The 57,671-nt window shown below is 34.3% G+C and carries 53 protein-coding genes, 2 tRNA genes and 4 pseudogenes (2 of these 59 only partly in view); 40 read left to right on the top strand and 19 right to left on the bottom strand.

The window, feature by feature from the left end; genetic code table 11:
- Window positions 1-828: the 5' portion of a carboxypeptidase M32 gene (locus ACQH2P_RS10575; RefSeq protein ID WP_425364052.1), read on the bottom strand. 663 nt of this gene lie to the left of the window's left edge; the window shows 828 of its 1,491 coding nt (coding positions 1-828); its start codon is at window positions 826-828; its stop codon lies beyond the left edge, outside the window.
- Window positions 829-1,188: 360 nt separating this feature from the next.
- Between ACQH2P_RS10575 and metG the strand changes: the two genes are divergently transcribed.
- Window positions 1,189-2,718, top strand: a complete 1,530-nt coding sequence (gene metG / locus ACQH2P_RS10570) for a methionine--tRNA ligase (RefSeq protein WP_425364051.1) — start codon at window positions 1,189-1,191, stop codon at window positions 2,716-2,718.
- Here the strand turns inward: metG and ACQH2P_RS10565 are convergent.
- Window positions 2,693-2,830, bottom strand: a complete 138-nt coding sequence (locus tag ACQH2P_RS10565) for a hypothetical protein (RefSeq protein WP_425364050.1) — start codon at window positions 2,828-2,830, stop codon at window positions 2,693-2,695. The genes metG and ACQH2P_RS10565 overlap by 26 nt on opposite strands.
- A 206-nt stretch (window positions 2,831-3,036) precedes the next feature.
- On the opposite strand from ACQH2P_RS10565, the gene ACQH2P_RS10560 reads away from it, so the two are divergent.
- The 5 genes from ACQH2P_RS10560 (at window position 3,037) to ACQH2P_RS10540 (ending at window position 13,049) form a co-directional block, all read left to right on the top strand.
- A complete protein-coding gene (locus ACQH2P_RS10560; RefSeq protein ID WP_425364049.1) occupies window positions 3,037-3,543 on the top strand; it encodes a methylated-DNA--[protein]-cysteine S-methyltransferase in 507 nt (168 codons plus the stop codon).
- Window positions 3,544-3,729: 186 nt separating this feature from the next.
- The gene (locus ACQH2P_RS10555; protein ID WP_425364048.1) at window positions 3,730-5,556 is read left to right on the top strand and encodes a ribonucleoside-diphosphate reductase subunit alpha; all 1,827 of its coding nucleotides are present in this window, start codon (window positions 3,730-3,732) and stop codon (window positions 5,554-5,556) included.
- A gap of 326 nt (window positions 5,557-5,882) precedes the next feature.
- On the top strand, window positions 5,883-6,881 hold the full coding sequence (locus tag ACQH2P_RS10550) for a ribonucleotide-diphosphate reductase subunit beta (protein WP_425364047.1): 999 nt from the start codon (window positions 5,883-5,885) through the stop codon (window positions 6,879-6,881).
- A 466-nt stretch (window positions 6,882-7,347) separates the two neighbouring features.
- Complete coding sequence (gene odhB, locus ACQH2P_RS10545; RefSeq protein WP_425364046.1) at window positions 7,348-8,550, top strand: 2-oxoglutarate dehydrogenase complex dihydrolipoyllysine-residue succinyltransferase; 1,203 nt, start codon at window positions 7,348-7,350, stop codon at window positions 8,548-8,550.
- Between the two features lie 134 nt (window positions 8,551-8,684).
- A complete protein-coding gene (locus tag ACQH2P_RS10540; RefSeq protein WP_425364045.1) occupies window positions 8,685-13,049 on the top strand; it encodes a pentapeptide repeat-containing protein in 4,365 nt (1,454 codons plus the stop codon).
- A gap of 445 nt (window positions 13,050-13,494) precedes the next feature.
- Here ACQH2P_RS10540 and ACQH2P_RS10535 read toward each other — a convergent pair whose 3' ends face one another.
- Window positions 13,495-13,668: a DUF4372 domain-containing protein gene (locus tag ACQH2P_RS10535; protein ID WP_425364163.1), complete on the bottom strand. Its 174-nt coding sequence runs from the start codon at window positions 13,666-13,668 to the stop codon at window positions 13,495-13,497.
- A 249-nt stretch (window positions 13,669-13,917) separates the two neighbouring features.
- Between ACQH2P_RS10535 and ACQH2P_RS10530 the strand changes: the two genes are divergently transcribed.
- Entirely contained in the window at window positions 13,918-14,736 is an 819-nt protein-coding gene (locus tag ACQH2P_RS10530) for an SPOR domain-containing protein (RefSeq protein WP_425364044.1), read from the top strand.
- A gap of 18 nt (window positions 14,737-14,754) precedes the next feature.
- On the opposite strand, the gene ACQH2P_RS10525 is transcribed toward ACQH2P_RS10530, so the two are convergent.
- A complete protein-coding gene (locus ACQH2P_RS10525; RefSeq protein ID WP_425364043.1) occupies window positions 14,755-15,168 on the bottom strand; it encodes a helix-turn-helix domain-containing protein in 414 nt (137 codons plus the stop codon).
- 325 nt (window positions 15,169-15,493) lie between these two features.
- Window positions 15,494-16,219: a ribonuclease PH gene (gene rph / locus ACQH2P_RS10520; protein WP_425364042.1), complete on the bottom strand. Its 726-nt coding sequence runs from the start codon at window positions 16,217-16,219 to the stop codon at window positions 15,494-15,496.
- Window positions 16,220-16,311: 92 nt separating this feature from the next.
- Here rph and grpE point away from each other — a divergent pair, with 92 nt between their 5' ends.
- Window positions 16,312-16,899: a nucleotide exchange factor GrpE gene (gene grpE, locus ACQH2P_RS10515; RefSeq protein ID WP_425364041.1), complete on the top strand. Its 588-nt coding sequence runs from the start codon at window positions 16,312-16,314 to the stop codon at window positions 16,897-16,899.
- A 200-nt stretch (window positions 16,900-17,099) separates the two neighbouring features.
- Here grpE and gmk read toward each other — a convergent pair whose 3' ends face one another.
- Entirely contained in the window at window positions 17,100-17,729 is a 630-nt protein-coding gene (gene gmk, locus ACQH2P_RS10510) for a guanylate kinase (protein WP_425364162.1), read from the bottom strand.
- Window positions 17,730-17,897: 168 nt separating this feature from the next.
- Window positions 17,898-18,074 carry a DUF465 domain-containing protein gene (locus ACQH2P_RS10505; RefSeq protein ID WP_425364040.1) on the bottom strand — a complete coding sequence of 59 codons (177 nt, stop codon included), beginning with the start codon at window positions 18,072-18,074 and terminating at the stop codon, window positions 17,898-17,900.
- Window positions 18,075-18,200: 126 nt separating this feature from the next.
- On the opposite strand from ACQH2P_RS10505, the pseudogene ACQH2P_RS10500 reads away from it, so the two are divergent.
- The 6 genes and pseudogenes from ACQH2P_RS10500 to ACQH2P_RS10475 form a co-directional block, all read left to right on the top strand.
- Window positions 18,201-18,626, top strand: a pseudogene (locus ACQH2P_RS10500) (UbiX family flavin prenyltransferase); the annotation flags it as partial.
- 67 nt (window positions 18,627-18,693) lie between these two features.
- Window positions 18,694-19,577, top strand: a protein-coding gene (locus ACQH2P_RS10495; RefSeq protein WP_425363003.1) for an IS630 family transposase whose coding sequence is annotated in 2 segments (ribosomal slippage) — window positions 18,694-19,014 and window positions 19,017-19,577 — 882 coding nt in all. Because the reading frame shifts where the segments join, the coding sequence is not laid out codon by codon here.
- A gap of 5 nt (window positions 19,578-19,582) precedes the next feature.
- Window positions 19,583-19,738, top strand: a pseudogene (locus tag ACQH2P_RS10490) (UbiX family flavin prenyltransferase); the annotation flags it as partial.
- 58 nt (window positions 19,739-19,796) lie between these two features.
- Window positions 19,797-20,402, top strand: coding sequence for a carbonic anhydrase (locus tag ACQH2P_RS10485; RefSeq protein WP_425364039.1), 606 nt, complete (start codon window positions 19,797-19,799; stop codon window positions 20,400-20,402).
- Between the two features lie 384 nt (window positions 20,403-20,786).
- Entirely contained in the window at window positions 20,787-20,960 is a 174-nt protein-coding gene (locus ACQH2P_RS10480; RefSeq protein WP_425364038.1) for a hypothetical protein, read from the top strand.
- A pseudogene (locus tag ACQH2P_RS10475) lies at window positions 20,957-21,169 on the top strand (ATP-binding protein); the annotation flags it as partial. The gene ACQH2P_RS10480 and the pseudogene ACQH2P_RS10475, both read left to right, overlap by 4 nt.
- A gap of 175 nt (window positions 21,170-21,344) precedes the next feature.
- Here ACQH2P_RS10475 and ACQH2P_RS10470 read toward each other — a convergent pair.
- The 3 genes from ACQH2P_RS10470 to ACQH2P_RS10460 form a co-directional block, all read right to left on the bottom strand.
- Window positions 21,345-21,435, bottom strand: a tRNA-Ser gene (locus ACQH2P_RS10470).
- 285 nt (window positions 21,436-21,720) lie between these two features.
- Window positions 21,721-22,170 (bottom strand): IS630 family transposase, encoded by a 450-nt coding sequence (locus ACQH2P_RS10465; protein ID WP_425364037.1) that lies wholly within the window; start codon window positions 22,168-22,170, stop codon window positions 21,721-21,723.
- The gene (locus ACQH2P_RS10460; RefSeq protein ID WP_425364036.1) at window positions 22,094-22,594 is read right to left on the bottom strand and encodes a LexA family transcriptional regulator; all 501 of its coding nucleotides are present in this window, start codon (window positions 22,592-22,594) and stop codon (window positions 22,094-22,096) included. The genes ACQH2P_RS10465 and ACQH2P_RS10460 overlap by 77 nt, the downstream gene beginning before the upstream one ends.
- Window positions 22,595-22,924: 330 nt before the next feature.
- Between ACQH2P_RS10460 and proS the strand changes: the two genes are divergently transcribed.
- From proS to pal, 6 genes are all read left to right on the top strand, one after another.
- The gene (gene proS / locus ACQH2P_RS10455) at window positions 22,925-24,238 is read left to right on the top strand and encodes a proline--tRNA ligase (RefSeq protein ID WP_425364035.1); all 1,314 of its coding nucleotides are present in this window, start codon (window positions 22,925-22,927) and stop codon (window positions 24,236-24,238) included.
- Window positions 24,239-24,250: 12 nt separating this feature from the next.
- Window positions 24,251-25,111 carry a CPBP family intramembrane glutamic endopeptidase gene (locus ACQH2P_RS10450; protein WP_425364034.1) on the top strand — a complete coding sequence of 287 codons (861 nt, stop codon included), beginning with the start codon at window positions 24,251-24,253 and terminating at the stop codon, window positions 25,109-25,111.
- Between the two features lie 257 nt (window positions 25,112-25,368).
- On the top strand, window positions 25,369-25,560 hold the full coding sequence (locus ACQH2P_RS10445; protein WP_425364033.1) for a hypothetical protein: 192 nt from the start codon (window positions 25,369-25,371) through the stop codon (window positions 25,558-25,560).
- Window positions 25,557-28,172, top strand: coding sequence for an AsmA-like C-terminal region-containing protein (locus ACQH2P_RS10440; protein ID WP_425364032.1), 2,616 nt, complete (start codon window positions 25,557-25,559; stop codon window positions 28,170-28,172). The genes ACQH2P_RS10445 and ACQH2P_RS10440 overlap by 4 nt, the downstream gene beginning before the upstream one ends.
- A 620-nt stretch (window positions 28,173-28,792) precedes the next feature.
- Complete coding sequence (locus ACQH2P_RS10435) at window positions 28,793-29,305, top strand: helix-turn-helix domain-containing protein (protein ID WP_425364031.1); 513 nt, start codon at window positions 28,793-28,795, stop codon at window positions 29,303-29,305.
- 311 nt (window positions 29,306-29,616) lie between these two features.
- Window positions 29,617-30,081 (top strand): peptidoglycan-associated lipoprotein Pal, encoded by a 465-nt coding sequence (pal, locus tag ACQH2P_RS10430; protein WP_425364161.1) that lies wholly within the window; start codon window positions 29,617-29,619, stop codon window positions 30,079-30,081.
- Between the two features lie 480 nt (window positions 30,082-30,561).
- On the opposite strand, the gene ACQH2P_RS10425 is transcribed toward pal, so the two are convergent.
- The 3 genes from ACQH2P_RS10425 to ACQH2P_RS10415 form a co-directional block, all read right to left on the bottom strand.
- Window positions 30,562-31,356 carry a GNAT family N-acetyltransferase gene (locus ACQH2P_RS10425; RefSeq protein WP_425364030.1) on the bottom strand — a complete coding sequence of 265 codons (795 nt, stop codon included), beginning with the start codon at window positions 31,354-31,356 and terminating at the stop codon, window positions 30,562-30,564.
- Between the two features lie 153 nt (window positions 31,357-31,509).
- Entirely contained in the window at window positions 31,510-32,208 is a 699-nt protein-coding gene (locus tag ACQH2P_RS10420; RefSeq protein ID WP_425364029.1) for a class II aldolase/adducin family protein, read from the bottom strand.
- Window positions 32,209-32,226: 18 nt separating this feature from the next.
- Window positions 32,227-33,393, bottom strand: coding sequence for a mechanosensitive ion channel family protein (locus ACQH2P_RS10415; RefSeq protein ID WP_425364028.1), 1,167 nt, complete (start codon window positions 33,391-33,393; stop codon window positions 32,227-32,229).
- Window positions 33,394-33,859: 466 nt separating this feature from the next.
- Between ACQH2P_RS10415 and ACQH2P_RS10410 the strand changes: the two genes are divergently transcribed.
- Genes ACQH2P_RS10410 through ACQH2P_RS10400 form a run of 3 tightly spaced genes read left to right on the top strand, consistent with a single transcriptional unit; the run spans window position 33,860 to window position 35,316 of the window.
- Window positions 33,860-34,054 carry a hypothetical protein gene (locus ACQH2P_RS10410; RefSeq protein WP_425364027.1) on the top strand — a complete coding sequence of 65 codons (195 nt, stop codon included), beginning with the start codon at window positions 33,860-33,862 and terminating at the stop codon, window positions 34,052-34,054.
- Between the two features lie 25 nt (window positions 34,055-34,079).
- Window positions 34,080-34,550, top strand: a complete 471-nt coding sequence (ruvC, locus tag ACQH2P_RS10405) for a crossover junction endodeoxyribonuclease RuvC (protein WP_425364026.1) — start codon at window positions 34,080-34,082, stop codon at window positions 34,548-34,550.
- Between the two features lie 34 nt (window positions 34,551-34,584).
- Window positions 34,585-35,316, top strand: a complete 732-nt coding sequence (locus ACQH2P_RS10400) for an RNA methyltransferase (protein WP_425364025.1) — start codon at window positions 34,585-34,587, stop codon at window positions 35,314-35,316.
- A 139-nt stretch (window positions 35,317-35,455) separates the two neighbouring features.
- On the opposite strand, the gene ACQH2P_RS10395 is transcribed toward ACQH2P_RS10400, so the two are convergent.
- On the bottom strand, window positions 35,456-35,644 hold the full coding sequence (locus tag ACQH2P_RS10395; protein WP_425364024.1) for a hypothetical protein: 189 nt from the start codon (window positions 35,642-35,644) through the stop codon (window positions 35,456-35,458).
- On the opposite strand from ACQH2P_RS10395, the gene rpsL reads away from it, so the two are divergent.
- From rpsL to nusG, 6 genes are all read left to right on the top strand, one after another.
- The gene (gene rpsL / locus ACQH2P_RS10390; RefSeq protein WP_425364023.1) at window positions 35,638-36,024 is read left to right on the top strand and encodes a 30S ribosomal protein S12; all 387 of its coding nucleotides are present in this window, start codon (window positions 35,638-35,640) and stop codon (window positions 36,022-36,024) included. The genes ACQH2P_RS10395 and rpsL overlap by 7 nt on opposite strands.
- Before the next feature lie 19 nt (window positions 36,025-36,043).
- Window positions 36,044-36,532, top strand: a complete 489-nt coding sequence (gene rpsG / locus ACQH2P_RS10385; RefSeq protein ID WP_425364022.1) for a 30S ribosomal protein S7 — start codon at window positions 36,044-36,046, stop codon at window positions 36,530-36,532.
- A gap of 9 nt (window positions 36,533-36,541) precedes the next feature.
- The gene (fusA, locus tag ACQH2P_RS10380; protein WP_425364021.1) at window positions 36,542-38,617 is read left to right on the top strand and encodes an elongation factor G; all 2,076 of its coding nucleotides are present in this window, start codon (window positions 36,542-36,544) and stop codon (window positions 38,615-38,617) included.
- A gap of 475 nt (window positions 38,618-39,092) precedes the next feature.
- A tRNA-Trp gene (locus ACQH2P_RS10375) sits at window positions 39,093-39,168 on the top strand.
- Window positions 39,169-39,188: 20 nt separating this feature from the next.
- Window positions 39,189-39,389 carry a preprotein translocase subunit SecE gene (gene secE, locus ACQH2P_RS10370; RefSeq protein ID WP_425364020.1) on the top strand — a complete coding sequence of 67 codons (201 nt, stop codon included), beginning with the start codon at window positions 39,189-39,191 and terminating at the stop codon, window positions 39,387-39,389.
- A gap of 44 nt (window positions 39,390-39,433) precedes the next feature.
- Window positions 39,434-39,964, top strand: coding sequence for a transcription termination/antitermination protein NusG (nusG, locus tag ACQH2P_RS10365; protein ID WP_425364019.1), 531 nt, complete (start codon window positions 39,434-39,436; stop codon window positions 39,962-39,964).
- On the opposite strand, the gene ACQH2P_RS10360 is transcribed toward nusG, so the two are convergent.
- Complete coding sequence (locus tag ACQH2P_RS10360; RefSeq protein ID WP_425364018.1) at window positions 39,961-40,083, bottom strand: hypothetical protein; 123 nt, start codon at window positions 40,081-40,083, stop codon at window positions 39,961-39,963. The genes nusG and ACQH2P_RS10360 overlap by 4 nt on opposite strands.
- Window positions 40,084-40,222: 139 nt before the next feature.
- Between ACQH2P_RS10360 and rplK the strand changes: the two genes are divergently transcribed.
- The 8 genes from rplK to ACQH2P_RS10320 all read left to right on the top strand — a co-directional run bounded on the left by rplK (window position 40,223) and on the right by ACQH2P_RS10320 (window position 53,739).
- The gene (gene rplK / locus ACQH2P_RS10355) at window positions 40,223-40,657 is read left to right on the top strand and encodes a 50S ribosomal protein L11 (protein WP_425364017.1); all 435 of its coding nucleotides are present in this window, start codon (window positions 40,223-40,225) and stop codon (window positions 40,655-40,657) included.
- Window positions 40,658-40,660: 3 nt separating this feature from the next.
- Window positions 40,661-41,389, top strand: coding sequence for a 50S ribosomal protein L1 (rplA, locus tag ACQH2P_RS10350; RefSeq protein WP_425364016.1), 729 nt, complete (start codon window positions 40,661-40,663; stop codon window positions 41,387-41,389).
- A gap of 21 nt (window positions 41,390-41,410) precedes the next feature.
- Window positions 41,411-41,920 (top strand): 50S ribosomal protein L10, encoded by a 510-nt coding sequence (gene rplJ, locus ACQH2P_RS10345; protein ID WP_425364015.1) that lies wholly within the window; start codon window positions 41,411-41,413, stop codon window positions 41,918-41,920.
- 32 nt (window positions 41,921-41,952) lie between these two features.
- Window positions 41,953-42,321 (top strand): 50S ribosomal protein L7/L12, encoded by a 369-nt coding sequence (gene rplL, locus ACQH2P_RS10340; RefSeq protein ID WP_250312032.1) that lies wholly within the window; start codon window positions 41,953-41,955, stop codon window positions 42,319-42,321.
- Window positions 42,322-42,551: 230 nt separating this feature from the next.
- Window positions 42,552-43,154, top strand: a complete 603-nt coding sequence (locus ACQH2P_RS10335) for a hypothetical protein (RefSeq protein WP_425364014.1) — start codon at window positions 42,552-42,554, stop codon at window positions 43,152-43,154.
- 348 nt (window positions 43,155-43,502) lie between these two features.
- Complete coding sequence (rpoB, locus tag ACQH2P_RS10330) at window positions 43,503-47,612, top strand: DNA-directed RNA polymerase subunit beta (RefSeq protein WP_425364013.1); 4,110 nt, start codon at window positions 43,503-43,505, stop codon at window positions 47,610-47,612.
- A 401-nt stretch (window positions 47,613-48,013) separates the two neighbouring features.
- On the top strand, window positions 48,014-52,147 hold the full coding sequence (gene rpoC, locus ACQH2P_RS10325; protein ID WP_425364012.1) for a DNA-directed RNA polymerase subunit beta': 4,134 nt from the start codon (window positions 48,014-48,016) through the stop codon (window positions 52,145-52,147).
- Window positions 52,148-52,416: 269 nt separating this feature from the next.
- Window positions 52,417-53,739 (top strand): IS5 family transposase, encoded by a 1,323-nt coding sequence (locus ACQH2P_RS10320; RefSeq protein ID WP_425362593.1) that lies wholly within the window; start codon window positions 52,417-52,419, stop codon window positions 53,737-53,739.
- Window positions 53,740-53,932: 193 nt separating this feature from the next.
- On the opposite strand, the pseudogene ACQH2P_RS10315 reads toward ACQH2P_RS10320, so the two are convergent.
- Window positions 53,933-54,809: pseudogene (locus tag ACQH2P_RS10315) on the bottom strand (IS256 family transposase); the annotation flags it as partial.
- Between the two features lie 86 nt (window positions 54,810-54,895).
- Here ACQH2P_RS10315 and ACQH2P_RS10310 point away from each other — a divergent pair.
- A complete protein-coding gene (locus ACQH2P_RS10310; RefSeq protein WP_425362592.1) occupies window positions 54,896-55,321 on the top strand; it encodes a hypothetical protein in 426 nt (141 codons plus the stop codon).
- The gene (gene tnpB, locus ACQH2P_RS10305) at window positions 55,309-55,662 is read left to right on the top strand and encodes an IS66 family insertion sequence element accessory protein TnpB (RefSeq protein ID WP_425362591.1); all 354 of its coding nucleotides are present in this window, start codon (window positions 55,309-55,311) and stop codon (window positions 55,660-55,662) included. Before ACQH2P_RS10310 ends, tnpB begins: the two co-directional genes overlap by 13 nt.
- Here tnpB and ACQH2P_RS10300 read toward each other — a convergent pair.
- From ACQH2P_RS10300 to ACQH2P_RS10290, 3 genes are read right to left on the bottom strand one after another with little or no spacing between them, the layout of a single operon-like run.
- Window positions 55,659-56,768, bottom strand: coding sequence for an IS66 family transposase (locus ACQH2P_RS10300; RefSeq protein ID WP_425362622.1), 1,110 nt, complete (start codon window positions 56,766-56,768; stop codon window positions 55,659-55,661). The two genes, tnpB and ACQH2P_RS10300, sit on opposite strands and share 4 nt — an antisense overlap.
- A 38-nt stretch (window positions 56,769-56,806) precedes the next feature.
- On the bottom strand, window positions 56,807-57,040 hold the full coding sequence (locus ACQH2P_RS10295) for a hypothetical protein (RefSeq protein WP_425362621.1): 234 nt from the start codon (window positions 57,038-57,040) through the stop codon (window positions 56,807-56,809).
- A gap of 30 nt (window positions 57,041-57,070) precedes the next feature.
- Window positions 57,071-57,304, bottom strand: a complete 234-nt coding sequence (locus ACQH2P_RS10290; RefSeq protein ID WP_425362620.1) for a hypothetical protein — start codon at window positions 57,302-57,304, stop codon at window positions 57,071-57,073.
- A gap of 195 nt (window positions 57,305-57,499) precedes the next feature.
- On the opposite strand from ACQH2P_RS10290, the gene ACQH2P_RS10285 reads away from it, so the two are divergent.
- Window positions 57,500-57,671 (top strand): IS630 family transposase gene (locus ACQH2P_RS10285; RefSeq protein ID WP_425362619.1) (it continues 712 nt past the right edge of the window). Within the gene, window positions 57,500-57,671 belong to an annotated coding region that runs on past the window's edge; the region does not span the whole gene.

Here is a 57,671-nt window from a genome sequence, read left to right as displayed (position 1 = left end):
GCTAGGCAAATTCTGTTCATATAAAGCATGACCAGTTTCATGTATAATTCCCATGATTCCTGAAATAAAATTATGTTCGTCATATCTATTAGTTAACCTAATATCATCAGGAGTGCCTTGACAAAATGGATGAGCCGATTCATCTAGTCTACCTTTAGTGCAGTCAAACCCCATTATTGTCATAAGCCTTTTGGCAATTAGTTTTTGCTGTTCTTTACTAATACTATCAGCTATAGGTAAAACATGTTCTCTACTTTGCTTTTCTACTACCTGACCAATTAATTCCGGTATGTGTTTTTTGATATTATTAAAAGTTATTTTAATTTCATCTAGCTTACGATCAGGATCATATGTGTCAAGCAAAGCATCATATTTAGTACAATTTAATATTGCAGCTTTAGATTTAGCCATTTCTTGTACGCAATCTAATACTGTTTGTAGGTAAGGTTTAAGTGATAGGTAATCATTATTCTTTCTAGCATTTCGCCAAATTAACTCACATTTTGCACTAGCGATAACATATTTTTTCCTTAAATCATCATCTATACAGTTAGATTCTACGATCCGTCTTTTTATTTCTTGTAAATTTGCTAACTGCCAGATATCTAACATATTTAGGTTTTCAGAAACAGCTTCTACTAATTCACCGAGTTTTGGTGATTTTAATCTAGAATGTGCTATGGAAGATAGTAGTGATATTTCGTCTGTTCTACTATCAATTGATCCTTGTGGAATGTTTACTGCTATATCCCAATAAAGTATATTAATTACGTTATTAATTTGAGAAATTTGCTCTAATTCTTGTTCTAACAATGCATAATGTTTCATACAATTATTCCCTACTTTAATAAGTTGTTTTAACTATTTTTATAGTATACTAGTTTAGTAAAAATCACTATAATAAATATAGAATCTTAATTTTTTACATATATAGCTAACCCGACTAACATTACTTCGTCATTGCGAGGAACCGTGAGCCGGCGAAGCAATTGTAGTTGTCATTCCCGCGTAGGCGGGAATCTAAGAACCCTGCATTCGCAGGGATGACAAAACAGGATTGCTTCGTCGGTCTTATGATTTCCTCGCAATGACATCAATTTACTATGGCTAAACTAATCGGGTTAGTATAATTATCCAAATTCTGGATAACTAATTATCACGAATTTGCATTATTATAAATTGACCATTATGAAAAACACATATTATATTACTACTCCGATTTATTATGTCAATGATATACCTCACATAGGGCATGCTTATACAAGTGTTGCATCTGATGTAATAGCAAGATTTATGCGTTTATCAGGTAAAGATGTGATGTTTTTAACAGGTACTGATGAACATGGTCAGAAGGTGGAAAAATCGGCTATTGCCAAAAATGTTGAACCGCAAATATTTACTGATACAGTGTCTGAAACTTTTCGTACATTAATGCATTCAATGAACATCTCTAATAATGATTTTATTAGAACTACAGAAGCTAGGCATAAACAAGCGGTAAGTAGTTTGTGGCAAAAATTGCTTGATAATGGTGATATTTATCTAGGTAGCTATAAAGGTTGGTATTCTACACGTGATGAAACGTTTTATAATGAATCAGAATTAACAGCAGATGGATTAGCACCGACACAGGCTCCTGTTGAATGGGTTGAAGAGCCAAGTTACTTTTTTGCTTTATCAAAATGGCAAGATAAATTATTGGATTTTTACGATACCAATCCTGATTTCATCAAACCAAATAGTAGACGTAATGAAGTTATTAGTTTTGTTAAATCAGGGTTGTATGATTTATCTATATCACGTTCTAGTTTTAAATGGGGGATTAAAGTACCAAATGATGAAAAGCATGTAATATATGTATGGCTTGATGCGTTAACAAACTATATTTCGGCTTTAGGATACCCAAATGATACAAGCCAATATAATAAGTTTTGGCCAGCTGATGTGCATGTAGTTGGTAAAGATATATTACGTTTTCATGCAGTATACTGGCCAGCCTTTCTGATGGCAGCGGGGTTGCCACTACCAAAATGTGTTATGGCACATGGATGGTGGACTATTGAGGGGCAGAAAATGTCGAAATCTATAGGAAATGTAATTGAACCGCTGCAATTAATAAAAGAATTTGGCTTAGATCCAGTTAGATATTATTTGATGAGAGAGATAATATTTGGCTCCGATGGCAATTATTCTCGAAGTGGTTTGATTAATAGAACCAATAGTGAGCTATCTAATAAAATTGGTAATTTGTTGCAGAGAACCCTAGCCTTTGTGTATAAGAATAATGATGCAAAAATTCCGTTAATTAGCAAAGAATCTATCAATAGCATTTATGAATCATTTTTAATTAAAACATCCCAACAAATTATATCGGAAAATTTAATATTTATCGATAGATTTGATATTAACTCGGTGTTAGAAAATATTATTACTTTAACTGAAGAAGCAAATATTTATATAGACCGAGAAGCTCCTTGGCAGTTAAAAAAAACTGATCCTATAAGGATGGGTGAGGTGTTGTATACACTACTTGAAACACTAAGATATATTGCCATAATGTTACAGCCATTTATCCCTGATTCGGCTAGTAAAATGCTTGAGCAGCTTGGTGTAGCAGAAAATCAGAGAATGTTTAAACATTTAACTAAGGAGTTTAATTTAACTCCAGGTAGTACCATCAGTCAGCCAGAAGCTATATTTCCAAGATTTCAGGTATAGTGAAACCTATTGAATTAGGTGATACAAACTTTGTGTTAACCTTGCGAAAGCAGGTATCTAGATTCCCGCCTTCGCGGGAATGACAACTTACAATCGTTATGTTCTTTATCACCTAATCCTATGAGCATAACTATATAGCTAACCCGATTAACATTACCCCGTTTATTAGCGAGGAGTGTGTAAAGCTTATCCGTCCTTGCGAGGAAGACCGTAGGTCAACGAAGCAATCCAGGAAAATGATTAGAAATGGATTGCCACGACCACTATGTGGTCTCGCAATGACGGGTGCAGTGCCAGTTTGCATGGATTTATACATTAATGACCAAAATATATAGATATATAGACTTACCAATTGCTCTAACATCTTCAAATCATTTGAGGATGTTATTGGTAGCGGATGACAACTTCCTAACAGGTTTATATTTTGTCGGGCGGAAACACGTGCCAATTTTAAGCAGTGATTATCATGAGCAGCAAAATTCTAGCATATTCGATCAAACTTACCAAGAATTAATAGAATACGTAAATGGTGCTAGAAGGGAATTTACCATAGCTTACCGTTTCACTGGGACTAATTTCCAAGAAAAAGTATGGTTCGCCATCTCTACTATCCCTTATGGTAGGGTGATAGGCTACAAGAATATTGCAGATTTAATATTTGTTCCTAAAGCTGTGCGTGCAGTAGCAAATGCTATCGCACGTAACGCTCTGTCAATTATAGTGCCATGTCATAGAGTTATAGGTACTGATGGCAAACTAACTGGCTACGCTGGGGGGCTTGAGATCAAGAAGAAACTTTTAGAGCTAGAAAAAGACTATAGCTAACCCGATTACTGTTTATCTGACGTCGTTTGGGATTCGTGTTTTCTCACTAATAGCGGAATAATGCTAATCGGGTTAGCAATACTTAGTGTTAAGATAAAAATCTGCTATAATTTAGATTTTTTTCATTTATTTTTAGTAAATTCAGATATAATCTCAACATTAATTCAAAAACTAAGATAATATAACATGACAACGCAAGCAAATACTAAATTTCCTATAGAAATTGATAAAAAACGGGATGATTTACTGACTAATTTTGGTAAAGCAGTACTAAAGGATAGGTACTTACTAGCCGGAGAGGATTTTCAAGATTTATTCGCTAGAGTCGCTAGCTACTATGCTGATAATGCACAACATGCTCAGCAATTATATGATTATATAAGCAAGCTGTGGTTTATGCCAGCCACTCCAGTTCTTAGTAATGGTGGAACTGATAGAGGGATGCCTATTTCCTGTTTTCTAAATGAAACAGATGATAGTTTAGAAGGTATTGTAGATCTTTGGACTGAAAATGTTTGGTTAGCCTCACGCGGTGGTGGTATAGGAAGCTATTGGGGCAATGTCCGTTCGATTAATGAGGCAATTAAAGGCAAAGGTAGTTCTTCTGGCATTATTCCATTCATCAAAGTTGTGGATTCTATGACCTTAGCTATTTCCCAAGGGTCAATTAGACGTGGTAGTGCTGCCATATATTTACCAATTGATCATCCTGAAATTGAGGAATTCATCGATTTAAGACGTCATACAGGTGGTGATACTAATCGCAAAGCTTTGAATATTCATCATGGTATAGCTGTAACAGACGCCTTTATGCGAGCAGTGGAAGATGATGATGATTTCCCTTTAGTTAGCCCTGATACTAAAAAAGTTGTACGGGTAGTTAAGGCAAGAGAGATATGGGTGAAGTTATTAACTACTAGAATAGAAACTGGAGAACCTTATATTATATTTATTGATACTATCAATAAATATATCCCCGAACATCATAAAAAACTTGGGTTACAGGTAAAAACTTCAAATCTTTGCAGTGAGATTACTTTGCCAACAGGCATTGATCATTTGGGTAAGTCGAGAACTGCTGTTTGTTGCCTATCTTCAGTAAATTTAGAATATTTTGATGATTGGCAGAATGATCCCGAGTTTATTCCTACCGCAATGCGTTTTTTAGATAATGTACTTGAAGATTTTATCACTAAGGCTCCAAATACCATGGAACGAGCAAAATATTCAGCTATACGTGAACGTAGCGTAGGTTTAGGGGTTATGGGTTTTCACTCATTTTTACAATTAAAGGATGTGCCAGTAGAATCGGTAATGGCAAAGGTTTGGAATAACCAAATATTTGAACATATTCATAAAGAAGTTGATAGAGCTTCAGTAATTTTATCTGATGAACGTGGTGCTTGTCCTGATGCAGATGAAATAGGTAGTAAAGAGCGTTTTAGTAATAAAACAGCTATTGCTCCCACAGCATCAATATCAATTATTGCTGGTAATAGTTCGCCTGGAATTGAACCATTTGCTGCTAATAGTTTTGTTCAAAAGACTCTTAGCGGATCTTTTAATGTACGTAACAAATATTTAGAAAGACTGTTAAATACCAAAGGTTTTAATAATGAGCAGGTTTGGTCATCAATTGCCACTCATGAAGGCTCAGTTCAACATCTGACTTTTTTATCTAGCCATGAAAAAGAGATTTTTAAAACTGCCCATGAGATTGATCAAAGTTGGCTTATTGATCTAGCTGCAGATAGGACACCACATATTTCGCAATCTCAATCTCTAAATCTTTTCTTAGCAGGCAATGTAAGTAAGATGTATTTAAATAATATCCATTTTAGAGCCTGGAAAAAGGGAGTAAAGAGTTTATATTATTGTAGATCAACCTCAATTCAAAGACCCGATAAAGTGTCACACGATGTTAAAAAAGTGGACTTTAAAGATATCGAAATAGCTAATAAGAAAAAACAAGAAGATTCTTCTAAATATGATGAGTGTTTATCCTGTCAATAGACTATTAGCTAGGAGTGTTTAAGTCTCAGACGTCATTGCGAGGAGCCGCTTTAGTGGCAACGAAGCAATCCATATGACAAGCTTCATGGATTGCCACGCTCACATACGTTCGCTCGCAATGACGAAAGTACTTTTACCCAAACGTCATTGCGAGACCACGTGAGTGTAGTGGTAATCCAGATTTATACTAATTTTATGGATTGCTTCGTCGCTACTAAAGTAGCTTCTCGCAATGACGTTGGGGACTTTACTTCGTCGATCTTATGGTCTCCTAGTAATTACGTGTATAATTAAAAGTCGAATAAACTTAAAAAAGGAAATATAATATGTCTTTACTTGATGCCAGTCCAATTTACAAACCATTTTCTTATCCATGGGCTTATGAAGCGTGGCATATTCAACAACGAATTCATTGGTTACCAGAAGAAGTGCCGCTAGCTGATGATCTAAAAGATTGGAAATATAATTTAAGTCCAGGAGAAAAACATTTATTAACCCAAATATTTCGTTTCTTTACTCAAGCTGATATTGAGGTAAATAATTGTTATATGAAGCATTACTCCAGGGTATTTAAGCCAACAGAAGTACTGATGATGTTATCAGCATTTTCTAATATGGAAACAATTCATATCGCTGCTTATTCTCATCTGCTTGATACCGTAGGTATGCCAGAAACTGAATATTCAGCGTTTCTTAAATATAAAGAAATGAAAGATAAATATGATTATATGCAGCGTTTTGGTGTAGAAACGAAAGAAGATATTGCCACAACTTTAGCAGTATTTGGTGCATTTACTGAAGGATTACAGCTATTTGCTTCATTTGCCATTTTGCTTAATTTCCCTCGTTTTAATAAAATGAAAGGTATGGGGCAAATCATTAGTTGGTCAGTAAGGGATGAGACCTTACATACTGATTCAATCATCATGTTATTTAAAACTTTTATTAGAGAAAATCCTGAAGTATGGACTGAAGAGGTGCGTGGTCGTCTTTATGAGGCGTGTGCTACTATTGTCCATTTTGAAGATGCCTTTATTGAGCTGGCATTTGAAGTTGGTGGTATTGAGGGGTTAACCGCTAGAGAAGTAAAACAATATATTCGTTATATTGCTGATCGCAGGTTAATGCAGCTTGGACTTAAAGAAATTTATTTAATTGATAATAATCCATTGCCTTGGCTTGATGAAATCTTAAACGGTACTGAGCATACTAATTTCTTTGAAGCAAGGGTAACCGAATATACTAAGGCTGCAACCACTGGATCATGGGAAGAGGTATTTGCTAAGATGGATAAAACGCAGAAAAGTCAGCAAGAGATAATATAGCTAACTCGAGTAACATTTAGTCATAGCAATACTTCCGTCATTGCGAGGAGGCGTAAGCACGACGAAGCAATCCATAAAAATTAGTATAATATGGATTGCTTCGTTGCCGCACAAAACGGCTCCTCGCAATGACGTCGGTTATTTTTCCGCAACTTTTTAACTGCCATGATGACCTCTAAACCCGCTTCCTCTTCTAACTTTCGACAGTTGTGGGATACTAGTTTGCATGGATAACTACTAATTGGGCTAAATTTATGCTATTTTGTTATTAGTGGGGAATATAAATAGAGTATAATATATATTTAGCCATAATAAATTGGCGTCATTGCGAGGAGCCGAAGGCGACGAAGCAATTCATGAAAACGATTGGGTTTGGATTGCTTCGTTGTGCTTTGCTACTTCCTCGCAATGACGGAGTAATGCTAGTCGGTTTAGCTATAGAATATAATTGGAGAATAAAAATAATATGAGCATTGAAATTATAGTTCCATCTCTTGGAGAGTCAGTATCAGAGGCTACTATTGCCAAATGGCATAAAAAACAAGGAGATGTGGTTAAAGTGGATGAGCTACTTTTAGAACTTGAAACAGAGAAAGTTACGTTGGAAGTGAATGCAGTTTCATCTGGAGTAATAAGTGGAATATTTAAGAATGAGGGGGATGCGGTATCTGTCGGTGAGAGCGTCGGACAAATTACCGAAGGAGCAGTTGCGGCTGTAGCTTTACCTAGTACGTCGGGCAAAGAGGTGCAACAACAATCTGCAAATATAAATGCCATAGCTTCTCCACCTTCTGTGCGAAGATTAGTGAGTGAAAATAAACTGCCATTAGATGACATAAAAGGTACTGGTAGAGAGGGTAGGGTAACTAAGGGAGATGTATTAGAGTTTATAAATAGTTCATCGACAAAGGCTTCGTCTACAAAAGAAACTGAATCACCTGTTGTAACCAATATTGCGTTGGCAAATGAAGGAGCGGTAGAACGTGTTAGAATGTCACGACTTCGTAAAACTATTGCAGATCGTTTGAAGCAATCACAAAATACCGCAGCTATTCTAACGACTTTTAATGAAATTGATATGTTGAAAGTTATTAATTTGCGTATGCAGTATCGTGAAGAGTTTGAGAAGAAGCATGGTGTTAAGCTGGGATTCATGTCATTTTTTGTAAAAGCTACTATTGAAGCTCTGAAAGCGGTAGCCTCGGTAAATGCCGAGATAGAAGGGGATGAGATTCTGTATAAGAATTATTATGATATTGGTGTGGCAGTAGGGACAGAGCAGGGGTTAGTAGTACCAATAGTTAGGCAGGCTGACAAATTGAGTTTTGCTGGTATTGAGAAAGAAATTGCTGGTCTGGGTAAAAAGGCTAGAGAAGGAAAGTTGTCGATGTCTGATTTATCAGGTGGAACATTTACTATTTCCAATGGTGGTGTTTATGGGTCACTATTATCCACCCCCATTATTAACCCGCCTCAATCAGGTATTTTGGGTCTGCATAAGACCGAAGAAAGACCAGTAGTGGTTAATGGCAAGATAGAAATACGTCCGATGATGTATGTAGCTTTATCCTATGATCATCGTATTATTGATGGTAAGGAAGCAGTTACTTTTCTTGTAAAAATCAAGGAATTGATTGAAAATCCAGAGCGTTTGTTATTAAGTCTCTGATTAGGATAAAGGATGTCATCTTTGCGATCTTGGTGTCATTCCCGCGTAGGCGGGAATCTAAGAGCCTCTACTTTCGCAGGGAAAGGGTATTGGAATGACATAAAGTTGTTTATTAGTAATTAGGAGTAGAAGTTATGGCAAAGGAAAAATCTGTTTTTGATGATCTCGATGTTAAAATCGAAAAGTTTCGTCCTACTAATGAGGATATAAAGGATTATATTGCAGCTCAGCATACAGTTTTGGCAGGTGAGCCTAAGGAAAGTTTGAGTCTTAACCAATATTTAAAGGATAAATATTTTGCTGATAGTAAGGTAGTAGTAGCGGCGGATTTATCTGATAGGACTTTTAGTAGAGCTGATAACATAACAGATCTAAGAAGCGGAGATTTTACTGGTTGTATATTTAAAAATACTGCTTTTAAAGGATGTAATTTAGCTGACGCGGTATTTTGCGATGTTGATTTTGACAATGCTTATTTCGAAGATACTATCCTAAGAAATATAGATTTTAGAGGAGCCGACCTTGCTAATTGTAGATTTTCTGGTGACTATAAAGGATATTCTCAAATAGGTAAGGAGAGTGATATTGAGGGGATAAAATTCAGCACCACTTCTTCTTTAGGTAGAAAATACGCTGATATAAAAAGTGATTTAGTTCGCCAAAAAGAGCAGAAGGATATTGTAAAGAGTAAAACAAAAGAGTTAAATGATGCATATGTAAAATTGAGCTTGAAAGAAAAATCATGGCAAGCTATTGGTTATAAAACTAATAATCCAGAATATGATAGGTTGGAAGAAGAGCTGAATCTAATGGTTGAGCAAAAAATATTCCCTAGAAAAGATAATGCAATGCATGAAACTTTTCAAAATATTTTTGGCAGTGAGAGCTGTACTTTTGATCCAGCTTATGTGCGAGGAGCAACTAAAGAACAGCGGGATCAAGAAACTCAATATGTACGTCTAGCTCGAGAGGATATAGAGAAATATTTAGAGGCGAGAAAGGGCGAGAAAGATTTAACTTTAAATGATTTTGCTAAAAGCAAATTAGCTCAATCGCAGATAATAGCAGGAGCAAGAATTATTGCGGATTGTTCGAGTAGAGTTGACATTTCTACTAATAATGAATGGCATGATAGAGTAGATTTGTCTGGTTTAGATTTTTCAGGAGCGGATTTGCGAGGAGCTGTGTTTTCTGGATCCGTTTTGTCCGGATGTAAATTTAATGGTACTGATATTAGTGAAGCAAGTTTTGAAGGTGCAGAGCTTGTAGCAGCTAATTTTGTAGGAGTTAAAGCAGATAACGCAAATTTCTTTAATAGTAATCTAAGTAAATCAACTGTTACTGATAAGAGCCAGTTTGTTCATGCTTTTATGTCTCGTTCTAATGGTCAAGAGGTTGTGATAAGCGACTGCAATTTTGATTATGCGAATATAAAAAATGGTAATTGGGATCATGCAAAATTTACTGATTCAACATTTAATCAGGCAAATTTAGAGGGTATTTCTTTAATCTCAGCTGATTTACGAAAAGTACAAATGCAGCATGCAATATTAGATAAAGCTATTCTAACGGAGTGTAAAGTTATAGATAGTGATTTATCGAATGCTTTGATGCAAGGAGCTAAAGCACATAAAGTTCAATTTAAAAATACCGTGCTAGAGAATATAGAAGCAAAAGGTATAGATTTATCAGAAGCTGAGTTAGATAGTTTGACTAAGCTGGAGGGGGCGAATTTAGCAGCAGCTATTTTAACAAGGATTAAAGCTGAAGGGGTGAGTTTTGTTGGTGCCAATCTAAATATGGTGGAAGCCTCGAGAGCAAATTTCAAAAATGCTATTTTAGAAAATGTCGATATAAAATTTGCTAATTTAACAGAAGCTGTTTTAGAAGGGGCTAAAGCCCACGGAATTAATGCAAGTTATAGTATACTGAAAAAAGTTCATGCACAAAGGGCTGATTTCTCGGATAGTATAATGAGGCGTATTGAAGCTCAGCAAGCTGATTTTACCGAGGTAAATTTTACCAATAGTGATCTTACAAGATCAAAACTACAGCAAGCGATATTGGAAAAAGTACAAGCAGAAAAGGTTAGGTTAGAAGGGGTTAGTTTACGGGCGGCAAAGTTAGCTGAGGCTCGTATGTCTAAAGCCACAATCGATGCTGATACTGATATTGTGGGTGGTGATTTGATTGGTTTAAAAGGCAAATTTATTCAGAATGGTCAAGAGATTGTTCCACAGGAACTCCAAAATAAACAAACAGCACTGGAGAAAGCAGAATTACAATTGATGGTGGATGCTTTGCCAAGTATGGCAGTAGGCTTTTTAAAAGAGACTGGAGCATTGTTTCTTGATGTTGTTACTGCATTATCTTCAACTGCTAGGAGTTTACCCGATATAAAAGATTTATATGCTAATTTCCTTAAATTTCAAGAGGTTGGTTCAAAATTATCAAGTAGCAAGTTATTAGTTGAAGAAAAGCAAAAATTACAAACAGAACAAGTAGAGCATGCATCTAATTTGATCAAGGGAGCTGGCGTAGTGCTTGAGAGATATATTCCTGATCTGAATGGAACTCAATCTGACTTCTTGGAAGAAATTATAGCCAAGTATTCTGTATTGCCAATTTTAAGCACTGTATTAAAATCTGCACCTAGTGGTGGAGTTAGTCCTGGTATATTTAATGGAGTAGATAAAAATTTTATTAGAGGAATGGTGCCTCTAACACTAAATTTAGCAAATGGTGTGTTAGCAGGAGAATCAAACAAAAAAATACAAAAAATTTATAAAAATCTAGTGATTTCTAACGAGAAATCAGGGCGTAAGATCATAAAAAACGCTTTAGAAATATTTGTTAGTCCTAAAGTAGCAGAAGTGGTTAAAAAAGATTTAGTTGAGTTTTTACGCAATCCAGTTAATCAAAAGGAAATTAGCAAGATTGCTGGGAATGTCCTAGATGATAGATTTACTAGATTTGTGTCAAAAGAGTTTTTTGATGATACTGTGCAGTTTGCAATTAATGCAACTGGTACAATATTAGATCATACTCCTAAAGTGGTGGTAATCTATGAGTCTTATATGAAGCATCAAGATATTGCTTTAGAGTTATTGACTGATAAAAATTTATCTTCGACAAGAAGAGAAGAAATAATAGAAACGCAAAAAGCCATGGTGTCGTCTATTTTAGGTAATATTGATCAGGTAGTTCAAAGTTTATCTCCCGCCTTAAAACAGACCTTACCAAAATATTTTGCTGATAATAAAGAAAATATTCTAGGTTTTTTGGATAAACCGGAAGTTCAGCAAAATATACGTTCTTATGGTCTGAACCCTAAATTTGTACATGATGCAACAGCCGCAACTATTCCGTTTATTGTTGATGTCTTGCCGATAGTAACAGAACTTACTGAAAGTTGTTTAAAAGATAAAGAGGGGTTAGGGCGAATTATAGAGCAAACTAAAGATATTATGAATGTACCTAAATCTGAACAAGCAGAAAAAGTTAGTAAATTAGTAGATTCTCTTATTAAGTTTAATAAGGATAATCCCAAGGTCAAAGAAGTTTTACAGAAAGAAATACCTAATCTTTTAATAAAGCATGCTAAAGATCTTGGTTCTGTGGTTGAGAAATTTTTAAATGAAACCGAGATGGGTAAAAAACTAAAACTAAAGGGTGAAGTAGTTGTTAAGGTTCTAGGGGATCATACTCAAGAACTAGGGGCAATAACCGCTTCATATAGTAAGGGGGAATATGGTGCCATGGTTCGTCCATTGATTGGCTTGTTATCTGATAAAAAAGTTCTAACTTTAGCTGTAGGGGCTACTGCCAATATTTTGAAGCATAATTTCCAAAAACATTTTGTCTCTAATGCAACACGTGGAAAAGCAATTGGTGAAGAAATGAGCCAGATTATTGGAGATATTCTGCCTAATCTTAAACCAGACGAAAAAAGAGATTTGTCTAGCATTTTTCAGGAACGAGCTTATGAGTATAGTAAAGGGAGTCATCCAGCTCAATACTCACCAATACTGGATTATTCTTTAAGTAATAAAGATTTAAGAGGACTGTCTTTTGAAACAGTCGACATGAAATTGGATAATTTTGAAGTTAAAGGATTTAATTTTAATAAGGTGACGTTAGGTAAATGTTCAATTAAAGATGCGGTATTTAAAGAATGCTCTTTTAAGGGAGCCGTTTTTAAAGAGCATATAAACTTTGAAGGGGCTACCATTGATGGTAGTACCTTAACTACACTTCTGCCAGAAATTAAAAAATATAACAAAAAACATCCAGAAAAAACAATGAATTTAGATAAGATAAAAGTTGTTGGTCATATAAAAGAGGAAGTTAAAGCAAATCCTTTGTTAAAAAATGCAGATTTGACTAAAGCAACTGTAAAAAAAATAGAAGTTGCTCCGCCAGTATCGGTACCTAAGCCTGGTCAAACAATATTGATAGAGCAAAGTAAAAGGAAGCATAGTGGAAGCTTAGCAAAGTAAAGAAAATAGATTTGACGTCATTTTTGTGTCATCCCTGCGAAAGCACACTAGTGTCCGGGTAAATTTACATATTAAGCTCCTCAAAACACAACTGAAAGTTACGAGTATCTTTCGATTTTGGTATGGGTGGCCTAAGTGGTGTATGATTCGAAAAAATAGCAATTTTTATCCATGATAACATATCTATATCTCTACTGAATGCCATACCCTACATTTTTTATTTTGTAGTGAAAGTGTAATTCGACATAATGTCCCAATTTAAGGAAAAAAAACCGATCTCTAACTGTCATTGCGAGGAGCCACTTTAGGCGACGAAGCAATCCAAAAGACCAGAAGTGGATTGCTTCGTCGTGCTTACACACTCCTCGCAATGACGCTTGTGTAGCATAATATCCTTATAATTTTTTGCTATTTTTACGATAGAAAAAAAATGTAGGGCTATGGCCTAGGTCACGCAAACTTCGACAATCAGTAAAATGACCAATAATATAGTTACTAAATGATTCCATGTACTAAATTTCTTGCTATACTTATCACTTTGATGGCTCTTTACTGATTTTGATATTATTTCTCTATCTAATAATTTTACAATTACCCCAAATGTGCTATGTTGATACATGGCATAAATCCTTTTTAAAGTTGTGTTAACAGGCATTATACCTGAACTTTAGGACTTATGCCACCTTATAAACCTTGGGACAAAATTTTACCCGGACACTAGTACGCCTACGCGGGAATGACAGGATTGTTTTGTCGCTAATAGCGAAGAAATTATCAAGAACTTATTCGGGTTAGCTTATAAACTGCCCTGATAACATTTGGGTAATAAGGATGACCGTGAAGTTCAAGGAATATATTTATAAAAAATATGGTTAATCGCGTTTTCCGAATTATTATTTTTCTTTCAATACTTAGTGGCATTACATATTTAGTGTATACTAATTATAATCAGGATAGCGGTGGTCAGGTAGTGACAATTTACCATGATCAATTACCGACAAAAGTTAAGCCACAAGATAGTGGGGGGATAGTAGTACCAAATGCCAATAATATAATTTACGAGAATTTACAACAAAAAAAGGTTAGTAAAGCTATAATATTACAACCTGAACCGGAAAAGCCATTAAATATCACTAAACAACAATCAGTGCAAAGTAATGAAGATATTGACTCTATAGATACAATTTTATTTGATATAATAGAAACTGATCAGGTTAGGTACGAGAAGCATAAACTAAGTAAAAACGAAGAGGGAACGGAAATAATTTTACCTAATATAATAAAAAACGAGCCAGTACAAAAGGAGAATTTAATAGAACAACAGACTGTTCCAGTAGCCCCACAACCTAATTCAAATAAGGTCGGTTTAAATATAATAAAAGTTACTGAACCACGTCGTAAGATCGATGATACACAGTTATTAAATAAGTCAAACCAAGGAGGATATAAAATTCAGATAGCTTCGGTAAAATCTGAATCAGAAGCAAACCAAGAAGGGGAAAGAATCAAAAAAAAATATGCAAAGATCCTTAATAACACGGTGATAAATATCAAGAAAGTACAATCTAATAAAGGAAATTTTTTCTATTTAGTCTTAGTAGGTAATTACCAAAATATAAACCAAGCTAAAGCTATATGTAAGAAGCTCTCTGACAATCAGCAAGGTTGTATAATCACCAATCGTTGATTTACTGGCAAAGAACGATTAAGGCTTGTGATATTTCTCAATCATCCAATCTATAAATGTATTATCAACAGATTGTTTTTTTAGAGCATATTCATATACTTCTTTTATTAGAGCTGTAAGATTGATAAATGAAAAGTTTAAATTTTTTTCAATTAACATATTAATGGTTAAACTAGTAGATTTGCTAAAAATTTTCATCTGATCAACAGTTAGCACCTCAGTGCTTACTTCGTTATCAACAACAAGAGCTCCCAAATTAATATCCAAGGCTTTAGCAATTAATTGTAAATTAGTAGCACTAGGGTTTTTTGAACTACCATATAAAATGCTATAAACAGTATTTCTGCTTAACCCAGTTTTCTTCTCTATCTCTATGGCATTGATATTTTTTTGAGTCATTAATGAGTTAAGTTTGGTTTGTAAATTTACCATAAATAAAGCTTTGTCTATAAAATTAATGTTCCTAAATATTAAGGTATATTTATTAAAAAGTAAACAACTAATAATTTATTTTTTATAGCTAACCCTAATAATATTTATCCATAGCAAACTGACGTTATTTTAGCGAGGAGGTGAAAGCCCAAACGAAGCAATTTTAATCACTTTTCTGGATTGCTTCTTCGCTACTAAAGTACCTCCTTTCAGGTTAACTATAAAATTCATCCTTTCTGTAAACAATATATCATAAAAATCAACTACACTAATAGATATATGCAAATTATTTGAAAAATTATATAGCAAAAGTTAACCTAATAGATTAACTTTTGCTACTTAATAATATTTGGTTTTGCATCTTGAATAGATCAGAGGCAGCACACCTCGCTAATTTTAGCATATCATAAAATTGCTCTTCCGTAAATGGGTTTTTTTCAGCTGTGCTTTGAATTTCTATTATATTTCCATTGCCTGCAAAAACAAAATTGGCATCTACTTCAGCATTGCTATCCTCTAAATAATCAAGATCAACTATTGCCTGCCCCTTATATATACCGCATGAAATGGCAGCCACTTGGCTAATTAAAGGATTAGTTTTAAGTATCTTCCTAGCAACTAATGATCTAATTGCTAGATGGAGTGCAATATAACTACCTGTAATTGCTGCTGTTCTAGTTCCACCATCGGCATTAATTACATCACAATCAATGGTAATTTGTTTCTCTCCCAAGGCTTTTAGATCAATTGCCGTACGCATCGATCTGCCAATTAGCCTTTGAATCTCTTGCGTTCTACCTGATTGCTTTCCTTGTGTCGATTCACGCTTGATACGTTGGTGGGTTGAGCGTGGCAACATACCATACTCAGCACTTATCCAACCTTGATTTTGCCCACGTAAAAATGGCGGGACACTTGTTTCGTAGGTCGCACTACATATTACATGAGTATTGCCGAACTTAATAAGACACGAACCATCAGCGTTAAGCAGAACTGAAGGTTCAATTGAAATATTACGTAATTGATTATTTTTTCTATCAAAAGCTCTCATATGTTATTACTTAATTAAAATTGACTTGAAAATACAAAGCTTTACACTATATGTTAAGAAAGTAGATTTTTGCAAGGAAAAAGGCTGTAAATATGGAAAAACAACAAGAGAATAATAGTAATAATCAAGAAATTGATACTAACGCTGATGAACAACTACTAAATGAAGTAGAAAACCAGTCTTCTGATACCCTAGTTCTACAAGATAGCTTGCAAGAGATTGTTAGTTTGAAAAGTCAAATTGAGATTTTACAAGATAAATTGCTAAGAACAATAGCTGAATCTGACAATACTAGGAAACGTTTAGAAAAATCAATTGAAGAGGCAAAAAATTATGCCATTTTTTCTTTTGCTAAAGATTTACTCAGTGTTAACGACAATCTTGCTAGAGCTTTAGAGCATAAGCCACAAAATATGGAAGGAGAGCTAGCTAATATTATTACCGGCGTAGAAATGACTAAAGGTGAGTTGACTAGCATACTACAAAAGCACGGCCTAGAGTCAATAGAACCATTATTAGGGGAAAAATTTGATTATAATATACATCATGCGATTTCACAAATAGTATCAGATGAACATGATCAAGATAGTATCATGGCAGTTATGCAATCAGGTTATAAGATAAAAGATCGATTACTTAGACCTGCTATAGTACAAGTATCTAAGAAAATACTTGCCTAGGAGCCTGTCGGAAATAACTAAAGTAATTCATCTTACACATAACCCTCATGGCAATTTTAAAAGTGCAGAAAAGTACAAAACGTCATTGCGAAACCACATAGTGGTTGAAGCAATCCACATTCATTAGATTGCTTCGTCGCTACTGAAGCAGCTCCTCGCAATGACGCCAATTTACTATGGCTAAATGCTAATCAGGTTAGCTATAACGCATATTGCCAATCACTATAAAACTTATCCAAATTAAGTCTTATTCTTTTCACACGTTCAGCGGTGATTATCGAATATATAGTTTTAAGAGTAATGTCAAAATCATCATTAATAACCACGTAATCATAATATTTAGCGTATTGCACTTCTTTGGTTGCCAATTTCATACGCAACTCTATTGCTTCTTTATTATCTTGCCCTCTATCTCGAATTCGTTGTTGCAAAATACTAGGAGTTGGAGGCAAAATAAAAATTGTAATTACATTTGATAAGATTTTTTTTATGGATTTTGTGCCTTGCCAATCTATATCAAACAAAACATCTAGTCCTTGATTTAGTAAGTCTTCTACAATTTTTCTAGGCGTTCCATAATAATTATTATAAATATTTGCATATTCAAGGAATGCATCTTGTTCAATTAATCTATTAAATTCATCTTTGGTTTTGAAATAGTAATTTACTCCATCAATCTCACTTGTTCTAGGACTTCTGGTGGTTGCAGAGACAGATAATCTAAGATTACTGTCTATTTTTAAAGCTGCTCTCACTAAACTGGATTTACCAGCAGCCGAGGGAGAAGACAAAATAACAGTTAATCCTTTACTTTTCAGAGATAATACCATATTTATTATTTTTTTATCAGTGTCTCTGAATATACTAGAAGGATTTTTTATTTGAAACAAAAAAAGTAAACGAATTACCCGTACTAAACAATTATACACAAACCTTTAGACAACCAATTCACAGAAGCTGTTAAATTATAGCATTCTGCTTTAAGAGAATCAATAAATTTAATTGTTGGAGATATCCTTATATAGCAACAAAATTTTATCTTTTAACATTAATTTTTGCTTCTTTAATTGTTTGATTTTAGTATCATCCTGCAAATGTAAAAATGCGGCGTTTATTAGTCTTTGTAAATCATCATGTTTTTTTTGTAAGCTTTGTATGTGGTTATTGATATTCATTTTTAAACTCCATAATCGATTAGAAACTAAGGGTAGTAAAAACTAAGATTTCTATAAAATCAACTTTATAAAACCAAATATTATTTTAATACAAAATAATATACTTTAAAAGGAAAAAATATAGCTATGACTGGTGATAATAAAAAAAAATTGCTTGTGGCAATCTCTGGAGCTTCTGGAGCCATATATGGTATAAGGTTACTTGAGATTTTGCGGCAGTTAAATATTGAAAGTCATTTAATTATCTCAAAATCTGCCCATTTGACTATACTGCATGAAACAAATTACTCTATACAACAAGTACAAGATTTAGCAGATTATTGTTATAACCTTTCAGATATTGGTTGTAGGATTGCTTGCGGTTCTTTTAGGACATTTGGTATGATCATAGCTCCGTGTAGCATGAGAACTCTTGCATCAGTTGCTTGCAGCATTGAGAATAATTTAATCAGTAGAGCGGCAGGTGTTATACTGAAAGAGCAAAGAAAGCTAGTCTTAATGATCAGAGAAACGCCCTTACATAGGGGGCATTTAGAGAATATGTTGAAAGTATAGCACTTAACATATGGATTCAAATAAGTTATAATGATAAATAATAAAAAAATTTTATAATAGCAATATGGCATCCCCCTACAGTTACGATTTACGTTCTAGAGTTATAGAACATTATGAGAAATATAAGAAAGTAGCACTTACATGCGAAACCTTTAAAATTAGTCGGTCAATAATCTATGATTGGATTAGATTAAAGAAACAAACTGGAGATATAAAGTCAAAGGAGGGATACCAGAAAGGATATGGTCATAAAATCCCTGATTTATCGGAGTTGCGTCATTTAGTAGAAAAAGGTAACTCGTTAACGCTTACAGAAATAGCAAAAGAATTAGATAATGTTGCAAGTATAATGACTATCAGCCGAGCTTTAAAGAAACTCAACATTACTCGAAAAAAAAGACATATGCGTATAAAGAAAGAGATGAAGGAAAGCGACAAGATTTTCTCAGTGAATTAGAAAAAGTGCCGAAAGAGAAACGTGTTTATCTTGATGAAGCGGGCATAAATGATAATGAATCATATGAATATGGATGGTCAATGAAAGGAAGTCGTTGTAATGGGAGTAAATCGGGAAAACGTAGTGAAAGAACAAGTTTTATTGGTGCGTTAAATCAGAATAGTTTAATCGCATCACTAGTCTTTACTGGGAGCTGTGATAGTAAGGTATTTGAAGCTTATATAGAAAATTGCCTTGTGCCGGAGCTAAAGCCTGGACAGGTTGTCATTGCTGATAATGCAAGCTTTCATAAATCCAAAAGGGCTAAAGAATTAATTGAAAAAGCTGGCTGCAAACTAAAATTTTTACCACCTTATTCCCCTGATTTAAATCCTATTGAACATCATTGGTTTCCGATAAAAAATAACATTAGAAAATTATTAGATAAAGGTATTTCTGTATTTGAGGCAAGTTGTAGAACGTTTAAAATAATGTATGAACCTATATGTTAAGTGCTATAACAAGTTATGGCGGGATAATTGCTCCTCCAGTGCCAGCTTTTTATAATTTACCAAAAACCTTGGATGATATAATAAATCACTCAATTTCTCGAGTGCTTGACATTTTTGATATTGATACTGGTTTGATAAAACGTTGGGATGGGCTAAAATAACATATTAGTGCTTGGAAAATATATGCTATAATTTCAGTGACGTTTTAAGGATTAACAAATGCAACAAAGTTTTGACAAAATACTAAAAGGTTATCAAGTCTTTAGAAAGAAATATGCTGATAGTAATAAGTCTATCATGCACAGCCTATCCCGTGATGGTCAACAACCAAAGATTATGGTAGTTGCTTGTTGTGATTCACGAGTAGATCCCGCGTTAATATTACAGTGCGATCCAGGAGATCTATTTGTTGTTCGTAATGTAGCAAATATCGTTCCCCCTTATGAAAAAGATACATATCATCATGGTACGAGTGCTGCCTTAGAATTCGGAGTTTGTTTTTTGAGAATTGAACACTTAATTATATTAGGGCATAGTCAATGCGGCGGAATTCAGAAATTATTAAATAGTGATGATTCACAGCAAAATGACTTTATAACTAACTGGGTTTCTCTAATAAAAACACCTAATTTTAGGCAACAAAATGCTGATGATTATGCAAAATTAGCACTTAAACAATCATATCAAAATTGCATGATGTTTCCATGGATCAATGAACAGGTAAGCAAGAAAGAACTAATTATTCATTTATGGTTTTTTGATATAAAAACAGGACAAATTTTTACTTATTGTAATAAGCAACAGACATATATAGCCCTTGCTTAAGGGAATTGTTCCATAAGTACCCTACATTTTTTATTCTATCGTAAAAATAGCAAAAAATTATAAGGATATTATGCTACACAAGCGTCATTGCTAGGAGTGTGTAAACACGACAAAGCAATCCACTTCTGGTCTTTTGGATTGCTTCGTCGCCTAAAGTGGCTCCTCGCAATGACAGTTAGAGATCGGTTTTTTTTCCTTAAATTGGGACATTATGTCGAATTACACTTTCACTACAAAATAAAAAATAGGGTACTTATGTTCCCGTACTCCCTTGTCATTCTTAGCAACGGCGGGAATCTAGCACAACTGTCGAAAGTTAGAAGGTAGAGCGGGTTTAGAGGTTATCATGGTAGTTTAAAAGTTGCGGAAAAATAACTGGCGTCATTGCGAGGAGGCGTGAGCCGACGAAGCAATCCATTTTTGTGTCATATAGTGAAACCTATTGAATTAGGTGATACAAACTTTGTGTCATACCTGCGAAAGCAGGTATCTAGATTCCCGCCGCAGCTAGGAATGACAACTTACAATCGTTATGGTCTTTATCACCTAATCCTATGAGCATAACTATACCAATAAAACCCGAGGCTAGATTCTTACTATTTGAGCTGTTTGCAAAATTATATGAACAGTCCTCGCTTATCATAACCACCCATTTGAGATTTGAAGAATGGGAAGATATATTTGGTAATCCTAAGGCAACAAAGGCAATTATCGATAGGCTAACCCATCATTGTCAAATCATAGAAACTGGTAATAAAAGTTTTAGAGGAGGAAAAGATGCAGAATAAAGATTAAAATAATATACTATTATATAAATTAAAAATTACCAATGATTTTAGGGAATTTTATCTGAATTTTAACCAAAATTAACTAATTTTTTTTGTGGTCAAGGGGGGCAATAGTTTATTACAATTTACACAAAAAGTAGCAAACTGTCCCGAATGGCGGAGAGAGAGGGATTCGAACCCTCGATACGGTTAACCCGTATAACGGTTTAGCAAACCGTCGCCTTCAGCCTCTCGGCCACCTCTCCAAGTCATATGACTATAGCATGACATACTTATAGCATTAAATTATTTGTATTTCTATAATTATTTTATATAGCTAACTCGAATAGGCTCTGGATACTAGTATATTGCTACAAGCATAATGAACAGATACTTATAACTAAAAGAGCTATTAAAACATTAGCAGGTTAGCCATAGGCTCTGTCCAAGAAAGTGTGTGTGTGCCAAGAAAAGGTGCATTAGTCTTACAGGTGAAAGTCCTGTTATGGAAGGAGAAGCTAGCTCCACCATATATAGTGAAACCTATAGAATTAGGTGACAAAGAACATAGCAATAATTTCAAATAATTTGCTAGTTTCTGTTACCTTATTTTTAATCCATCGTTTCATATTTGCCCAAAACTTCTCTATGGGATTTAAGTCTGGTGAATATGGAGGTAAAAAGATAAGTTTGCAGCCAACTGATTCTATTAATTCCTTTGTCTTCTTTGATTTATGGAAACTAGCATTATCCATAACTACAACCTGTCCTGCTTTTAACTCTTTAATTAAAAACTTCTCAACCCAATTATTAAATAACTCTGTATTGCAAGTTCCATTAAAAACAAAAGGGGCTATCGATTGATTGTTTACCAAACCAGCTACTATAGTGAAACCTATTGAATTAGGTGATACAAACTTTGTGTTAACCTTGCGAAAGCAGGTATCTAGATTCCCGCCTTCGCGGGAATGACAACTTACAATCGTTATGTTCTTTATCACCTAATCCTATGAGCATAACTATATCATTAGCTTTACGAAAATTCATAAATTTCTTAAGGAGTTTGATACATAAAATATTACGGCACTTTATGTTATGTTTGACCGTAGTAATTAAAGTATGATAAATGAACCCACTTTTTTGTAATTCTGTTAGACATTGTTTAACCCTACTTTGACTAACTCCTAGCTCTTGTTGGAAAAAATGATAGCCTTCTTGTAATTCTTGTATATTATTGTTGTAGTTATCAGTTTTTATACAAGAAACTATCAAAGATAGAAGTTGACGAGAAGTCTTACTTAATTGTTTACCATAATTATTGGTAAGGCTCCGCCATTCAGGTGGGGTGAAATTACCGGCTATGTTATAGAAAATAGCATCAGTATTTTCAACTAAATTCTCAGGGAAAATTAACGATTCTGTCATACTTTCCCCCCGTGAAAAACGGTTAAAAATAGACTGTTTTGTAGGTCAAATTTGGGGACTTTTGTCAAAAAAACACTAAAAAAACAATATAGAAGTTTTTTTAGAGAATTATAAGATTGCTGAAACGATAGTATGTATAGGGATTGGAGAAGAATTTTTGCACTATATTCCCTGCTCTTGCGAGGAGGCATGAGCCGACGAAGCAATCCATTTGTTACTTTTCTGGATTTGTTTCGTCGGTCTTATGACCTTCTTGCAATGACGGAAAAGCTATGAGAACCTTAACGGATTAGCTATATACACAACTCTTTAATTCATTTGAGTCTATTCATGTTACTATCAAAATATTTTTTACCTGTGCTAAAGGAAGAACCAGTAGAGGCACAAGTAGTTTCTCACAGATTAATGCTTAGAAGCGGTATGATAAGACAACAATCTGCTGGGATTTATAGCTGGTTGCCTATGGGATTAAAAGCCCTGAAAAATGTTGAAAATATTGTTCGTCTTAATATGAATAAAGCAGGTGCCATTGAAATATTAATGCCTTGTATTCAACCAGCATCTTTATGGATGGAATCTGGAAGATTTGAGAATTACGGTAAGGAAATGTTAAAATTTCAAGATCGCCATGATAATACTTTATTATTTGGGCCTACTAATGAAGATATGGTTACTGATATTTTTAGGAATAATATTCAGTCCTATAAAGATTTACCAAAAAACTTATATCATATTCAGTGGAAATTTAGGGATGAAATTAGACCTCGCTTTGGGGTAATGCGTGGTAGGGAATTTTTAATGAAAGATGCATATTCTTTCGATATAGATCAAATAAGTGCGATAAAAACTTATAATCAGATGTATCTAGCATATATGCAAACTTTTCGTGATATGGGACTCCGTGTAATCCCAGTACTTGCCGATAATGGCCCGATTGGTGGTAATTTAAGTCATGAGTTTCATATTCTTGCTGATAATGGTGAGAGTACTATTTTTTATGACAAAAAGTTTCTATCTTTAACAGATCAGGAAAGTTTAGATATTGAAAAATTACAATCCTTATATGCAGTAGCAGAAGAAAAGCATGATTCTGATAAATGTTTGTTATCGGAAGATAATCTTGCTAGTAGTAAGGGTATTGAGGTTGGACATATTTTTTATATTGGCACAAAATATTCGAAAGCAATGAAGGCTCTAGTAAATACTAGTGATGGGAGTCTTTTACCAGTGGAAATGAGTTCTTATGGTATAGGTATTTCAAGACTTTTAGCTGCCATAATCGAATCAAGTCATGATGATAAAGGGATTATATGGCCGCCAAATATTGCTCCTTTTATGGTATCAATATTAAATTTGAATATACTTGATAGTAAATGCAATGAACTATCGCAAAATCTATATGACAAATTTGTAGCAAATAAAATAGAGGTATTATACGATGATACGAATGAGAGAGCTGGTAAAAAATTTGCCACTCATGATCTTATAGGTTCACCGTACCAAATAATTATTGGTTCCAAGAACTCTGCCAATAATGTGGTCGAATTAAAAGATCGTAGAACAGGAAAAATAGAAGAGTTGGCTGTAGCTAATGTTGTTGATAGAATGCTAGGGTGTACAGCATCCTTATCCCAAAGAAATTAGAAATGAAATATGTTGCTAAAATATCTTACATATACAACATTATTAATTAGTGTTTTATCATTATGCCTTCCTGTCAAAGGAAAATTTAAACCATGGCAGTTATTTCTATCTATTACTCTAATCTTATCATTTGTTAGTAATATAGCTAACCTGATTGCTATTTTAGCAATTTTGTTGTTTTTTTATTTAGTAGTTTCGTATCATAAATCTTCTACTAAATGGAAATATGCCTTATGGGGTTTAGTGTTCATATTTGGGGCAATTTTAGAGATGCATCTAATTCCAGGATTTAATAATTTATTAGTTTTAGATAAAATACAATTTACTTCGGATGCTTTGCCATTCACCCTATATTTAAACTTAGATAAGACAATTGTAGGCTTAATTATTATAGGTTTAACTTTAGATTTAGCATCTACTCGCAGCGAATGGAGAATATTACTCTTACAAGTTTGTTATAGATTACCAATTGTTATATTAGTAATAGTAGTGTTATCTATTGCATTTGAGTACATCAAATTTGCACCAAAAATACCGCAGAATTTATGGATATGGGTAATCAATAATTTATTTTTTACCTGTGTTGCTGAGGAGGGATTATTTAGAGGGTTTTTCCAGGAATCATTAAATCAGTTAAAATATAAATATTCTGGAAATGTAGCAATACTAATACCTGCAGTTTCCTTTGGGGTGCTGCACTATCCAGGAGGATTAAAATATGTAATTTTAGCTACAATAGCTGGAGTCTTATATGGTTGGATATATAAAGTAACGAAAAGAATTGAAGCAAGCATACTTGCTCATTTTATGCTTAACTTAACCCATATTTTATTTTTTACTTATCCAGCTATAGCTAACTCGATAAGTTCCTAAATGTTATTGCGAGGAGCCGAAGGCAACGAAGCAATCCTGTTTTGTGTCATCCTTGCACTCCCTTGTCATTCCCGCGTAGGCGGGAATCTAAGATACCTGCTTTCGCAGGGATGACATTAATATTAAGCAGGGATGACACAAAACAGGATTGCTTCGTAGTGCTTACACACTCCTGGCAATGACGGAGATGCTATCTAGAACATTAACGAGTTAGCTATATATATGAATTTGGGATATAGTTATGCTCATAGGATTAGGTGATAAAGAACATAACGATTGTAAGTTGTCATTCCCGCGAAGGCGGGAATCTAGATACCTGCTTTCGCAGGTATGACACAAAGTTTGTATCACCTAATTCAATAGGTTTCACTATAACAACTTATCCCAAATTCATATATAGTTTTTATGTTTTTGATATATACCTAGTAATATTGGATAATCTTTTATGATAAGAAGAATAATTATATTTACTATCATTACAATTTCATTGTTAGTATGTGTTACGTTAACCGCCATAAACTTTATTGACTATAATTCTGTTAGTAATAGTTTTGTCAATGAATTAAAAATTTCTCCTCAAAATCTAAAGAACATAAAAATAACTAAATTTCCTTTACCTTATTTGACTATTGATCACATAAAAGAAGATGGGAGATTAGAATTAGAAAATATAGAAATTCACTTTGCCCCATGGTCATTATTAATTCTCAGACCAAAAATTAGTGCTGTAACCATATATAATGCTACAATATATTCAGATGAACAAGATTTGGATATTATAAACCATGATAGGATAGTTAGTTCATTCATAACCAATGGTATAATCGATATAAATTTTGATGTTAAAAATCTGACTATTCTCAATAAAAACAACCAACCTATTGTTACTTTAAATAACTGCTCTTTATTTAAAAATAACCCTATTTCTAATAGTGCCTCATTTAAAGGAGATGGGGGGTATATGGGGAAATTGTCTGGATTGTTTGAAAGAAAGGGTAACCAAATAAATTTTGACCTTACTATCGCTAATAGTGACTATAATTTTCACCTATTAGAAACCTATATGGACTCTAAGCTGATAAATGGCAAAGCAGAATATCTAATACAACATTTAGCTGATATATTACATATTCTTATACCAGATTTAGACTCTTTGTTTAGAAAGTTTAATCCGAATGAAAAGATAAATATCAAATTTGATATTTTGCCTACGCCACAATTACTTAAGCTAGAAAATGTAACTATAGAGTCTAATTCACTGGCAGGTAACGGTTCAATATATTTAAATAAAAGTGACGATGTCACTAGTATAATAAAATTATATTTTTCTAAGATAAATGCAAAATCACTGATTACCTCATCAAATAATATTAAACAATTTAGCAATTCAGTCTTTGGGTTAAGGTTTCTCTTTGAGAATAAGTCAGTTATAACCGATATTTTAGTTGATCAAATAATATTAAATAACGATGAAGTACTAAATAATACCAAAATTTTGCTTAATTTAGACAAAGGGGTATTAGTGGTTAACGATTTCTCTGGTATGATAAAATCTGGAGGCAGTTTTCAATTTATAGGTAATGTAACGCAAAACTCAGTACGAAGTGTATTTGACGGTACAATTTACTTGCAACATAATGACCTTAATTCTGTATTGAATACTTTAGGTTATGAACAGGCAGTTAGTACAAAGCCTACAGCTTTTATTTTATCTTCAGACTTAAAACTAACTTTAATAGATGTATATTTACAAAACCTTATGCTAAAAACTGAAAGCACTAAAGTTACTGGTAATATTACGTCTAGATTTATTGGTTCTATACCGCATTTTATAACTATTCTTGACTTCTCCTCGATAGATTTAAATAGGGAAGATTATCCGATAATCTCACCAATGGTAAAATTTGTTAAAAGCTTATCAGAAAATATGAAAGATGAGTCATATTTAGCTAAATATATTCCTATTAGAACAGTTAATTATTTAGGTAATTTTGATATCGTTATCAATGATATACTTATGGGAGATAACTCATTTGGTAAAGCATATATATTAGCAAATGTTTCACCAGGTAATATTGAAATCAGTAATCTTGATATAAGAACCAATAGTGATTACCTCAATCTTAGTGCTAATTTGTTAGCAAGTAACATTAAGCCGCAATTAAAAGTTACAATAAATGATGGCTCTCTTAATGTTAGCTATTTAACTCCCGAATCTTTACTTAATCTACGAAATAAATTACTAAATGAATTTGAGTTAGAAAAAATAGAGCTCAAATTAGATTGCATGTTATCAAAAATAACGCAGGATGATCTAGTATTACAAAATGTTAAGTTTGCTTTAGCAAATAATAATGCCTTATTTAAGATTAGTAACCTTGAAGCAAATCTACTTTCTGGTAAATTAACAGCAGAAGGTAATATTTTATTAGATCCATATACTCTTAACTTTGTTTACGCACTAAATTCTATTGATTTAGCTCAATTATCTAATATTTTGCCGAAAGGATTATTAAATAATTACGGGGGGATGAGTATCAATGGAACTATTGCCACTAATGGTGATAATTTGAAAAAATTGTTATATGAGCTTAACACTCAATCAGAATTTGTAGTAAAAAATGCGAAGATCAGTAATCTTTCTATCGATTCATTTATAGAAAAAGTCAATAACAAAGATTATGATCTGAAATATTTAAAAGAGGATTTAGCCCACGCTATGTATCAAGGGCAAACTGAATTGGATAGTTTACGTGGCAATGTTCAGTTAAAAAATGGAATAGTTACAATAAAAGACGTAGTATTTAATACGAAGTATAGTGGCGGTTCTGCATCACTAGCTGTAAATCTATATAATTGGGACATGGTATTATCTTCAATATTATCTTTCTATATAGCAGATTCAAAACCTAATCTGAGCGACTCTAATAATAAAAATACTCCTATAAATCTTAAAATACAAACATCAGGTACCATGTTTGAACCTATAAAAACATTAGATGAAACTGAATTAACAAAGGCTTTAGAGAACAAAAGAAAATCCACAATTACAAAACAATAAATGTTATAGCTAACCTGAATAGTATTGCTCTGTTATTGCAAGGAGCCACTTTAGTGGCGAGGAAACAATCCATTTTTGTGTCATCCCTGCGAAAGCAGGGATCTTAGATTCCCGCCTATGCGGGAATGACAACTTATAGGTGCTTCGTCGTACTTACACGCTCCTCACAATGATGCCATTTTACTATGCTAAATGCTATTCGAGTTATTTATAAACCTGCAAAGAAATAATGGAGTTTGACTAGTTGAAAAAATTCGTATATACTGATAGTTAACACCTCAATAAAGGTTGCAATTTAACAGCAATGCTGTTGGATTGATTTCTCTAGTAGGTACTTTCGAGTTCGGAAAATTTCTAAGTACCTACTAGTTTATAACTCCAAATGTAGTATTCAAGTTCTAGCCTAATTAATAAGCTGGGCATTTGAGTGTTACACTGGCTTCTTTAGTTTGAGATTTGCCAAAATGTCTTTTTGTCTTAAAAGAGTTAGTCAGTAATTACTGATTTCTTTTTTGTATTCTCATTCTATTTTTGTAGTTTAATATAGTTATTTTGAGGTGTCAAGAAGAAACTGCCTGGTTTTTGGGTATTTTGTTAAAAATAATTTATTATGAGAATACATGGCTCTTGTTCACCAAATACAGAGATTCTTAAAGAAGAAATTAGAAGAAACGAAGTTAAAAAGAAAAGAATTAGCATATAAAACTGACATTCCGTATTCTACTATATCCAAGATTATTAATGCTGTAAGAGATAATCCAGAGTTAATAAATATATTAAAAATTGCGAATTATTTCAAATGCTCTATGGATGAAATTGTAGGGAGAAATGATTATGTACTATCCTATCAAAAAACACAAATATTTTTCAACGTATCTCCTAAGGATGTTAGAACCAACTTAAGGGAGTTTATCCAAAGAAAATTGGAGCAACAAAAACTTAACCTATACGTATTATCTAAGAATATTGGGTCTAGTGAAGAAACTCTACCTCAATTTATGAAAGATAATGGTAAACAAAAAACTTTAGGTAGTGCAGTCACCGTAGCCCTAGCAGATTATTTCCAAGTATCATTGGATGAAATTGTAGGCAGAATTAGTCCTACTACTTCTTGTAATGATGAGCATTCTTAATAGCAAACATAACGTCATTACGAGAAGTTAGTACGTACGACAAAGCAAAATAACTATTTTTTTTTGGATTGCTTCATTGCTACTAAAGTAGCTCTTCGCTAATAGCGGAGAGGCTATCTAGAACTTTAACGGATTAGATGTATGGTATTTCTAACACATATACTCAAGAGTTTAAAATGTAATGTTAGAATAATTTTATGCTTTTAAGTGGTGATGTGATAGTATATAATGCAGGAAATGGGTGTTTGACAATTTTTTGTTAGGCAAATATAAATCAGTAGCTTATTTAATAATTTAAGGAGTTTGTTATGATACTAAAAAAAACTACAGTAGCTTTTTTAGCACTATTTATGCTTTCTGGGTGTGGTGGTGGAAAGAAAAAACCGATAGATGCGGGTATAACTAATGAGGTAGAGGAAAGTTCCCTAGCTTCTGATTTCGAAAGACGGGCTGGTGATAGGATATTTTTTGCTTTTAATAAGTCAGATATTTCACCTCAAGCAAAAGAACAGCTAAATAAACAAGCGGTTTGGTTAAAAGGTCATCCTAAAGTGACAGCCACTATTGAAGGACATTGTGATGATAGAGGCACAAGAGAGTACAACTTGGCACTTGGTGAAAGAAGAGCAACCGCATCTCTAAACTATTTAGTTGGTCTAGGAGTTGAGAAGAACAGGCTTGATACTATCTCTTACGGTAAAGAGAGACCAGCTGTTGATGGTGATAATGAAGCAGCTTGGACACAGAATCGTAGGGCTGTAACTTCTATAAAATAAAGTATAGCTCTCCCTTACTAAGTTTATTAGCGAGTCGCCACTTTAGAGTGGCGACGAAGCAATGGTGAATTGTCGTTCCCGCGAAGGCGGAAATCTATAATATCTCAGGGCTTTTTGTCCACTATTTTAGTTCTCTGCTTTCGCAATGGTAACAGACTCTGTCCTGTTGTTAGACTATAAAAAGCTTGGAAACCCATAAGGTTTTGAACAAAATAAGGTCAGAATCTTATGGATTTACAAAGTTTTTATAACCTAATCACAGTACCAAGCTTGTCATCCCTGCGAAAGCAGGTATCTAAAATAGCGGGCAAAAAGCCCTGAGATATTATAGATTCCTGCCTACGCAGGAATGACATCCTTTTTGTTTAAACATAGCAGATGTTGTATCTTTAGACTTTTGACGGGGGGACTATTTATTAACACTAATTGGTATAATTTGTTTCTCCGTCAAAAAGTTATCGGTCGGTTCTTCTCCTAAAATCACGGATAAGGATTGTTTTTCAGCCAATTTGCCAAGTTAGGGCAAAGAACGTTACCGTAATTAGGGACAAGTAAAGTATAATAACGGCTTATCTCAAAGCCCAGCTTCAGAGCTGTATGTAATGAGGCTCTATTATCAACGTTGCAACTCCATTTAGGGGTTGTTTTTGTATTGAGACACTGCTTAATTAAATGAGATGCAATTTGTGTACCGTATCCTTTACCGCGATAATCAGGATGGGTGATAATGCCTATGTCAGCGTATCCGCCACCAATACTAGCATAGACTTCACTCACAACTTGTGAACCAAGGAGCAACGCATATCCGGTACCATACATTAAAAAATTCTCATCCGAACCATATAGTTGAGATTGTTTTTTGTACCGTAGGCATTTTTGAAAGATACCCAGTGTTTTAATTGGTTCAATATCTACATGTTGTTTTGGCACTCCAGTATCTTTTAGATTTTTGAGTGAAAGCTCAATACGTAAGTGGAAATTCCATCCAAGCCGTAAAAACAAAGGACAATATTTGGGGTGGCAGTAAATCATTGGAAACTCTAAATCACCAACAAGGGAGATCGTATCCTTAACCGCATCATCTGTTAATGACCCTGCAATGAAAACAGATGAATCGTGACCATTTTCTACAATTAATATAGCCCCACCTGATAGCTCAAATATTTTCCCAGATTGGTTTCTCTCTATAATTTCCCAAAGTACAGCTTGATTTGGAAATTTTTTTAACTCTGATGTTAAGTTAAGATTGTTTATAGTCTTAATTTCTTGGAGCATTTTCAACCAATATCAAATACAATTAGTGTATCTTTGCCTTCAATTTTAATTTTATCAATTAAATTATCGAAAGAATGCAGCTTTATTCTTTCAATGTTTGATAGTGCTTCCATTGCTATACATTGTAAAATTACTATTCTAAAAATTTTTTCATTACCTACCCTTGAGTAAGTTAAGCCAAGCCATCCAATCACGTTTGCCTAAATCTTCTTCAAATGATAATAAATCTTGCACTGACTTTTTACAAGTTTCTTGAGATGGTATGATTAACTCCTGATTTGTTGAACATGCTAAACATTGGGTTTTACATGCTTGCTCTAAATGATAAGTATAAAACATGGCTTCATGTATTGTCCTACCACAGGCTAATATTCCGTGATTACGTAGAAACATAACATAATTCTGTCCAAGATCATCAAGCATTTTATTACTTTGACTAGACGTAAGTACAAGAGAGTTATATTCATGATAAGATAGTTTTTCATAAAAATGCAGTGCCCACTGACTTATTGGCATCAATCCTACTCGCATAGATGATACAGCAACAGTTGCTGGAGTATGCAGATGAAAGATAGATGAAATATCCGACCTTGTTTTGTAAATATTACCGTGAGTGACGTAGCCGGTTTCATTGTAACTATATTCGCTACCCTCTAGAACTGTTCCATCCAAACTAACTTGCAGTAAATTATTACTAGTTACTTCCTCAAACCGTAAACCAAAAGGATAAATATAGTAAAAATCAGCTCCTTTAGGTCTTGCGGAGAGATGGGTATATGTATGATCATCTAAACCTAAAATTGCAAGAATTTGGTAGGCAGAAGCTAAATTAAACTTGGTCTCTACAGTCATTATTATATCGAATTTTAGTTAATTACTATTTTGAAATATTTTTAATTTGAATTCAGGTAGCACTGCAAACAAATGATCAAAAATATCTGATTGAATATCTTCATATATACCCTTCCTTGTTTCATGAGTAAAGACATATAACTCTATTGGTAAACCATTAGGAGTTGCGGGCAACTGACGTACTAGAAATGTAAAATCTTGTTGATATATCATCGGGTGATTTCTCAAATATTCTTTTACATATAATCTAAATATCTTTATATTTGTTACATAGTCACCTAGCTGTTCCAAACTCACTTTATCCATTGCTTCTTTTACCAAATATGGTGATTTTTTCAATTCTTGTATAAAAGATACAGTCGAGACCAATACAATAGTATTTATGTCAATACAGATTGGTCCCTGGATTTTTTTTGCCATTGAGTCAGTTATGCCACGCGAGTTCACTACATTAGTTGTTAAAAGACTAGATGTGGGTATTGTCGAGATAGTTTGATCACTATTCCTAATTTTAACTAATGTAATAGTAATTTTCTCTACAGTACCTTCAACATTATATTGGCTAATACTAACAAAATCGCCAATTCGTATTATATCTTGCGAAATTAGTTGTAAGCTTGCTAGCAACGCTACCACAGTATCCTTAAATAGAAAGGTTAATAACGCTGCTGCTGCTCCTAAACTAGTAAAAAATGCACTAAGGGAAACATTCAAAATGCTGGAAATAATTATAATGGTAGCAATAGAGATAATAAATATTTTTAATATTTGAGTGTATAAACTTAAATAGGATTGGATAGAAATTGTCAGTCTGTTTCGATAAATATCTGCAAAAGCATCGATAAGAGATAGGATTAGCATTGTAACAAAACCGCCTGTATAGATGATTATAGCGATATTCTTGATGCTAATTATCCAAGATAAAGTAGGAAGGGGTTGTAAGATATTGCCCCAGAATATAATATATAAAGCTAGTAATGTATGTAATAAATAGGTGTATATAGAATATTTTTTAAATATTATTTCATAATCATGATGCCATTGATCAATATATTTTTTGATCATTGAAAATATTATTGTTTTAATAAAAATAATCAATGGAACGATCGAAGCTATCATAATTATTAACATTAAAATTTCTTGATCATATAGATGATAAATATCTAATAAATATTGTACTGTCATATAAACTAACCTTTTTGTTAAAGATAGATATAGCTAACCCGTTAATGTTCTAGATAGCCTCTCCGTCATTGCGAGGAGTTACTTTAGTAGCAACGAAGCAATTGTAAGTTGTCATTCCCGCGTAGGCAGGAACTAGATACCTGCTTTCGCAGGTATGACACAAAAATGGATTGCTTCGTTCGGGCTTCGCGCCTCCTCACAATGACATTTAGGAATTGATAACAATATCAAGAACCTTTTCAGGTTAGCTATAACATTAATTCGGGGTAAGAATAATTATTTTTATCTATCCAATTCATAAGTATACAACAATTATAATGTACACTAAGCATTATTATGAATATTTAAAAAAATATTCTATTTAAAGTTGGATAAATGTAGCAAAATCAAAGAATAGTAGGTGGAAAACTGTTGGTATATCCATACATGAGTAAAGTGGCTTCTATAGTTATGCCTATAGGATTAGGTGATAAAGAACATAACTATTGTAAGTTGTCATTCCCGCGTAGGCGGGAATCTAGATACCTGCTTTCGCAGGTATGACACAAAGTTTGTATCACCTAATTCAATAGGTTTCACTATAGCTACTAGACGGAGTAATAGACTTCCTGCAGAAATCGTTTATGCTAAGGAATTTGAAGAATTAGATAATTTTTTATAAGAAATCTATTAGTGAGAGAATAATTTTGATTATACTAGGAATAGACCCATCTTTAGCTGGTATGGGATGGGGGGTGATTGATACTAATCCTCTGAAATATTTAGCTAGTGGGGTTATAAAGACTAAATCAAGCGAACCAATGCATAAAAGGCTAGCTTTTATTGCTGCGTCCTTGCAAAAGGTGATAATGCAATATCAACCTGTTGTTGTTGCGATGGAGGAGACCTTTGTTAATATGAATAGTGTATCATCTTTAAAATTGGGATATGCTAGAGGAGCGGTAATGTCACTTATTGGAGGATATGATGTTGCTTTTCGAGAATTTAAACCTAATGTTATTAAGAAATCAGTAGTGGGTTATGGTCATGCTGAAAAAAATCAGGTTTTGCAAATGATTAAGCTTTTACTGCCAGGGGCAGTTGCCATCAGTAATTTTGATGAAGCGGATGCTCTTGCGGTAGCTTATGTTTGCTTTGCTTATACCCCAAAAGTTTAAAAAATTAATATATAAGATAATTAAGTCTCAGAATATGTCACGAAATCAAAAACATCCAGGCTCAAAAGATTTGAGTATGCCAATTATTATTTTAGTAGAGCCTCAAATGGGTGAGAATATTGGCTCCACTGCCAGAGCAATGAAAAATTTTAATGCTTCAGAGTTGAGAATCGTTGCTCCGAGAGATGGTTGGCCAAACAAACGAGCACGCAGTGTAGCGGTATCAGCTGTAGATATCCTAGATAATGCTAAGATTTATGATAGTTTGGAAGCAAGTATCGAGGATATTGATTATTTATATGCAACAAGTGTAGCATCACGTAATATCAATAAAGAGTATGTTCTATCAGAGAATTTAAGTCAAGATTATCCAGTAGGTCTCAAAGTAGGCATCATGTTTGGTCGTGAAAATTGTGGTCTACAAAATAGAGAAATTACTTATGCACACAAGATTATTAACATTAATACCGGAGATTTTAGTTCTTTGAATATTGCTCAGTCGGTAGTTATTATATGTTATGAGCTATTTCGTAATAAACAGTCGAGAATAAATGTTAGTAATGAACAGGAGCTAGCATCAAGAGGAGAATTAGGATATTTTTTTGAACATTTATTTACTGAATTAAATAACAAAAATTTCTTTAAAGTTCCTGAGAAAAAATTACACATGACTCAAAATATTATGAATATTTTTACGCGTATAGATAAATTATCTAGTGCAGAATTGCAAACTTTAAGGGGGATAATTACAACTTTAAGTTCATAAAAATAGCTAATCTAGCCAAGATTGTTAAAAACACTTTGCTTTTATGAAAAAATTAGCTATAGTTCCACCTGTTGCCTCTTAATAGTGAAAGTGGTAAAGTATATAGTTTTTCCGTAGATTGGCATAATGTTTGTCATCTCTAGCTGCGGCTGGGATCTAAAACAGAGTCCAAAAAGCCCTGAGATATTATAGATTCCCGCCTATGCGGGAATGACATCTTGTTCGTTGGGGTAAATGGATAAATGCTAATCGGGTTAGCTATATCGTCATTTTGCAAAAATTGATAGATTAAGAGTAAAAGAAATAATTTTGGAGTATTGGATGCCAACAAATAATCAATTAGTACGTTTTGGAAGACAGTCGAAGGTTCGTAGAACAAAATCCCCGGCTTTGGAATCCAATCCATTTTTGAAAGGTGTTTGTGTAATAGTGAAGACTGTCACTCCTAAGAAGCCTAACTCTGCTCTTCGTAAGATGGCACGTGTTCGCTTAAGTAATGGGCAGTATGTCAATGCTTATATACCTGGTGAAGGACATAATTTACAAGAACACTCGACAGTATTGGTCAGAGGCGGAAGGGTTCCTGATCTTCCAGGTGTTAAATACCATATAGTACGTGGTGCTTATGATACTCAGGGTGTAAAAAATCGTAAACAAGGACGCTCACGTTATGGTACGTCAGCGAAGCAGCAAGCTGTAAAAAAATAATTTGAAATAGAGAGATAAGATGTCACGTCGTCATGCCGCAGAGAGAAGGGTTGTCTTGCCTGATATGAAGTATAATAGCCCTCTGCTTGCTAGGTTCATTAATAATATTATGAAAGAAGGGAAAAAAGCTCTAGCTGAAAGGATAGTATATTCTGCTTTTAGTAAGATAGAGAAAAAGCATAAGGTAGATCCTTATGAAACTTTCAATAATGCAATGAATAATGTTAAGCCATATCTTGAGGTTACGTCAGTACGGGTAGGGGGGGCGAATTATCAAGTACCTTCTCCTGTTGATGAAAGAAGGGGGTATGCACTTGCATCACGTTGGATTATTAATGCAGCAAATAAGCGTTCTGAAAAAATGATGATTGATAAGTTGGCAGAGGAATTATTTGAAGCGTCAAATAGTAGAGGGGTTGCTATTAAAAAGAGAGAGGATACCCATAAAATGGCTGAAGCTAATAAAGCTTTTGCTCATTTTAGCCCTAAAAAATCGCAACCAAGGTAATTAAGCTATATGTCAACTACGGAATTTTCTCTTGCTAATACTCGTAATATCGGGATTTGTGCTCATATTGATGCTGGTAAAACTACTACAACCGAACGTATTCTTTTCTATACTGGTAAATCACATAAGATTGGTGAAGTTCATGAAGGTGGTGCTACCATGGATTGGATGGAGCAAGAGCAAGAACGCGGTATTACCATTACTTCTGCTGCTACTACCTGTTACTGGCTAAATAAGAGGATTAACATTATTGATACGCCAGGTCACGTAGATTTTACTATAGAAGTAGAAAGGTCTCTGCGTGTTCTTGATGGAGCGGTAGCAGTATTTGATGGGGTGGCTGGTGTTGAGCCGCAATCAGAGATAGTATGGAGACAGGCTGATAAATATGGTGTGCCTAGAATGTGTTTTGTCAACAAGATGGACAGAATGGGGGCTAATTTTTATCAATGCGTGGAAATGATTAAAGATCGCCTTGGGGCAAAATCCTTGGTCATTCAGTTGCCAGTTGGTATTGAAGAAAATTTTAAAGGAGTTATTGACCTAGTTAAGATGAAGGCAATAATTTGGAAAGATGAATCTCTAGGAGCTGAGTATTCATATGAAGACATTCCTAGTGATATGCTAGAGAAAGCTGAGGAATATCGTGCCTTGCTTCTTGAAATGGTCGCTGAAATTGATGATCATTTGATGGAAAAATATTTATCAGCCGAAGAATTTACTGAAGAAGAAATTAAATCAGCAATAAGGAAAGGGACAATTGATAGAGCTTTTTTCCCAGTATTATGTGGTAGTGCTTTTAAAAATAAAGGTGTACAGCCTTTGTTAGATGCAGTTGTTGATTATTTACCTTCACCGGTTGATATTGGAACAGTTAAGGGAATAGATGTTGATTCTGGAGAAGAAAAAGATTTTAAAATCTCAGCATCTGAACCTCTTGCGGCTTTAGCGTTTAAAGTAATGACCGATCCATTTGTTGGATCTCTTACATTTGTTAGAATTTATTCTGGTAAGATTAGCTCTGGTGTTACCGTGATTAATACGGTAAAGAACCAAAAAGAACGAGTAGGCAGAATGTTGCTTATGCATGCTAATGAAAGGGAAGATGTGAAAGAGGCTATGGCAGGGGATATTGTTGCCTTGGCTGGTCTTAAGAATACCACTACTGGTGATACTTTGTGTGGTGCTGATAAGCAGGTTATTTTGGAGAGGATGGAATTTCCTGAGCCGGTTATTGAATTAGCCGTAGAACCAAAATCAACTGCCGATCAAGAAAAAATGGGAATGGCTTTGTCTAGGTTAGCTGCTGAAGATCCATCTTTTAGAGTGTCGACTGATCAAGAAAGCGGTCAGACTGTTATTAAAGGTATGGGCGAGCTGCATTTAGAGATCATGGTTGATCGTATGAAACGTGAGTTTAAAGTGGAGGTTAATGTTGGAGCTCCACAAGTAGCTTATCGTGAGACAATTACTAAGAAGTGTGAGATTGATTATACACATAAAAAGCAATCTGGTGGAGCTGGGCAATTTGCACGGGTTAAAATAATATTTGAACCTCAAGAAGCTGGGGAAGGATTTGTTTTTGAAAGCAAAATTGTTGGTGGAGCTATACCAAAGGAATTTATTCCTGGTGTTGAAAAGGGGCTAAATAATATTAAAGATACAGGCGTAGTTGCTGGTTATCCAATGATTGATTTCAAAGCCACTTTGATAGATGGAGCATTCCACGATGTGGATTCAAGTGTATTGGCGTTTGAAATTGCTGCAAAAGCGGCTTTTAGGGAAGGTATGCCAAAAGGTAACCCTAAATTGCTTGAACCAATTATGAAAGTGGAAGTGATTACTCCAAATGAATATATGGGTGATATTATTGGCGACCTAAATAGTCGTAGAGGACAAATGCAAAGTATGGATCCCAGAGGTAATGCACAAGTTATAACTGCCAATGTACCTCTAGCTGAGATGTTTGGCTATGTTAGTACTTTGCGTTCTTTATCACAAGGCAGATCCCAATATAGTATGGTTTTCTCTCATTATGAGCAAGTACCATTACAGGTGGCGGAGACTATTAAAGCTAAGAAATAAAAATATTTTTCACGTAAAGTATTAGTGGAACATATGACCGTCATCGCGAGCCACGATAGTGGCGTGGTGATCCAAAAAACAGCTTGTTGTTTTATTTTTGCTACTGCAATTTTTGGATTGCCGCGTCGCAGCGAAGCTGCTCCTCGCAATGACATAAAATATTTTCCATGTAAATATTAGTGGATCATATATGATGTGGTATTATAATTTAGGATAATTTAAAAGTTGTAGGAAAAATAGTCACCGTCATTGCGAGGAAGATCGTAAGTTGACGAAGCAATTGTAGGTTGTCATTCCTGCGTAGGCGGGAATCTAGTTCCCTGCTTACGCAGGGATGACACAAAACAGGGTTGCTTCGTTGGCTCACGCCTCCTCGCAATGACGTTCCGGGTTTTTTAACCGGTTCTCACGACTTTTAAATTGCCATGATTATAATTTATTAAGAAATAGTTTGATTTCTTAGTGAAAATGTGATAGGAGTGTAGCTCAATTGGTAGAGCATCGGTCTCCAAAACCGAAGGTTGCGGGTTCGATTCCTGTCGCTCCTGCCAATATAATGAGTTTGTGTAATATGTTAAAGGAAAATAGAGTCTACAAATTTTATGAGCAAGTAAAGCAAGAAGTTTATAAAATTGTTTGGCTTGGTAAGAAGGAATTGATAACTTCGACTATTATAGTGGTAGTAGCTGTATTTATTTTTAGTATAATTTGTTTGGTGTTAGACTACGGTATACATAGCATAATGCAGCTTTTACTTAATATTGGGAAGTAGGAATACTCAAATCAGAAGAGTAAAGAATAGGTTTAGGGGAAATTGTGGTGCAGTGGTACGTTATTCATACATTATCGGGTTCAGAAAAGCGTGTAAAGCAAATGATTCTTGATCAAATTGCTAAGCAAGGCATGTCGGAATCTTTTGAGGATATTGTTGTTCCGGTTATTGAGGTGCCTGAGGTTAAGCGTGGTAAGAACGTTAAGACTGAAAAGAAATTTATGCCTGGTTATATTCTGATTAAAATGAAGATGACCGATGATACTTGGCATTTGGTAAAAAGTGTAACTAAGGTTACAGGTTTCTTAGGTAGTAAAAGTACACCGCAAGCTCTTAGTGAAAAAGAAATACAAAATATTTTTAGCAAACTTGAGGCTGAAACCAAAGATGCTAGAATTTCGAAATTGTACGAAATTGGTGAAGCAATAATTGTTACTGATGGTCCATTTGAGACTTTTACAGGGGTTATAGAAGAAATTGATTATGACAAAAATAGGTTGCGGGTGTCTATATCTATTTTCGGGAAAGCAACTCCTATAGAACTAAATTTTACGCAAGTGAAAAAAAATAATTAGGTTGCTTTGTGGCAGTTAACTGTCATTGTGAGGAGTAGCTTTGCTACGACGAAGCAATTGTAAGTTGTCATTCTTAGCAACGGCGGGAATCTAGAACCCTGCATTTGTAGGGATGACACAAAACAGGATTGCCACGACCACTACGTAGTCTCGCTAATAGATGTATAATGAGATTTTTGTAGTTAAACAATATAGCAATTGGTAAGTTATTATTAGATGATTACCAATTGGCGTTAAATGAGTAAAGACAGGATTATAATGGCAAAAAAAATAAAATGTTATATTAAGTTAACGGTGCCAGCGGGTAAGGCTAATCCAGCCCCGCCTATTGGTTCTACCCTCGGTCAAAAAAAGCTTAATATTATGGAGTTTTGTAAGGCGTTTAATGCTGCTACTCAAGGTATTGAACCAGGGATGCCTATTCCAGTAGTAATTACTGCTTACGAAGATAATAGTTTTACTTTTGTAACTAAGACTTCTCCGGCATCGTATTATTTAAAACAATTTGCTAAAATTCCTAAAGGTTCTAGTGCCACTAAAAAAGAGGCATTTGTTGGTAAAGTCACCATGTCAGATTGTATCGAAATTGCCAAAATTAAGATGGTGGATCTTAATGCTGATGATTTAACAGCTGCGGCTAAAATTATTCGTGGTACTGCTGAATCTATGGGACTTGAAGTAGTAGGAGATTAATGTATGTTAGTTGATAAAAAGGATGCTGTGAATAATAGAAAGTTAACTGGTGGTAAGAAGATACGGGCGGCGAGAAAGAATATAGAGCTTGCTAGCAACCGTACTTTAGAAGAAGGAATAGAAGTATTAAAGTCTGTATCCTATACTAAGTTCGACTCTACTTTGGAAGTGGTAATGAAACTAGGAGTAGATCCTAAACACTCGGATCAAATGGTACGCGGTGTTGTAGCATTGCCAGCTGGTACCGGTAAAGTTAGTAGAGTTGCAGTGATTTGTAAGGATGAACAGATAGAAGAAGCTAAAGCAGCTGGGGCAGATATTGCTGGTTCTACAGAAATTATTGATGATATTAAAGCTGGAAAAATTAATTTTGACGTTTGCATTGCAACACCAAATATGATGTCAGTAATAGGTACGGTGGCAAGAATTCTTGGTCCAAAGGGCTTAATGCCAAATCCAAAACTTGGCACGGTAACTACAGATATCGTAACGGCAATTAAAAATGCCAAAAGTGGTCAAGTAGAGTATAGAGTTGAAAAGGCTGGTATTATTCATGCTGGAGTTGGAAAATTATCATTTTCCAAACAAGATTTACTAAATAATGCATCAACCTTGATATCTGCTGTAGTTAAAGCAAAGCCTTCTGGTGCTAAAGGAAATTATTTAAAAGCAATATATCTATCTTCTACTATGGGTCCATCAGTAAAAATAGATTTAGCAAGTATATCGTAAAACACGACAAGGAGAGTTAAGGTGTTAAGATCAGAGAAACATGAGTTTGTCGTAGAACTTGAAGGAGTGTATCAGCGGTCAAACTCCGTGATAATTACTCATTATCATGGACTTACTGTTAGTCAAGTGACTACGCTACGTAGGTCTCTTAAAGCAAAAAATGTGGGGTTCAAAGTAGTTAAAAATACTTTGTCAAAAATAGCCGCTAATAAGGTTGGTATTGATAATATTGCCCATTTGCTTGCTGGTCCTACAGCACTAGCATATTCTGAAGACCTTGTTGAAGCTGCAAAGCTTATCGTAGAATTTGCTAAAACTAATGAATGTTTAAAAATAGTTGGTGGGTTAGTAAATAATCAGGTATTAGATGCAAATTCTGTACAACAACTGGCAAAATTACCTTCATTAGATGAGCTTAGAGGCAAAATTATTGGGGTTCTACAAGCACCTGCAACTAAAATTGCAGGAGTTATACAAGCTCCGGCATCTGGGCTTGCTAGAGTTTTGCAAGCTTATGCAGATAAAAGTTAATTTAATAAAAAAGTTTTAAAAGGAAGAAATTTATGACAGACCTAGTAAAAATTGTAGATCAATTATCAACTCTTACAGTAATTCAAGCAGCAGAGCTTTCAAAAATGCTAGAAGAAAAATGGGGGGTAACAGCTGCAGCTCCTGTAGCAGTAGCTGCAGCTCCTGCCGCATCAGAAGCAGTAGCTGAAAAGACAGCGTTTGAAGTTGTTTTAGTTAGTAGTGGTGACAAGAAAATAGAAGTCATTAAGGTAACTAGAGAACTTACTGGTCTTGGCTTAAAAGAAGCTAAAGAGTTAGTTGATGCTGCCCCAAAAACGATTAAATCTGGTGTAAATAAAGAAGAAGCTGAAAGCTTTAAAGAAAAATTAGAAGCAGCTGGAGCAAAAGTTGAATTAAAATAATTTCCATAATATCAATTATTTTATGAAAATTATAGGTTAATTCTATTGGATCCGATTATACTCTTTTGTTTTGAAGAATTGCTTCTGTGGGTCGTTTGTTGGTAACTTTTTAAAGCAGAAGGGTATACGAATCAAAGATTTTAGAAACCTTCACAAAGCCTCAATCTAGGTTTGTATTATTGATAATGGGAATGAACTTGTTGTGTGATATTCTATTTTGCTTGAGAGTTGTGGTACTAAATATATTTTTGTGCCTGCAGAAACTATTGCATTTTATATGCTCAAATGATGTGAAGAATGGGGGCAATAAACAAGGGGTAAGCGAGTGGAGTGTACAAAACTTTGTTTCGCATGTGAAAACCCCACAAATATTTGCAGGAGCCAATTCTTTAGAGCAGCAGAGTATACAAAAATATAAACAAAAAGCTATTAAACTTCTAAGGCAGATTTTTTCTGCCATGGGAGAATTTTGTATTTGTTTATACGCCTTACGTATGGCATTTAAAAGTCATATGGAAAGCAGCTTGGTATCATCATTGCGAGGAGCCACTTTGGCAGCTATGAAGCAATCTAGAAAACTTATAATTGGATTGTTTCGTTGTACTTTCTGCACTCCTCGCAATGACGTCTTGTACTTTTCTACAATTTTTAAGTTGCCATGGGTTATGTGTAAGGTGAGCTATTTATCCAGAATTCTGAATCAGCTGAAGATTCACAACAGATTTGTGCATTTTAGGTTCACAGAACCTATTAATCCACATTATATTTTTACATTAAAAAATTTATTCATATTGTTTAGCGAAAATAAAAATAATTTGAGAAAAATAATTTGAGATTGTGCTTGAATAATTTAAAGCTTGAATAATTTAAAGAATTGGTTCCGTAAAACTACAAACTATGCAAATATTTTTATTTCGAATGTGCATATGTCAGACTTCCTTCTTGTTTTATGTTCCAATTCTTCAAATCATTCGAGTATACATTACTTCTAAATCGAGTTCTTTAAGTGGCTTTTTGCTTGGTTTCAAAACAAAGATTATTAAAAGCTATAATTTTTATCAAAAATATGACAAAAACTTTGTTCACAGCAACAAGTCTATTTTTTTCAAGATTACAGCCGAGTTACCAATTATATATATTGGCAATTCGTGTTAAGATATAGAAATTAATCGGGAGATTATATGACAACGCAGTCCTTATCAATTGGTAAACGCATAAGAAAGAATTTTGGTCACATAAATTTGGTGGCATCTATACCAAATTTGATTGAAGTTCAGAAAAATTCTTATGAAAAAGGTTTCTTACAATTTGGCGTTAAAGACTTTGAGCGAGAAAACAAAGGATTACAATCAGTATTAAGTTCAATCTTTCCGATTCATGATCCCTCTAATATTGCCTATTTAGAATTTGCTAAATATGAATTTGATAACCCTAAATATGATGTTGAAGAATGTACTCAAAGGGGTCTTAGTTATGCTGCTCCCCTTAAAGTCACATTGCGATTAAGTATTTGGGATATTGATGAAGATACTGGAGCAAGAGAAATCAAAGGCATTAAAGAACAAGAAGTTTATATGGGGGATATTCCCCTAATGACCAAAAATGGTACCTTTATTATTAATGGTACAGAAAGGGTAGTAGTATCACAGATGCATAGGTCGCCTGGTGTATTCTTCTATCATGATGAGGGTAAAGTTCACTCTTCAGGGAAGTTTTTGTATTCTGCTAGGGTTATACCCTATAGAGGTTCATGGCTAGATTTTGAATTTGATGCTAAAGATATTCTGTACTTTAGAATAGATAGGAAGAGAAAGCTTTATGCTACTACTCTTCTTAGAGCTATTGGAATGTCTACCGATGAAATTATAAAATTCTACTATGATACGGTAACCTGTTTTACTAAAAATGCATGCTGGGCAACAAAGTTTATACCTGAGTCTATAACTGCTCATAGGTTAGTTAATGACTTAGTGGATGCGGATACTGGAAATATCATACTTGCATCTGGTCAAAAGATTACCCCTCGTTTGGCTAAGAAATTTGCTAAAGATGGGGTACAAAATATTTTGGTAGAACGTGAATATTTAGTAGGCAAATATTTATCACATGATCTTATTAATCCGGATAATGGTGAGGTGTTGGCTGCCATTGGTGAAATGATCACAATAGATATGTTAGATTCTATTAGGACTCTTGGAATTTTGTCTGTCGACGTACTTGCTATAAATACACAATCAGGTCCTTACATAAGAAATACCTTATTTGCTGATAAAAGCCAAAATTATGAATCAGCATTGATAGACATATTTAGGGTATTAAGACCAGGAGAACCGGCTAACATTGAAGCTGCTAAGATACTATTTAATAATTTGTTCTTTGAGCCTGAAAGATATGATCTTTCGGAAGTTGGTCGTATTAAAATGAATTCAAGATTGGAACTTAATATACCAGAATCTACAGCTATTTTAACTATTGAAGATATCAAACATATACTTAAAGTTTTAGTAGATCTAAAAGATGGTAAAGGTTCGATAGATGATATTGATCACCTTGGTAATAGAAGAGTTAGGTCAGTTGGTGAACTAATTGAGAATCAATTTCGGATTGGTCTTGTTCGTATGGAGAAATCAGTACTTGAAAGAATGTCTGTAGTTGATCTTGATGCGGTTATGCCTCATGATTTAGTAAATTCAAAAGTTTTAGTTTCTGTAGTAAAAGAATTTTTTAGTACTTCACAACTTTCTCAGTTTATGGATCAAACTAATCCATTATCAGAAATAACTCATAAAAGAAGATTGTCAGCTTTAGGGCCTGGTGGAATTAGTAGGGAGAGAGCTGGATTTGAAGTAAGGGACGTTCACCCTACCCATTATGGACGTATTTGTCCAATTGAAACACCAGAAGGACAGAATATAGGTCTGATTAATTCCATGGCTACTTATGCTAGGGTTAATAAACATGGTTTCATTGAAACCCCTTATCGAAAAGTCGTAGATGGTCATGTAACTGATGAAGTTGTTTACTTGTCAGCGATTGAAGAAGGGAAATATAAAATTGCTCAGGCTAATGCGGTTACCAATAAAAAAGGTTTGTTACAGGAAGAGTTAATTAATTGCCGGATTGATGGTGGTAATTTTGTTATGGTTACCCCTGCAGAAATAGATTATATTGATGTTACTCCGATGCAGGTTGTTTCTGTTGCTGCATCACTTATTCCATTTTTGGAAAATGATGATGCTAATAGAGCATTGATGGGATCAAACATGCAACGTCAGGCTGTACCACTTATTAGAAGTGATGCACCTTTAGTTGGTACTGGTATTGAAGGAATTGTTGCACAAGATTCTGGAGTTTCAGTTGTAGCCTTACATGATGGAATAGTAGAGCAAGTTGATTCAACTAGAATAGTAGTAAGGACTAAGGAGCAGAAAACAGATGGTTCCCCTGGTGTAGATATTTATAATTTATTGAAATTTCAAAGATCTAACCATAATACTTGTATTAATCAAAAACCATTAATTAAAGTTGGTGATTATGTAGTAAAAGGTGAAGTCATTGCTGATGGACCAAGTACGGATAATGGGGAGATAGCTCTTGGTAGGAATGTTCTAGTAGCTTTTTTACCATGGAGTGGTTATAATTTTGAAGATTCGATTTTAATATCAGAACGTATTGTAAAAGATGATGTTTATACTTCAATTCATATTGAAGAATTTGAAATAATTGCTCGAGATACCAGGCTTGGTCCTGAGGAAATTACTCGTGATATTCCAAATGTTAGTGATGAAAGTTTACGTCATCTTGACGAAGTAGGTATAGTATATGTTGGTGCCGAAGTAAAACCGAGCGATATTTTAGTGGGTAAGGTTACCCCTAAAAGTGAGTCACCTATGACTCCAGAAGAGAAATTACTCCGAGCTATTTTTGGAGAAAAGGCTTCGGATGTTCGGGATTCCTCTTTACGTGTTCCTTCTGGAATCGCTGGTACAGTGGTAGAGGTACGGGTATTTTCTCGTAGGGGAGTAGAAAAAGATGAGCGTGCTATAGCTATTGAAAAACAACAAATTGAAAAATTATCAAAAGATAGAGATGATGAGCTTCGAATCATAGAGCATTTTGTTTTTATGCGTTTAGAGAAGATTCTAACAGGACAAATGGTTGTTAGCGGCCCTAAAACCGTAAAATCCGGTCAATTAATTAGTGATCAAACCCTTAAATCATTATCAAAAGGACAGTTTTGGCAGCTGATTGTTGAAGATGCTAATGTAATGAATGAAATTGAACAAATTAAACGTCATTATGATGAAAAGAAAGACAGGCTTAACAAGCGTTTTTCTAGCAAAGTAGAAAAATTACAAAGTGGTGATGACTTACCACAAGGGGCTCTTAAAGTTGTAAAAGTATTTATTGCGACTAAACATAAGCTGCAGCCTGGGGATAAAATGGCAGGAAGACATGGGAATAAAGGTGTTATCTCTCGTATTATGCCAGAAGAAGATATGCCATTTTTAGAAGATGGTACAGTAGTTGATATAGTTCTTAATCCACTTGGTTTACCTTCACGGATGAATATAGGACAGATTTTAGAGACCCATCTTGGTTGGGCAGCAGTAAATCTTGGTAAGAAAATATCTTCTATGTTGGAGCAAGTTCATAATAATAAGATTGATATAGAAGAGCTGAAATCTTTTGTATCGAAGGTATATGGAGATAATTCAACAACAAAAGATATAAAGAAAATGTCCAATGAAGAAATTATGGCATTTTGTAATAATATCGGTAAGGGGGTATATTTTTCAACTCCGGTTTTTGATGGTGCAAAAGTTGAGAATGTAAAAGAAATGCTAACTATGGCAGATCAAGACCCATCCGGTCAAATTAAGTTAATTGACGGTAGAACAGGAGAGTATTTTGATCGATCCGTTACGGTTGGCTATAAATATTTCCTAAAACTACACCATTTGGCTGATGATAAAATCCATGCTCGTTCTATCGGTCCTTATAGTTTGGTAACTCAGCAACCATTAGGTGGTAAATCGCATTTTGGTGGTCAGAGATTTGGTGAGATGGAATGCTGGGGCTTGCAAGCTTATGGTGCTGCTTATACGTTACAAGAAATGTTAACTGTAAAATCGGACGATGTGGTGGGTAGAATTAAAATTTATGAATCGATTGTCCGAGGTGATAATAATTTTGAATCTGGTATTCCTGAATCGTTTAACGTGATGATCAAAGAGTTTAGATCCTTATGTTTGAACGTAAAACTTGAAGATACTACAACAGATGATTAGTTTCGAGGGAGTAATATACTCCCTGCATAAGTCTAAATATTGCAAAAATAATGAAGGCAGCTATTAGTGTAACATAAAAATCTGCTATATTTATAGATATAACCGAATTTGGAATAACTTGTTATAACTAATCCGGGAAGGTTCTTGATATACTAGGCGTCATTGCGAGGAGGCGTGAGCCGGACGAAGCAATCCTGTTTTGTGTTAACCTTGCGAAAGCAGGTATCCTAGATTCCCGCCGTTGCTAAGAATGACAACTTACAATTGCTTCGTTGCCTAAAGTGGCTCCTCGCTAATAGCGAGGAAGCTCTATAGAACTTTAACGGGTTAGCTATATATCGAATCCAGGCTAAACTAGAGCTGATAAAATTTTTTAAGGAAGAATCTTTATGACAACAGGAATGACAAATTTTTATGGGCAATTAAGCAGTACTCAGCAATTTGATCAAATAAGAATTAATATTGCTAGTCCTGATCAAGTGCGTTCATGGTCTTTTGGTGAAGTGATGAAACCTGAGACGATAAATTATCGTACGTTCAAGCCAGAGAAAGAAGGGTTATTCTGTGCTAGGATTTTTGGACCAGTGAAAGACTATGAGTGTCTTTGTGGCAAATACAAACGTATGAAATATCGTGGCATTACTTGTGAGAAATGCGGTGTTGAAGTTACTACATCTAGAGTTCGTAGAGAAAGAATGGGGCATATTGAACTAGCAGCACCAGTTGCTCATATATGGTTCTTGAAATCTTTACCATCAAGGATTAGTACGTTGCTAGATATGACTATGAAAGATCTAGAAAAAATTCTGTATTTTGAAAGTTATGTTGTCGTTGATCCTGGGTTATCTGCTCTACAGAGAGGGGAACTTCTCTCGGAAGATGGTTTGCAAAAAGCACAAGATGAGTATGGAGAAGATAATTTTACTGCTTCTATTGGGGCAGAAGTAGTTCGTCAGATGCTTTCAGAGCTTGATTTACCTGAATTAAAGAAGAAGTTGCAAGAGGATTTATCAAGTACATCTTCAGAAATAAAAAAGAAGAAGATTATCAAAAGACTTAAGTTAGTAGAAGATTTTCTTGAATCTGAGAATAAGGCGGAATGGATGATTATGACCGTCCTGCCAATTATTCCACCTGAGATTAGACCATTAGTTATGCTTGATGGAGGAAGATTTGCAACTTCCGATCTTAACGAACTTTATAGAAGAGTTATCAATAGAAATAATAGATTAAAAAGACTACTGGAACTAAAAGCACCGGATATTATCATTAGAAATGAAAAAAGGATGTTGCAAGAATCAGTAGATGCCTTATTTGATAATGGTCGTCGTGGTAAAGTAGTGAAAAATACTAATAAGCGTCCATTTAAGTCACTTAGTGACATGTTAAAAGGTAAACAAGGTAGGCTTCGTCAGAATTTGCTGGGTAAAAGGGTAGATTATTCTGGTCGTTCCGTTATCGTTGTTGGACCAGAGCTTAAGCTGCATCAGTGTGGTTTACCAAAGACCATGGCGTTGGAATTATTTAAGCCATTTATTTATTCAAAGCTTGAATTACATGGAATTGCTACCACTATAAAAGCTGCTAAAAAAATGGTTGAAGCTGAAAAACCAGAAGTATGGGATATTTTAGAAGAAGTTATACGTGAACACCCGGTATTGCTGAATAGAGCACCAACTTTGCACCGTTTAGGTATCCAGGCTTTTGAACCTTTACTGATAGAAGGCAAAGCTATCCAGCTCCATCCCTTAGTATGTGCTGCGTTCAATGCTGATTTTGATGGTGATCAGATGGCAGTGCATATCCCTCTTTCAATCGAGGCACAGCTTGAAGCAAGGGTACTCATGATGTCAACAAACAACATATTGAGTCCTGCAAATGGTCGTCCGATTATCGTGCCTGATAAGGATATAGTACTTGGTCTTTATTATTTAACCATGGTTTTTGACAATGAGCCTGGTGAAGGAATGGTATTTGCTAACATGTCGGAGGTTGAACATGCTTTATATAATAAGGTAATAACTATTCACTCAAAGATAAAATTTCGCCGCAATATGCTTAATGTTGAAGGGGAAGTTGTATCAACTATGGTGGATACTACCCTTGGTAGATTAATTATCGGAGAGTTATTACCCCATAATTATAATGTTGGGTTTAAGTTTGTAAATAAAGCCATGACTAAAAAGGATATATCTGCGGTAATTGATTTAGTGTATCGTCATTGTGGTCAAAAGGCTACGGTAATTTTTGCTGATCACCTAATGAAACTTGGATTTAAATATGCTTGTTCCTCGGGTATTTCTTTTGGTATGGACGATATGGTTGTACCAAAATCAAAAGATAATCATATTAATGCAACATTGACCGAGGTCAAAGAGTTTGAACAACAATATTCTGATGGTCTGATTACCTATGGTGAAAAATACAATAAAGTAATTGATTCTTGGACTAGATGTACTGACAAAGTAGCGAATGATATGATGAAAGAAATTGCTATGATGCAGGTTAATGATAAGCCTAATCATCAGAAAGTAAATTCTATATATATGATGGCTACTTCAGGAGCAAGAGGATCGGCAGCACAGATTAAGCAGTTAGCCGGTATGCGTGGTTTGATGACTAAACCATCAGGTGAGATTATTGACATTCCTATTATTTCTAATTTCCGTGAAGGTCTTACTGTTCTTGAATATTTTAATTCCACACATGGTGCACGTAAAGGTCTGGCGGATACAGCATTGAAAACAGCTAATTCTGGATATTTAACCCGTAGATTAGTTGATGTTGCTCAAGATTGCATAATTACCGATGAAGATTGCCAAACTATAAAAGGCATAGAAGTTAGAAGTATTATTGATGGTGGTGAAGTTATTGTATCACTAGCAGAGCAAATCTTAGGCAGAACAGTGGCGATTAATGTCTATCACCCTGTTACTAATGCTTTATTACTATCAGATGGTGAATTAATTAACGAAGCAAAATTAGAAGAAATCGAATCTTCTGGTTTAGATGCGGTGTTAGTACGATCTGTTTTAACATGTGAGATTGCTGATGGAATATGTGTAAAATGTTATGGTAGAGATCTAGCTACTGGTTCCTTAGTTTCAGTAGGAGAAGCAATCGGAGTGATTGCTGCCCAATCAATTGGTGAGCCAGGTACTCAGCTAACCATGAGAACTTTCCATATTGGAGGAGCTGCGACAAAAGGTGCAGAAATATCTTCAATAGAAGCCTCTCATGATGCAAGAGTAAAGATTCTAGGGCGTAATGTGGTTGTTGATTCCGAAGGTCGTAAGATCGTAATGGGTCGTTCATGTGAATTGTTATTATTGGATAGTAACAATAATGAGAAAGCAAGGCATAAAGTGCCGTATGGTGCAAGATTAATAGCTGATGATTCAGATAAGGTAAACAAGGCACAAAAATTAGTAGAGTGGGATCCATATACTATTCCGATTATTACCGAGAAATCTGGTAAGGTTGTATTCAGAGATATGGTAGAAGGGGTATCAATTCGTGATATTACTGATGAAGCAACTGGTATTTCTAGCAAAGTCATAGTTGAATCAAAACAATATTTACGTGGAGCAGAGCTACGTCCTCGTATCCAATTAGTTGATGAGAATGGGGAAACTATTATGTTATCCAATGGTTTAGAGGCTAGATACTATATACCAGTAAATGCTATTTTGAGTGTTGAAGATGGTGCTAAGGTATCGGTAGGTGATATTTTAGCACGTATTCCAAGGGAATCAACTAAAACCAAGGATATTACTGGTGGTCTTCCAAGGGTAGCTGAGCTTGTTGAGGCCAGACGTCCAAAAGATCATGCCGTTATTGCAGAAATAGATGGTAGGGTTGAATTTGGTAAAGACTATAAGTCAAAAAGGCGTATTGTTATTCAACCAACTGAAGGCGGTATGCCAATTGAGTATATGGTACCAAAAGGCAAGCATGTTGTTGTTAATGAAGGTGATTTTGTTAAAAAAGGCGATATGTTAATTGATGGCAATCCAGTGCTACAAGATATTCTAAAAGTAATGGGAGTGGAGGCTCTTACAAGTTATATGGTTGGAGAAATTCAAGCAGTATACCGGTTACAGGGTGTAAAAATTGACGATAAACATATCGAAGTAATAATCCGTCAGATGCTACAAAAAGTAGAGGTAACCCATTCTGGCGATACGACATTAATGGTTGATGAGAAGATAGATCATCGTGAATTTGCCGAAATTAATGAAAAAGCTATCAAGAATGGTTTAAGACCGGCGGAAGCCCAGCCAGTCCTACAAGGTATTACTAAGGCATCGTTGCAAACTAGATCATTTATTTCTGCTGCTTCTTTCCAAGAAACAACAAGAGTTTTAACGGAATCTGCTATAGCTGGAAGAGTTGATAAGTTACGTGGACTGAAAGAAAATGTCATAGTTGGTAGATTAGTACCGGCAGGAACAGGTTTCTACATGAATAGGATGCGTAAACTTGCAGCTAGGTTAGATCAAGATGAGGTTAATTATCAAAAAACTTTAGATTAGTTAACCTATCTTTTAAAAGCAGATTTACCAAATGACTAGGGGACGTCGGAAATAACTAATTAATTCTATATTTGGCTCTACCAAATTGTTGCTTGAGATTATAATTATTAATTATTTGCATAATAACTGATGATTAAGTTTCTAGTAATTAGTCTCCCCGTCAAAAGTCTAGAAGGATAATATATAATATGGTTAGCGGGTAAAAATATCTAGATAATCCATAAGAAAATGCTATAATATTGGCAGAAACCTTATGGATTGTATGAATTATGCCGATAGAAGATATAATAAAATCCCAAAAACAAGGACAGCTTTTTGGTTATAAATTGACCGAAGAATTAAACCCTAATAACAAGTTATATAAATTAAGATCGTTAATAAATTGGACTGTTTTAGAGGAATGGTTATTGACAAATGTTAATATCAAGAAATTTGGTAGGAATCGCAGATGTCACAGGTTATTACTTGGAGTAACTATGCTGCAAGCGATGTATAACCTGTCAGATGCTGCAGCTGAAGAAGAGCTGAGAGAGAACGTATATTGGCAATATTTTTGTGGTTGGGAATATTTGCAGAAAGATGCTGAGATATCAGAAGCTAGTATACGAAGGTTTCGTGCTATATTAGGGGAAGAAGGATATAATGAGATATTAAAAGAATTAACAAGAATTGGTTGCAAAGTCGGAGTGCTTAAAAAAAAAGACTTAGCATCGATAATCGTTGATACTACAGTACAAATTAAGAATATTAAGTATCCTCATGATGTGTATTTGATGGATAAGGCAAGAATAGAGCTAGTAAAGTTATGTCATACTTTAGGCATTAAGTTACATGAGACATATGCCAAGCAATATAAAAAAGACATAGTAAAATTATGGAAATATAAGGATAATAGTAAAGCCAAAAAACGTAAGAAGGTAATGCAACATTTAAAGATATTGCTGGGTCGTTTAATAAGAATATGTCAGCGAGAAATAGCAAAAACAAAGTTAAGTTTGTCATTAAAGCAGCAAGAAATACTAAATAAGATTAAAAAGATTCAGGCACAATCTATACTGAGTAAAGCAGAGAAAGAGCGATATAAGGAGGATAATAAAGTATTATATAGTTTTCACGCACCGGAGGTAGAGTGCATAGGTAAAGGGAAATTAAACAAACCCTATGAGTTTGGTAACAAGGTTTCGATAGCAGTAAGTGGTCGAGGTAATTTTGTATTAGCGGCCAAATCATTTCATGGCAATCCATATGATGGTCATACATTATCGCAGACTGTAGAGGTTGTAAAGAAATTAACAGGAGTGGGAATAGCCAGGACATTTGTTGATTTAGGCTATAAGGGGAATAATTTTAAAGAAAAAGACAAGGTGTATAGCCCATATTGCAAGAAGAAGCTATCCTCAGATGATAAGGCAATGATCAAGAGAAGAAGTGCTATAGAGCCGATAATAGGACACCTTAAGCATTATGGTAGAGTTGGCAGAAATTACTTAAAAGGAGTAATAGGAGATATAATAAATCCGTTAATTTCCGCTGTAGGATTGAACTTACGGTGTATTGCTAATCACCTGCTCAAAACAAATTTTTCTACATAAAAATTAGCAAATAAAGAAAATTAATCAAACGATTACAAAATCGTTAACAAAACGTCATGCAAAAATTTTCTAAAAATCATCTTTTTATATCAAAAAATTACATCAGAACAATTAAACTCTAAAATTTTATACAAAAATTTTTTGCTAAGGTGCTAATTTTTGAATTTTTTGCACTTTTGACGGGGAGACTCTCTTCAAATTTGATCATCAAATGAGCCATAGCTTCATTCCAGTTGGGAATAGGCATAGTCCATTTTTTGGTCATATAGTCAATTGTCAAATATAAGCTTTTAAAAACAGCACTATCACTAGGGAAAACACGCTTATTATTTGTTACTTTACGCAATTGACTATTAACAGATTCAACTGAATTAGTGGTATAAATTACCTTTCTAATTGCCTCTGGACATCCTAGAAAAATCATTAAATTATCCCAATGATTATACCATGATTTGGCAATTTGTGGATATTGTTTATTCCATTTTTCTTCAAAAGATACTAAAGCTAAATGTGCTTGTTCTTCCGTTACTGCAGTATATATCGGCTTTAAATCGCTAGCCACCTGCTTCCTATCTTTATATGATACGTATTTTAAACTATTTCTAATCTGATGTACAATACATAATTGATGTTCTGTTTTTGGATAAACTGCTTCTATCGCCTCAGACATACCAGTAAGATTATCACTACAGGCAATCAGTATATCCTTTAATCCTCTATTTTTCATTTCAGTAAAATTACCAAGCCAAAATTTTGCCCCTTCATTTTCACTGTTCCATAATCCCAATATATCTTTTCTACCAGATAAATCAATCCCTAATGCAACATATATTGCCTTGTTAATTATCCTTTTGTCTTGCCTAACTTTTACTACTAAACAATCAAAAAATACTATCGGATATATCTCTTCTAACGGTCTACTCTGCCAAGCTTTTACATCATCCATTAACATCATCGGTGATCTGACTGATTAAGCTCTCACTTATTTCAACACTATACAACTCTTGTAATTGAACCTTAATATCAGATACACTCATACCTTTAGCATATAATGATAAGACTTTATCATCAAAACGTATACTTGCAGCAAAACTGCATAACTCTATCTAATTTTTTTGTTAGTATAAAATTTATTTTATACATTTGGGTTCCTACTATGCAAATACCATCAATTACTGTTGAGCAAGTAGCTCAGCAATTTAAAGCCTGGCGTCAAACTAAAACTAACAAGTTTGATCCCATACCAAACCATCTAAAGGAATTAGTTCGCCAGCTACTCCATCACTATTCTTGCAAAGATATAGCCAAACATCTCAATATTAATAAAACAATAATTAGTTCAATTCAACAAGCCCATCAACCTTCCCTCAAAACTTCTCCTACCTCAACTTCAAATAAAGTTCTACAACACGATATTAATTTTCTCCCATTTCAACTAGTAAATTCTATAGATACTGATCCTGTGGCTACTCCCAAACAAAATTACTACACTTGCCACATTATTAAGCCAAATGGTACCAAGCTTATTATTCAAACACTAGAGCTAAAAACCATAATTCAAACATTTCTATGCTGCAACTAACCCCTCAGTCAGTTATTTTTGTTGCCACTATTGCCATCGACTTTCGTAAGGGTATCGATGGTTTAATAGCTGTTTGCAGACAAAAACTTTCTTCCAACCCTCTTAATGGTTCCTTGTTTTTATTCTATAATAAAAACAGAACTGCCATTAAAATTTTGTCCTTTGACGGTCAAGGCTTTTGGTTATGCTCTAAACGCCTATCCAAAGGTAAATTTACGGCAAAACTTTCCCCATCTGATAATTCATCTTATCAGATTTGTTATAGAACCTTACACATTCTTATTCATAATGGCGATCCTAGTTCTGCCAAACTCTCCAATGATTGGCTTCCTGTCATTTAAGCTGCCGTCTCGATTAATTCCGTATTATTTATATATCTTGCATAGGCAAAAGGCGTATAATCCTCAGGATGCTTCTTTGCTTTGCTACTCTGCTCTTGCAGCCAATTTAAATATTTAAAGGCATTGATTTCATTCTCACTACAAGTCTTTACTATACTATACAGACCACTATGTATCTCAGCACTATTGATTGTTTTAAAGAATAATGAATTCTTCCTTTGTAAAATAATGGTACGTAGTGACCTCTCAGCCCAATTATTATCAAGACTGCTAACTGGAATTTTCAAAAATTGCGTCAAACCTTCTTTATTATTTAACCAATATTTCATAGCTTGCCCAAACCTACTATTAGGCTCAACTTTCTTGTCGTTAAATAATTCATCTATTTTGTTATATATATTTTCTATATATTTACTGCTATGTTCCTGATGGTACTTCAGCTTCTCCTCAAGGCTCATCTCTTTACATTGATGTTCATTATGGTAAATCCCAGCAGTCTGTTTGAGAAAATATCCGCATTCTTCAGGGTAATATGGTTCATTCTCTGTAAATTTTCTCTGCCCATGTGACAAACAATTGATCATCACTATTATTGCCAGTAATTCTTTATCTGCTTCTGATAATACCGGGTTATTATTGTTACTTGCATCAGTCATTAAATGAATAGAATCAGTTCTATTCTTACGATTCTTTAGTATGTTACCAATATTCTCCCCGCCATGCTTATTACCGGTAAAATATAAAACTATCACCTCATTATTGGCAGTCTTAGCACATATAGTAGTGGTATAACAGCTGCGTCCTTTCTTATTTTGAGCTCGTAATTTTTTATTGGCTACAGTAATTTCTAAAATTCTAGCTCTAGTATCATCAAGGTTCAGTGAACTACATTCGGCAGCCATTTCTAATAATACCCTGTAAATTTCAGCTCCACCATCTTCTTGCCAAACATCTAAATATTGTTGCCACAGAGTGCTATATGATACAGGAACCCCGCTTAAACTTTGCAACCTAGATAAACGATAGAAGGGAGTACCGTAGGTCTTTTGTAACACTATTGCACTTTTGCTACTATTTGTCCATTTGTTGATATTCTTATTGTTCATAACTGTATAATCGCAAGCATTACAGCGTAACGTTTTCTTTACATATCTGTTGACTGTAATTGGAGCATTACCTGTAAATTGTAGCAATTTTCTAGCTTCACTATTATAGAGTTTACCATTATCACAGTGAGGACAGCTATCACCACTACAAAAATTCTCAGGAGATAAATAGCTGGTATTCGCATCCTGATAATCATCAAATCCATATTTACCTTGCCAATTACTGCGATCTCTCTTCTTGGACTCATCGTACTCTTCTTCATTACCACCATTCTTATTATCAGATTCACTCGGTGGTTCTTTTAATGAATCTGAACTATCTTTTTTATGTTATCTGCCTTAAAACCAATCATCATCTCCTTAAGCTTATTTATACTGATGTTTGATGATGCTAGCTTGTCTATTAGTTCGTTACAAAATTTCACAAGTTCTATCACCGCTTGCTGATCATCTCCTGTTAATGAATTTGCCTTAATATGCTGGATTAGTTCTTCTCGTTCCTCAGCACTTAAGGTCGCTACTTTTGGCTTTTTCATTTTGATTCATTCATTACGTTTAATAATTGAAATGTTATAGTATAACTGATAGTTTTTCAACTAGTTTTTTTATTAATCGGTGATACTTGCATAGTAGGAACCCAAATTTATAAAATAAATTCATACTATAGCACTTAACATATGGATTCAAATAAGTTATAATGATAAATAATAAAAAAATTATATAATAGAAATATGGCATCCCCCTACAGTTACGATTTACGTTCTAGAGTTATAGAACATTATGAGAAATATAAGAAAGTAGCACTTACATGCGAAACCTTTAAAATTAGTCGGTCAATAATCTATGATTGGATTAGATTAAAGAAACAAACTGGAGATATAAAGTCAAAGGAGGGATACCAGA

Origin of the sequence: Candidatus Tisiphia endosymbiont of Hybos culiciformis (genome assembly GCF_964030975.1) — a bacterium.
GTDB lineage: Bacteria > Pseudomonadota > Alphaproteobacteria > Rickettsiales > Rickettsiaceae > Tisiphia.
This window is presented reverse-complemented; position numbering and strand designations above follow the sequence as displayed.

What these genes read in the sequence shown, in the direction of transcription:
- metG (WP_425364051.1), top strand. Translation starts at nt 1,189, where the DNA reads ATGAAAAACACATATTATATTACTACTCCGATTTATTATGTCAATGAT.
- ACQH2P_RS10560 (WP_425364049.1), top strand. Translation starts at nt 3,037, where the DNA reads ATGACCAAAATATATAGATATATAGACTTACCAATTGCTCTAACATCT.
- ACQH2P_RS10555 (WP_425364048.1), top strand. Translation starts at nt 3,730, where the DNA reads ATGACAACGCAAGCAAATACTAAATTTCCTATAGAAATTGATAAAAAA.
- ACQH2P_RS10550 (WP_425364047.1), top strand. Translation starts at nt 5,883, where the DNA reads ATGTCTTTACTTGATGCCAGTCCAATTTACAAACCATTTTCTTATCCA.
- odhB (WP_425364046.1), top strand. Translation starts at nt 7,348, where the DNA reads ATGAGCATTGAAATTATAGTTCCATCTCTTGGAGAGTCAGTATCAGAG.
- ACQH2P_RS10540 (WP_425364045.1), top strand. Translation starts at nt 8,685, where the DNA reads ATGGCAAAGGAAAAATCTGTTTTTGATGATCTCGATGTTAAAATCGAA.
- ACQH2P_RS10535 (WP_425364163.1), bottom strand. Translation starts at nt 13,668, where the DNA reads ATGTATCAACATAGCACATTTGGGGTAATTGTAAAATTATTAGATAGA.
- ACQH2P_RS10530 (WP_425364044.1), top strand. Translation starts at nt 13,918, where the DNA reads ATGGTTAATCGCGTTTTCCGAATTATTATTTTTCTTTCAATACTTAGT.
- ACQH2P_RS10525 (WP_425364043.1), bottom strand. Translation starts at nt 15,168, where the DNA reads ATGGTAAATTTACAAACCAAACTTAACTCATTAATGACTCAAAAAAAT.
- rph (WP_425364042.1), bottom strand. Translation starts at nt 16,219, where the DNA reads ATGAGAGCTTTTGATAGAAAAAATAATCAATTACGTAATATTTCAATT.
- grpE (WP_425364041.1), top strand. Translation starts at nt 16,312, where the DNA reads ATGGAAAAACAACAAGAGAATAATAGTAATAATCAAGAAATTGATACT.
- gmk (WP_425364162.1), bottom strand. Translation starts at nt 17,729, where the DNA reads ATGGTATTATCTCTGAAAAGTAAAGGATTAACTGTTATTTTGTCTTCT.
- ACQH2P_RS10505 (WP_425364040.1), bottom strand. Translation starts at nt 18,074, where the DNA reads ATGAATATCAATAACCACATACAAAGCTTACAAAAAAAACATGATGAT.
- ACQH2P_RS10485 (WP_425364039.1), top strand. Translation starts at nt 19,797, where the DNA reads ATGCAACAAAGTTTTGACAAAATACTAAAAGGTTATCAAGTCTTTAGA.
- ACQH2P_RS10460 (WP_425364036.1), bottom strand. Translation starts at nt 22,594, where the DNA reads ATGACAGAATCGTTAATTTTCCCTGAGAATTTAGTTGAAAATACTGAT.
- proS (WP_425364035.1), top strand. Translation starts at nt 22,925, where the DNA reads ATGTTACTATCAAAATATTTTTTACCTGTGCTAAAGGAAGAACCAGTA.
- ACQH2P_RS10440 (WP_425364032.1), top strand. Translation starts at nt 25,557, where the DNA reads ATGATAAGAAGAATAATTATATTTACTATCATTACAATTTCATTGTTA.
- ACQH2P_RS10435 (WP_425364031.1), top strand. Translation starts at nt 28,793, where the DNA reads ATGGCTCTTGTTCACCAAATACAGAGATTCTTAAAGAAGAAATTAGAA.
- ACQH2P_RS10425 (WP_425364030.1), bottom strand. Translation starts at nt 31,356, where the DNA reads ATGCTCCAAGAAATTAAGACTATAAACAATCTTAACTTAACATCAGAG.
- ACQH2P_RS10420 (WP_425364029.1), bottom strand. Translation starts at nt 32,208, where the DNA reads ATGACTGTAGAGACCAAGTTTAATTTAGCTTCTGCCTACCAAATTCTT.
- ACQH2P_RS10415 (WP_425364028.1), bottom strand. Translation starts at nt 33,393, where the DNA reads ATGACAGTACAATATTTATTAGATATTTATCATCTATATGATCAAGAA.
- ACQH2P_RS10400 (WP_425364025.1), top strand. Translation starts at nt 34,585, where the DNA reads ATGTCACGAAATCAAAAACATCCAGGCTCAAAAGATTTGAGTATGCCA.
- rpsL (WP_425364023.1), top strand. Translation starts at nt 35,638, where the DNA reads ATGCCAACAAATAATCAATTAGTACGTTTTGGAAGACAGTCGAAGGTT.
- rpsG (WP_425364022.1), top strand. Translation starts at nt 36,044, where the DNA reads ATGTCACGTCGTCATGCCGCAGAGAGAAGGGTTGTCTTGCCTGATATG.
- fusA (WP_425364021.1), top strand. Translation starts at nt 36,542, where the DNA reads ATGTCAACTACGGAATTTTCTCTTGCTAATACTCGTAATATCGGGATT.
- secE (WP_425364020.1), top strand. Translation starts at nt 39,189, where the DNA reads ATGTTAAAGGAAAATAGAGTCTACAAATTTTATGAGCAAGTAAAGCAA.
- rplK (WP_425364017.1), top strand. Translation starts at nt 40,223, where the DNA reads ATGGCAAAAAAAATAAAATGTTATATTAAGTTAACGGTGCCAGCGGGT.
- rplA (WP_425364016.1), top strand. Translation starts at nt 40,661, where the DNA reads ATGTTAGTTGATAAAAAGGATGCTGTGAATAATAGAAAGTTAACTGGT.
- rplL (WP_250312032.1), top strand. Translation starts at nt 41,953, where the DNA reads ATGACAGACCTAGTAAAAATTGTAGATCAATTATCAACTCTTACAGTA.
- rpoB (WP_425364013.1), top strand. Translation starts at nt 43,503, where the DNA reads ATGACAACGCAGTCCTTATCAATTGGTAAACGCATAAGAAAGAATTTT.
- rpoC (WP_425364012.1), top strand. Translation starts at nt 48,014, where the DNA reads ATGACAAATTTTTATGGGCAATTAAGCAGTACTCAGCAATTTGATCAA.
- ACQH2P_RS10320 (WP_425362593.1), top strand. Translation starts at nt 52,417, where the DNA reads ATGCCGATAGAAGATATAATAAAATCCCAAAAACAAGGACAGCTTTTT.
- ACQH2P_RS10310 (WP_425362592.1), top strand. Translation starts at nt 54,896, where the DNA reads ATGCAAATACCATCAATTACTGTTGAGCAAGTAGCTCAGCAATTTAAA.
- tnpB (WP_425362591.1), top strand. Translation starts at nt 55,309, where the DNA reads ATGCTGCAACTAACCCCTCAGTCAGTTATTTTTGTTGCCACTATTGCC.
- ACQH2P_RS10300 (WP_425362622.1), bottom strand. Translation starts at nt 56,768, where the DNA reads ATGAACAATAAGAATATCAACAAATGGACAAATAGTAGCAAAAGTGCA.
- ACQH2P_RS10295 (WP_425362621.1), bottom strand. Translation starts at nt 57,040, where the DNA reads ATGGTGGTAATGAAGAAGAGTACGATGAGTCCAAGAAGAGAGATCGCA.
- ACQH2P_RS10290 (WP_425362620.1), bottom strand. Translation starts at nt 57,304, where the DNA reads ATGAAAAAGCCAAAAGTAGCGACCTTAAGTGCTGAGGAACGAGAAGAA.